We start from the raw sequence: 57671 nt of genomic DNA, 5'->3' as shown, positions 1-57671 counted from the left end.
TCAGGGATGTGCCCACCGGGGGCGTTGCCGTCCGGGATATGCCCACCGGGCGTCAGGTCACCGGGGACGTGACCGCCCGGCGTGTTCCCGCCAGGCAGATGGCCGCCCGGCCCGTTGCCGCCGTCCATGTGCATCGCGTCGCCACCGCGAACGTTGGGCATCTCGACGTCGAAGCCACGCCCGATCGGCACGTCGCCGGCGATCGCCGGAACCAACCCGAGCTGCGGGATCTTGATGTCGAACTTCCTGGCGAAGTTGATCGCCACCTCGCCGACGGTGGGCAGCTTGTCGAGCCAGTTACCGGTACGGACCAACGCGGCGCCGATCCGCGCGGCGGTGGCGCTGCCTCGAATGGTGTTGACCGCCGCGCCCGCGCCGCGCAGCCCGGAGGCGGCACCCTTGGTACCCACGATCGCTGAGACGATATTGAAGGTGGCCATGCCGGCGGCCTTCGACTTGTCCTCGCCCCAGGTGTCGTACGCGATGATGGTCTTGCCCGCGTTGAGCAGGAGGTTGCCCGCCTCGCGCTGCTCCATGAACGGCATGCCGACCGTCTGGTCGATCACGATCGTCACCGGGTTGACGTAGATCGAGACCGCCCACACGAACTTGCCGAGCCCCAGCCACGACTGACCGGCGGTGCCCCAGCTCCACTCACCCGTGGTGGGATCCCGGCCGATCAGCCCGCCCAGGTCTTGAAGCATGGTGACGAAACTGATGCCGATGCCGACGAAGTACGCCCCCACGTCGCCGAAGAAGCCGCGGTCGTGCTCCTCGTTGCTACCCCAGGGCAGGGCGCCGTCCTCACCGGCGGCGGCGTTCAGCGTGTCGGCGGTGAAGCCGTACTCGCCGTTGTCGGCCTGACCGTCGGCGTTGTCGGCCCGATACTGGAGGCCGCCGTACAGCGCGTTGATGGTGTTGGCGCACTTGCGCTGCGCCTCGAAGAACGCGGCCACCTGCGTGTTCACGGCGGTGATCAGGCCGTTGTGCTTGTCGACCTTGCCCTGGTCCTCGCGCCAGTCCTCGTCGTCCTTGATCGAGCCGACGAACTCCTCCGCCTGGCCCTTCAGCGCGGCGAGTTGAGCCTTGATCTCCTTGACCTCGGTGGCGTACGTGGCCAGCGCGGCCCCGACCGCCTGGATGTCCTCGCCCACCGAGGCCGACACCGTACGCACCGGGCCGGTGGCGGCGAAGAGCTGCGCCGCCTCTGGCGCCGTGTACACCGCCGCCAGCCCCTGCCAGGTGCTGTCGACCGCCTGGCCGGTGTTGGCGAAGTCGACGCCAGCGGTCCGAACCGTCTGCGCGTGGGTGGCCAGCGCATCCATGTTGCCGGGGATCTGCGGAATCTCCCCCGGATTGATCATCGGGGCACCGCCCCACCGCCCGGCCCCGGCATCGTGGCCGACGGGTCGGGTGCCGCCGCGGCACTGCGCTGCGCGTTCGCGGCCATCTCCAGATCACCTTCGACGTAGGCGTTCGTCGCCTGCGCCGCTGCCTGCATGCACGCCCCCGTGCGAGTGAACACGAACTCGAGATCCGTCCGAATCGACTCCACGAAGCCCTGAAGCGCCTGGCCCACGATCTCCGAACTGGACTCAGTGGCGGATCCCTCCAACGCCGAGTTCAAGCTCGTCATCTGCCCCTCGAAGGGCATGGCCGCGGCATGTGTACGAGTCAGGACGTCGCGCACTCCACCGGGGGAGATATCCCACGCGCTCACGCTCGTGCTCCCTCGTCAACAACTCGTCGGATAACGACTCAACCGATCGACTGCACCGCAGAGCGGGCCCGGGACAGCGTCGTGTTCGCCGTCTCGTCGTTCTTCGTCATGGTGGTCTTGACCAGGTCGATGATCGTGCGGACCTCGCCCGCTGCCCGGTTCCACCGGTCCTCGACCGTCCGGTACTCCTCGGACACCCCATCGGCCTGGAAGTCGGCCATCGCGGCCGCGACGTCGGAGCTGCGCTGCGAGATCAGTGACTCGAGCCGCCCGATGATGCCGGCGAGGTCACCCTGCACCTGCTGCGACGTGCCGGTATCGAAACTGCGTCGGTCTGTCATGACTGTCACTCCCCGTGTCAGCGGCTGCTGGAGAACCTGGCGGCGTCGAAGTTCGCGGTGCCCTCGGACGACCTCGCATTGTCGGACATCTCGGTGTCACCCTGACCGAACGAGGAGTCCATTCCACTCTGGCCGCCCAGAATCGCACCCAGGGAGGAGTTCAGTTCGGCGGTGATCGAATCGGCGTTCGCCTTGAACGAATCGAATGCCACCCGCCCGGCCCCGTTGAAGTTGCCCTGCAACGGCTCGGCCGCGGTGATCAGTTGCTTGATCAGAGAACCGAGATCATCGGAGGAACCCTGCGTCTGCTTGGTCAGACTGCCGAGCGTCTGAGCCCCCATGTCGAACTTCATGCCACCACTCCCCGCTCCTCGACCGAACGTCCGCCATCAATGTTACGAGATCCACGCCAATTCATCCTCAGTGGATTTCCGGGTGGGATGGCGTTTGCCGGGAAATGCGCAGTGGCAACTTGTCGGGGCATCCTTGCGCCGGCCGCCGTCTCAGGCCGCACCCGTGAGGCGACACCGATCCGGCGGGCCAGCGCCCGCGCGCCCGCCGCGTCGCCCGACCCGAGCGCGGCGCCGATGAGGGACTCCTCGTCTGACATGTACCGCCACGCCCCCTCAAGCCGATCTCCGTTGAAGATCACCGCCGGAAGCACCTGCAACCAGCCGGCGTGCCGGCCGATGCCGGCGCTTCAGTCGCCAGCAGTCCGAGCGCGGCCGGTTTGCGGGCGGCTTTGACGTGTACGGCGGGCTGTTCGATAACGACCTGGAAGCGGGCGTCAACCGGTTGAACGGAGCGGTCGCAGGGTGCGGGCTGGCGCGTCCGGCGGCGGTGTCCTGGACCTTGAGAAACGGCGGAAGCCCAGGTCGATGACCTGGGCTTCCGTGCCGAGCCGCCTGACGGAATCGAACCGTCGACCTACGCATTACGAGTGCGTCGCTCTAGCCGACTGAGCTAAGGCGGCAACGATCAGCAAGTGTACGGCACCCCGTACCCCTGGGCCGAGCGGGATACCCCGACGCTCCCGCCGCCGCCAAACGGACAAGCACCGCCATCCGGCCAATTACCAGACAGCAGCGCACGCAGACCGGTACTACGCTGCGGCGGGTGACTGACGAACGCGACGATCACCAGGCACCGGCGGACGCGCAACCCGACGGAGAGCCGGCTCCTCGCCGCCCACGCTCCACCGACCCGCTGGAACTGGGCTTCACCCCTCGCAAGCCGGTGCCGTGGCTGGCGCCGTTCCTGTTGATCAGCACCGGCATCCGGACGTTGCTGGCGATCCTCTTCGGCGCGTACCTCGACAAGCGCGAGTTGCAGAACGCCTTCGGCGACGACATCTTCCGCCAGGCCGGGCCGGACGGTGGGCTCTGGCTCGACTACGTGGCCGACCTCGGCGACGGCTTCCACGCCACCTACTCCGTCGCGTACCTGCTGGCGCAGCCGGAGCTGACCGTGGACGGGCACCGGCTGCCCCGGGCGCAGACCCTGGTGATGGGCGGCGACCAGGTCTACCCGTCGGCGGCCTACGCGGAGTACGAGAACCGCTGCAAGGGTCCCTACCAGGCGGCGCTGCCGGCGACGCCGCCCGACCGTCCCACCCTGTTCGCGGTGCCGGGAAACCACGATTGGTACGACGGCCTGACCGCTTTCCTGCGGCTGTTCGTCCGCTCCCGGGACCGTAACTTCGCCGGCTGGCGCACCGGGCAGTCGCGGTCGTACTTCGCGGTGGAGTTGCCGGCCGGCTGGTGGCTGCTCGGCGTGGACGACCAGTCCGGCTCGTACCTCGACGATCCGCAGTTGGCCTACTTCGACGAGGTGGCCCGGCGGCTCACCCCGGAGTCAAAGGTGATCATCGCGACGCCGTCGCCGACGTGGGTCAAGGCCGCCGACGACCCGACGGCGTACGACTCGGTCGACTACTTCGTACGGACGATCATCGACCCGACCGGTGCACGGGTGCGGCTGCTGCTCTCCGGCGACCTGCACCACTACGCCCGCTATGCCGGGCACGACCGGCAGTTGATCACCTGCGGCGGTGGTGGGGCTTATCTGTACCCCACGCACAAGCTGCCCGAGCGCCTCGAGGTACCACCGCGCGACACGCTGGCCCGGCGGGCCAGCCGCACCCAGCCGTACGACCTGGTGGCCCGCTACCCAGACGCGGCCCGCTCGCGCCGCTACGGCTGGGGCATCTTCGGCCGACTACCGTTCCGCAACCCGGGCTTCGCGACCCTGCTGGGCACCCTGCACACCCTGCTGATGCTTGCCATGGCGGGCGCGACGGCCAACTGGGGCGACAGCAGCGACCAACGGCTGTTCAGCGTTCCGCTGGTGCTGATGGTGCTGGTGACGGTGATCGCGGCGATCCTGTTCGCCAAGCCGCCCAGCGCCAGCGGCAAGCGGCACGCCCGGCACTGGCTCCTCGGCGTCGGCCACGGTGTAGCCCATGTGGCGCTGGCCGCCGGCGGCACCTGGGTCTGGTTGGCGCTGCCGTTCTACGACTGGCCATGGCCGCTGCCGGCGGTCGCCGCCGTGGTGGTGTACGGCCCGGTCATCGGGCTGGTGGCGAGTCAGCTGGTCGCAGCGTATCTGCTGGTGGCAGGCGCCTTCGGGGTGAACGTCAACGAACTGTTCGCCGGCCAGGGCATCGAGGACTCCAAGTCGTTCCTGCGGCTGCGCATCGACCCGGACGGCACGCTGACCGTCTACGCCATCGGCGTCGACCGGGTGTCCCGAGACTGGCAGGTCAACCCCGACCAGTCCCCCACCGCAAGCTGGCTGACCCCCAAAACCCCCCTAACCCCCCACCTAACCGAACCCCCCGTAGTCCTCACCTGACCGGACCACTAGTTGATCAAGAGGTTTGCGTCATCCGGAGCCCGAATTTTGACGCGAACCTCTTGATCAACGCGGGCTGGCGGGTGGGGGGTGAGGGGTGAGGGGTGGGGGTGGGGTTTTAGGGGGTGTAGTGCTGGTCGTGGGCTTGGCGGGGGGCGCAGACGGAGGCGCGGGAGCAGGAGCAGCGGGAGCCGTCCGCGTCGAGGCGTACGGTCACCGCGTCGCGGGGCACGCTGTGGCCGACCACTCGACCACTGCCCTCGGGCGTCGTCACCCGACTGCCGACGGCCGGCGCGGTCTCCTGGAAGCGCTGGTACAGCGGATGTTCATACTTGAGGCAACACATCAGTCGACCGCAGGCTCCCGAGATCCGCAGCGGGTTGAGCGGCAAGTCCTGGTCCTTGGCCATCCGGATGGTCACCGGCTCGAAGTCGGTGAGGAACGTCGCGCAGCACAGGTCACGACCGCATGAGCCGATGCCGCCCTGGACCCGAGCCGAGTCGCGCGCCGAGAGCTGGCGCAGCTCGACCCGGCAGTGCAGGGTGGCGCCGAGGTCGCGGACCAGTGACCGGAAGTCCACCCGGTGCGGCGCGGTGAAGTAGACCGTGCTGCGCTCGCCGCCGCCGTCGGCGGAGCCGAGCACATGGTCGACGGCCACCACCTTCATCGGCAGGCCGTGCGCGCGGATCAGCCGTTTGGCCGCCACCTTCGCCTCGGCCTTACGACGGCGCAGCGCCTCGTCACGGCGCAGGTCGTCGTCGCCGGCCAACCCCACCAGCCGGGGGAAGCCGTCGGTCTCCTCGCTCACCCACTGGGCGGCCCAGACGCACTCGGCGACCTCGGGTCCGTCGTCGGTCGGCACGAGCACCCGGTCGCCAACCTGGGGGCGCAGCTCGCCCGGGTCCAGGTAGTAGAGCCGCCCGTACCGGTTGAAGCTGACCGCGCAGAGCATGCCCATCCCCCCACCCTACGACGGATCACCGCGGAGAACGCGGCGGGCGATACCTCCATCTCCATCCATGACCGTCGACTCGACCGATTGCCGGGCCACCCGTCGTGCCGATGATCCTCGCCCGGACGGTTGAATCCGTGCCCGGGAAGGGGACAAACGCTGCCGGACAGCGTTGAGTGGAGGCAGACCTGCGGGGGGTGCAGGGGGAAGACCACGGCGTCGCCGTGCGCGCCGGCTCTGCTCTGGCGCCCGCGAGCGACGCCGTGGCCTGCCCGCGAACCACCACCACCGGCCCGAAGCAACGGCGTGGCCCGCGCGGGAACCACCACCACCGGCCCCGGAGCAACGCCGTGGCCCGCGCCGGAACCACCACCGGCCCCGGAGCGACGCCGTGGCCTATAGCCGCGGACCGACACATCTGGGCCTGAGCAACGCCACGAGCCGACCCGCAAACCAACGACCACGACCAGGCCTGGGAGCGGGCGGGGGTACTGCTACCAGCCGACCCTGGTGTGCTGGTCGTAGCGGGCGCGCTCCTGGGCCGGCGACCGCCAGGTGGACTCGGCCAGGCTCGGCGCCCACTGGCGCAGGAGTGTCTCGGCGCCGTCGTACGCGACGCAGAGCACCGCCAGCACCCGCGCGGCGATCTCGGCGGCGTCGGCGACGCCCGGCCCGACCGGCGTCAGGCGGTTCGGGGGGCCGGCGGCGGTGGCGGCGACCACGGCCACCGCCTCGGCCGAGCGCAGCAGGTCGGCCAGCGTGCGGGCGAGGGCGAGACGGCTGCCCTCCACCCAGTCGGCGAGCGCGTCCGCGTACCCGGCGGTGGATTCCATCCGCCCGACCAGGCTCTCCGGCCCTTCGTCCAGGTGGCGCAGCAGCGCGGCACGCTCCTGCCCGTACGCCGAGGCGGCCGGCCCGGACCAGAGCACGGGGTCGGTGAGCGCGGCGCCGACGTCGTCGTACCCCCGGACGAGCCGGCGCACGGCGTGCCCGGCGCTGACGAGCGGCGCCGGGTGCAGGTCGAGGAAGCCCCGGACGGCGTCGCCGGGCAGCACCTGCATCCGGCGGAGCAGGGGCCACACCCGGTGCCCTTCGGGAACACCGGCCGCGAGCAACGCGTCCACCCGGCGCAGCAGGTTGAGGCCGGGTTCGGCGAGCCGGTCCAGTGGGTCCATCACGGCTCTCCGGTGATCCGGCGGCGGGCGGCGCGGTCGACCTCGGCGTACCGGTCGGCGGCCTCGCGGACGGCCGCGGCGGCGGCGGCGAGGCGGCCGGCGGCAGCTCGGGCCTCGCGGGCCCGGTCGTCGGTGGCGGCGGCCCACTGTCGATGCAGCGCGCGACCGATCTCGCCGGGACGGCCCGGGGCGTCCGCGCCGAACGCGGCCTGGGCCGGATCACTGGCGGTGACGGTGTGGGACAGGGTGGTGAGCGTGGCGCTCGCCTCGTCGAGCCGGGCGGAGAGCGCGCGCAGCGTGTCCATGTCAGGCCCCCGCGAGCGGTCGGTAGGCGGCGAACGTCTCGTTGTGCAGCTTCTCCCGGGCCCACTCGGCCGCGTCCGCCGCCGCGGTGACCGCGGCCTGCACCGAGCCGGCCACGTCGCGCGGGCTGCGGGCGTGCAGTGGCCCCAGGAACCGGACGTCGGTGATGCGGCCGGCGGCGGTGACCACCACCTCGACCAACCCGTCCGGCGAACGGACGGTGACCTCGACCGTCGACACGGCCTGGTCGAACTCGGCCTGCAACGACTCGATACGGCGGTAGCGCCGCACCGCCTCCTCGATCCAGGCCTCGTCGATCTCCCCCCGCGGCATCGGCGACTCCTCCCGGATGGATCATCACTGAGCGTGCCGCCACCGTCACCACGGCACACCGGACCGTACCGCACAGCAATCGCACGTGTCGATGGCTGTGGACAACCGGCGGGAGCTGCTGGTCAACCCTTCCAGAGGGCGAGCATCATCGCCTCGACGGCGATGCGCGGCTTGACGTTCGCGTCGATCGCCGCACGGCAGGCGAGCACGGCCTCCAGCCGGCGCAGCGACCCCTCGGCGTCCCACTTCTGGGCCCCGGCGCCGGCGAGCGCGGCGGTGTCGGTGTGCACCGGGTCGACCGGTGCGCGCAGCGCCATGGTGAGCGCGTCACGGTAGAAGCCGGCCAGGTCGACGAGCGCCCGGTCGAGCGCGTCGCGCTGGGCGCGGGTGGCCCGTGACTTCTGCCGCTTCTCCAGTTCCTTGAGCTGCCCGGCGGCACCCCGGATCGCGCCGGCCGCGCCCCGGCCGGTGCCGCCCGCGCCGAGCGCCGTCTGCAGTGCCGCCCGTTCGGCCACGTCGGCCTCGGCGACCGACGCCTCGGCCTCCGCCTCGGCAGCCTCGATCAGCGCGGACGCCGCGTCGAACGCCGCGCCCACGCCGGTCAGCCGGCGCGGCACGGCGAGCACCGCCGCACGCCGCTTGCGGGCCTCCGGGTCGCGGGCCAGCCGGCGGGCCCGGCCCACGTGCCCCTGCGCGGCCGCCGCCGCCCACTGCGCCACGTCGGGCGCGATGCCGTCCCGACGGACCAGCACCTCGGCCACCGCGGTGGCCGGCGGCTGCCGCAGGGGTACGACCCGACAGCGCGACCGGATGGTCACCGAGATGTCGTCCGGGTGGGTGGACGGGGCGCAGAGCAGGAAGACCGTCCGCGGTGGCGGCTCCTCGATGGCCTTGAGCAGGGCGTTACCGGCTGCCTCGGTGAGCCGGTCGGCGTCCTCGATCACCACCACCTGCCAGCGCCCGCCGGACGGGGTGCTGGCCGCGCGGAGCACCAGCGCGCGCATCTCGCCGACGCCGATGGAGAGCCCTTCCGGCACCACCAGCCGGACGTCGGCGTTGGTCCCGCCCATCGTGGTGTGGCAGCCGGGGCACTCGCCGCAACCGGTGCCGTACGCACACTGCAGGGCCGCGGCGAAGGCGCGCGCGGCGACCGAGCGGCCGGACCCGGGTGGCCCGGTGAAGATCCAGGCGTGGGTCATGCCAGCGGCCGGGTCGGGGGTGCCGGCCCCGATTTCGGCCTCGCCCGCTGCGACGAGGGCGGGCGCCCGGTCGGTCGCGGCGGCACGCAGCACGGCCGCCGCCGCCGCGGCGGCGCGGCGCAGTTCGGTCACCGCCTCGTCCTGACCGACCAGGTCGGCGAAGACGTCCGGCATCAGGTCTTGTGCTCCATCGTCACCAGCTCCGCGTCGGATAACTCAGGCTGCACCGAGGTGTCCGGGCCCTGCGCGGGTCGCGGGTGCACGATGCCGCCGGGCTTGCCGAGCATCTCCTCGACGCGCCGGACCACCAGCTGGGTGATCTCGCCGACCGGCCGGGACGCGTCGAGCACCAGGTAGCGCTTCGGGTCGGCGGCGGCGAGGTCGAGGAAGGCGTAGCGGACGCGCTCGTGAAAGGCGATCGACTCGGCCTCAAGCCGGTCGGCCGCACCGCTGCGCGAGGCGACCCGGGACAGGCCGGTGCGCGGCTCGACGTCGAGCAGCACCACGAGGTCGGGCTTGAGGCCGCCGGTGGCCCAGGAGGAGAGCCAGGAGACCTCGTCGACCGGGAGCGTGCGCCCGGCGCCCTGGTACGCGAGCGACGAGTCGACGTACCGGTCGCTGATCACCACGTCACCGCGGACCAGCGCGGGCCGGACCACGGAGGCCACGTGGTGCGCCCGGTCGGCGGCGTAGAGCAGCGCCTCGGCGCGCGGGGACGGCGCCTCGTCGCCGGAGGTCTCCAGCACCAGCGACCGGATCCGCCGGCCGACGCCGGTCGCCCCCGGTTCGCGGGTCACCAGCACGTCGCGCCCGTCGGTGCGCAGCCGCTCGGCGAGCGCGGCGAGTTGGGTGGACTTGCCGGCACCCTCGCCGCCCTCGAACACCACGAACAGCCCGGCCGAGACGAACGGCTCCGCCGGCGTCAGCGGACGGCCCCGGATCGAGCCCCAGAGGTCGGCGAGGACCGGGACGCCCTTCTTGTCGTCCATCTGGCCGAAGGCGCTGATGCCGGCGAAGATGCCGGCGGCGCCGGCCGCGAGCAGCAGCAGTCGGGTGGACGAGACGGAGATGCCGAGGTCGGCGATCTCCAGCTTGCGCGAGCCACCGACGCCGACCAACACGCTGCTCAGCCCGATGGCCAGGATCAGCACCAGTCGGGTGCCGATCTGCACCACCGCGAACACCCGGCCGCGCACCTCGTCGGCCACCTCACCGCCCAGCAGCGTGGTGCCGGCCAGGAAGGCCATGCCCGCGCCCGCGCCGACCAGCACCGCGCCGACGATCGCCATGGACAGGTGGATGGCGAAGGCGAGGGTCATCACGGCGGCGCTGGCCAGCACGATGCTCATGCCGAACCAGCGACGCCGGGACATCTCCTTGACGACCATCGGGCCGAGCCCGATGCCGAGCGCCAGACCGACGAAGATCGCGCCGAAGAGCAGCGAGAACGCGGCATCGCCGGCACCCAGTGAGTTGGCGAAGAACTTGGCCGTGCCGACCACGATGCCGCCGCCGGCGAACGCGCCGAAGATGCCCAGCACCAGGCCGCGAACGAGCGGGGTCTGGCCGATGAATTTCCAGCCCTCGGAGAACTGCCGGAACATGCTCTGCTCGGAACGCCCCGCCTCGCCGCGCTGCGCCTCGCTGATCTCCTTGATCCCGAACGCCACCACCAACGCGGTGGCGAGCCGGGAGAAGGCGTTGAACCAGAGTGCGAGTTGAGCCGGTTCGGCCCAGGAGGGTAGATCGCCGCCCACAGCGCCTCTGACACCACGGTCCAGCACTGCGAGGCCGATGGCCGCGGCCACCGGGGTGAGGCCGTACGTGGTGATCAACGTGAGCTGGTTGGCCGCCTCCAGGCGGGCCCGTGGGATCAGGTTGGGGACCGCGGCCTCCTTGGCCGGGATCCAGAGCAGGGTGAGCGACTCGATCAGGAAGGTGGCGATCAGCGCCCAGCCGACCACCAGGCCGCCGGCGGCCCCGCTGAGGGCGTAGAGCGGAATGGAGGCGAAGAGCACGAAGCGCAGCAGGTCGCAGATGACCATCGTCCAACGCCTGTCGAACCGGTCGGCGAAGACGCCGGCCACCGGGCCGAGCACCAGCGCGGGCAGTAGTCGGATCGCGGTGACCCCGCCGAACGCGGCGCCCTGGGCGGTGCTGCCCTGCACCTGCGAGGCGGCGAAGAGGGCGGTGGCGAGCAAGCCGAGCCAGTCACCGAAGGAGGCCGCGCCGAGCACGATCCAGAGCCGGCGGAACGGCCTGATTCGCAGTACCGAGCGGATCGCGGCATAGCCGGACGCGTCGACCTGACCACCGCTGGACTGGTTGGCGGCGCTGCCCGACTGGTCACCCGCGCGCGACACGCCGGGCGACTCGCCGCTGTTCTGGCTTTCGATGGCCGTACCTCCACGTGCCGGCCCATCGCTGGGCACCCCCGGTGGAACACTCTAGACCCGGTGGGGGCCGCCCCACCGGCGACATTCTCCTGCTCGCTGAGCCTAGGCCGCCGACGGCGTCGACCGCAGCCCGGGACGTATGCGAGGGTGTTTCGCATTCATCGTCGGACAGTTAGCGTGCACACGTGGCCATCGAAAGCGACAAACTGCGCGAGCGCCTGGACCGGGCGACCGCCCATCTCGACCCCCCGTACGCCGTGGTGGATCTCACCGCCTACGACGCCAACGCGGCGGCCCTGGCCGACCGCGCCGCCGGCAAGCCGATCCGGCTGGCCAGCAAGTCGGTGCGCAGCCGGGACCTGATCGGCCGGGCGCTCACCCGGCCCGGTTGGCAGGGGGTCATGGCGTTCACCCTCCCCGAGGCGATCTGGCTGGTCCGGGCTGGTCTGAGCGACGACGTGCTGGTGGCGTACCCGAGCGCCGACCGGGCGGCCCTCACCGAGCTGGCCGCCGACCCGACACTCGCCGCCGCGATCACCCTCATGATCGACGGCACCGGCCAGCTCGACTTCGTCGACGCCGTCCGCGCCCCGGGGCAACGCGCCGAGCTGCGGCTCTGCCTGGACCTGGACGCCTCGTGGCGACCGCTGCGTGGCGTGCACGTCGGCGTCCGCCGCTCGCCGGTGCACAGCGCCCGGGCGGCCGGCGCGCTCGCCGCCACCGTCGCCGGCCGCGCCGGCTTCCGGCTGGTCGGGCTCATGTCGTACGAGGCGCAGATCGCCGGCCTGGGCGACGCGCCGCCGGGGCGGACGCTGCTGGCGGGCGCGATCAGGCTGGCTCAGCGCGGCTCCTACCGCGAGTTGCTGGCCCGCCGTGGCGCCGCGGTGGCGGCGGTACGGGAACACGCCGACCTGGAGTTCGTCAACGGCGGCGGCACCGGCAGCGTGGCCGCGACCAGCGCCGATCCCGCGGTCACCGAGGTCACCGCGGGATCGGGCCTGTACGGGCCGACGCTGTTCGACGCGTACCGCGCCTGGCGGCCCACCCCGGCGGCGTTCTTCGCCTGCGCGGTGGTCCGCCGACCGACGCCGGAGTTGGCGACCGTGCTCGGCGGCGGTTGGATCGCCTCCGGCCAGGCGGCCGACAGCCGGCTGCCCCGACCGTGGCTGCCGGCCGGCCTGAAGCTCGTCGGCACCGAGGGCGCCGGCGAGGTGCAGACCCCTCTCGCCGGCGCGGCGGCGGCCACCCTGCAGGTCGGCGACCGGGTGTGGTTCCGGCACGCCAAGGCAGGTGAGCTGTGCGAACGGGTCAACGAGCTGCACCTCGTCGAGGGGGACGCGGTCGTGGCGACCGTGCCCACCTACCGGGGCGAGGGCCACGCGTTCCTCTAGGTGTTCGCGCCGCCAGGTCAGGCGGACTGGGCGGCCTCGGCGCGCTGCTCGCTCTCGCATCCGTCGACCTGGCGGTGCAGGTACTCCCGGATCAGCGCCTTCGCCTCGAGCAGGACCCGCTCGTCGCCGTCGGACTTGCGCCGGAACGCGAGCTTGATCAGCGCGTCGGCGGCCTCCACGGCGATCTCCAGGACGAAGCGCAGCTTCGGCACGTCGGTCAGACCGAAGCGCTCGGTGAGCACCCGCGCCAACTGGTCGGCGATGACGCCGTTGTTGTCACGCTGCTCGTCGAGCAGGTGCAGGTCGACCACGTCGCCGAAGTGCAGGGTACGGAAGCCGGGGACGGTGCGGTGCATCGTGATGTACTCGTCGATTCCCGCGTCGACGCCGTCCCACCAGTGGGTCATCTCGTCGGAGGCGAAGCGCTCGTCGAGCCGCTGCAGGTAGGACTCCATCGTGCGCAGGGTCAACGCCTGCACGATCGCCCGCTTGTCCGGGAAGAACTGGTAGACCGACCCGATCGCCACTTCGGCGCGCTCCGCGAGCAGGGTCGTGGTCAGCCCCTCGTACCCCACCTCGTCGACGAGCTCGGCGCAGGCGTCCAACATGCGCTGAACCCGCGCGACACTTCGACCCTGCACCGGTACGCGGCGCAGCGGCCCGGTCGTGGCGGCTGGTGTGGACACTCGGCGCCACCCCCCTTCGACGGATGAACATATCTCCACGTCACGAGTCCGTGACTACCGGTACAACGAGCGGACCGCAATTGCGGTATTTACCAGGGACAACGTTCCTGATATGAAGTCAGTTCATATTCATGAATGAGGAGCGCGCATGGTCGGCACCGCACCGCTCACCGCCGGATGGTCCAACTGGGCCGGCAACCAGCGTGGCAGCGCCACCGCGATCCTGCGCCCCGGCTCGCCGGACGAGGTGGCAGAAGCCGTCCGGGACGCCGCCGCCGCCGGAGGCCGGATCCGCGTCGCGGGCAGCGGCCACTCGTTCACCGCCGTCGCCCTCGCCGACGACCGGCGGATGGAGTTGTCCGAGCTGGAGACCGGTGTCAGCGTGGACGTGGCGCGCCGACTGGTCACCGTACCGGCGGGAATGCCTCTGCACGCGCTCAACGGACTGCTCGCCCGGCACGGCCTCGCGCTGCCCAACCTGGGCGACATCGACGCGCAGACCATCGCCGGCGCCATCTCCACCGGCACCCACGGTACCGGCGCCGGCTACGGCTGCCTCTCCACCTTCGTCGAGGCCCTCACCCTGGTCACCGGCACGGGCGAGGTGCTGCGCTGCTCCGCGGACGAGCACCCCGACGTCTTCGCCGCCGCCCGGGTCTCGCTCGGCGCGCTCGGCGTCCTGGTCGAGGTGACCCTGCGCTGCGTGGACGCCTTCGTCCTGCACGCCCACGAACGCCCCGCCGCCCTCGACGACGTGCTCGGCGACCTGCCCGCGCTGATCGGCCGGCACGACCACGTCGAGTTCTACTGGTTCCCCTACACGTCCCGGGTCCAGGTGAAGGCCAACGACCGGGTACCCGTCAACGACCGGCCGCTGTCCCGCTGGCGCGGCTGGCTGGACGACGACTTCCTGTCCAACCGGGTCTTCGCCGGGGCCTGCCGCCTCGGCCGGGCCGTGCCCGCCCTGGCACCCGGCATCAGCGCCGTCTCCGCCCGCGCGCTCACCGAACGGCGGTACACCGGACGCTCCGACCGGGTGTTCTGCACCCCGCGCCGGGTCCGCTTCGTCGAGATGGAGTACGGCCTCCCCCGCGCGGCGCTACCGGAGGCGCTCACCGCGCTGCGACGGATCGTGGACGGACTCCCGTTCAAGATCCTCTTCCCGGTTGAGGTGCGCTTCACCGCCGCCGACAACATCTGGCTGTCCCACGGCTACGACCGGGACAACGCGTACGTCGCCGTACACCAGTACGTCGGCATGCCGTACGAGCCGTACTTCCAGGCGTTCGAGAAGGTCGCCGCCGCACTCGGCGGTCGCCCGCACTGGGGCAAGCTGCACTACCGCGACGCGGCGTCCCTCGCCGGGGCGTACCCCCGTTTCGCCGACTTCCAGGCCGTCCGCGACCGCCTGGACCCGCACCGCGTCTTCGCCAGCCCGCACCTGACCCACATCCTGGGCGCGTGAGGGCGGCGTCCGCCCGTCAGAGGTCCAGGACGACCCGGCCCCGGGCGCCGCGCTCGACCAACTCGTGGGCCTCGGCGATCTGTGCCAGCGGCAACCGGGCGGCGATCGGATAGCGCAGATCACCGGCGACGAGCGCGGCCGTCAGGTCGGTCGCGGCGGCCTCGTTCGCCGACTCGGGGAAGTCGTCGTTGCTGAGGAACCGGACCGTGATGTTCTGAAAGCCCAGCGGCCAGTACGGGATGGCGGGTTCGGCGGCCACGGTCGCGTAGGTCGCGATGACGCCGCCGACGCGGAGGATCTCCAGGTTGGTCGCCAGGTTGGCGTCGAAGGCGAGTTCGGCCACCCGGTCGACAGGTTCCCCGCCGGTGCGGTCGAGGATCCGGGCGGCGACGTCGCCGCCGGCGGTGTCGACCGCGTGGTGCGCGCCCGCGATCAGCGCCTGTTCAACCTGGTCGGGCGTTCGAACCGTCGCGATCACGGTGGCGTCGCCCCGGCGGGCCACCGCCAGCGCGGCCCGTCGACCGCGCCGAGGGCACCGGTGACGAGGACTCGCTGCCCACGCACGGGACCGTCGGCGAAGATCGCCCGATGGGCCGTGATGCCCGGGATACCGAGCCCGGCCGCCTGCTCGTCCGGCACGTCGGCGGGCAGCGGCACGGCGTGCCGGGCCGGCACCACCGTGTACTCGGCGGCGGTGCCGAACGGGCGGTACGACTGGGCGAGATACACCCAGACCCGCTCACCGACCCGTGCCGGATCGACACCCGGCCCGACGGCGTCGATCACCCCGGCGCCGTCACCGTGTGGGACCACCCGGGGGAACGACATGGCGGACCCCCACCAGCCCTGCCGTTTGCCCAGGTCACCCACGTGGATTCCGGAGACCGACACCCGGACCCGGACCTCGCCGGCACCCGGCGAGGGATCGGGCAACTCGCCGACCTGCAGAACCTCGCGGGCCGGGCCCTGCCGGTCGTACCAGGCTGCGCGCATCACGCACCCACCGGATCGGTCGTGGTGCCCTCCTCGGAGCTGACCACCTCGTCGATCAGGGCGAAGAACGCCTGGATGCCGGGCCGGTTCCCGCCCCGACGCCGGGACTCGGCGAAGTCTTCGGGCGAGGCCCAGAAGACGATGTCCAGCCACTGTCCGGCATCGAGTCGGATCAGCCGTGCGCCGAGGAAGCCGGCACGGTCGGCCTGGAAGTCGTCAAGCATCGCGGGCCGTGCGGCCAGCAGGGCATCGGCGCGCTCCGCGGCCACACGGAAGCGGGTGATCTCGACGGTGGTCATCGTCCTCAATCCGTTCGGGTACGGGAAGCCGCGTCCCGGACGCCCAGCATCAGCCTGAGCTGGGTGAGCAGGACGTCGCGGAAGGTCTCGGGTGACGGCGTGGCATGGTGCTGGACGCGCGAGACGATCAGACCGGCCAGAGCCGCGAGCAGGAAGTCCGTCACCGCGTCGGCGTCGTGGGTCAGCGTGAACGCCCCCCGCTCGGCGCCCTCGCGCACCGCGGCCAGGAAGGGCGCCCGGTAACGCGCCAGCACCTTGGCGCTGTGGTCGCGGAGTTCGTCGTCGCGCATCGCGGATCGCCAGAACTCGACCAGGATCCGTCGGGCGCTCTCCGAGTTGTGCAGGCTCCGGTCGGTCAGGGCGACCAGCCGTCGCCACGGGTCGGCCTCGGCGACCGAAACCGCGTCCAGGGCGGCGACCTCCCGGTCGGTGAACACCTGCATGGCCTCGATGATCATGTCCTCCCGCGACCCGAAGTAGGTCTGGAGGGTGCTGATCGCGACGCCGCCGGCCGCCGAGACGTCGGCGAACCGCGTGTTCTCGTATCCGCGCGATGCGAGCACGTCCATCACCGCGTCGAGAACGGCAGCCCGCTTCTCCCCGCCCGCACGCCTCGTCCGACCAACCGGCATGGCAATACGGTACGGCGGTACCGACTCAACGGGTAGGCGGGCGATCTCGGTGTGGTGCAGAGCACCCTGGTTCGAGCCGCACCCTCGGCACCTGAGGGCGGCAGCCGCTCAGCCGCCCGACGCCACCACCTGGTCCGGGCCGGCACCCAGGGCCCGGACGTAGCCGAGCACCCGCTGGTACGCCTCCCGGTAGTCGCCCCGCCGGCCTGGTGAGGTGCCCGGGTCGGCAAGCGCTGCGGTCAGGTCGACCAGCCGCAGGGCCGGCGCCAGGTCGGTCCAGGTGGGCAGTGCCTCCATCCGGGTCACCGTCCAGCGTCCCGGAGCGGTCTCGGTGAAGGTGGCCCGGGCCATCACACCCTCACGGTTGTCGTCGATCGGCGTCTCGTGCCGGGCCAGTTCGTTGCCCATGCCGAAGACCACCCACTTGTCGCCGAAGCGCTGGAACGGCTGCACCACGTGGGCGTGATGGCCCAGGATGAGGTCCACGTCGGGCGAGGAGATCAACTGCTTCGCCCACGCCCGCTGGTCGGCGTCCGGCAGGTGCTGGTACTCCGTACCCCAGTGCAGGCTGAGCACGACGATGTCGGCACCGGCGACCCGGGCCTTGTGGGCGGCGGCGAGGATCTCGGACGGCTTGATCAGGTTGGCCAGCCACGGCTTGCCCGAGGGGCGGCTCAGCCCGTTGAAGTTCAGGCTGTACGCCAGGTGGGCGACGCGGACGTCGCCGACCTGGTAGATCCGGGGCCGGGCCGCTTCGGCGGCGCTGCGGGCACTCCCGGTGTGCCCCAGCCCGGCGGCGTCGAGTGCGCGGAGTGTCCGGGCCACCCCGTCGACACCCTGGTCGAGGGTGTGGTTGGAGGCGGTTGAGCAGCCGTCGAACCCGGTGGTGCGCAGCGCGTCGAGCACCTGCGGGGGCGCGTTGAACGACGGATAGCCGGCGAACGGGCCGGCGGGATCGGCCAGTGGCGTCTCGAGGTGGCACAGCGCCAGGTCGGCGCCGCGGACCGCCGGGGCGACCCCGGCGAACATCGGGCCGAAGTCCATGCCGCCGGCACGGGCACCGTCCCGGCGCGCCTGCTCGGTCACCGCGGGATGGATCAGAACGTCACCCGCGGCGACGAGTCGCACGGTCCGCGGGTTGGCGGGATCGCGGTTCGGCCCGGCGGACGACCCGGGGGCGACGGCCTGCGGGGAAGCGCGCGACATGGTGGCGCCGGCTGGCGAGGGACTGCCCGCGTCCACCGCCCGGATGCCGACCGCGGACACGGCGAGCAGCAACGCACCGGCGGCAGCACCGACGAGCATGCGGCGGCGCGGGACAGGGACTGCGAACATTCCCTCACATTAGGCAGTCCACGCCAGAACCCCGACCCCAAATTTGGACATTTAACCCATTTGGGGCGGCGTGCTCACCGTCACTCCTCGGCAGGGCTGGCGGTGGCCTTCTTCGGGGCCGCCTTCTTCGCCGGGGTCGCCTTCCTGGCCGCCGTCGCCTTGGCGGTGGTGGTCTTCTTCGCGGCGGTGGACTTGCTGGCGGCGGCCGTCTTCTTGGTGGCCGTCGTCTTCTTCGCCGGAGCCTTCTTCGCCGGAGCTTTCTTCGCTGCGGCCTTCTTGCGCGGGGCCGGACCCTTGGCCCGCTTGTCGGCCAGCATCTCGGACGCTTCCTCGATGGTGAGCGCCTCCGGGGTCTGGCCGCGCCGCAGGGACGCGTTGACCTCGCCGTCGGTGACGTACGGGCCGAACCGCCCGTCCTTGATCACCAGCGGCTTCTCGGTCAACGGGTCGACGCCCATCTCGCGCAACGGCGGCGCGGCGGCCCGCCGGCCCCGGGTCTTCGGGGCGGCCAGCAGGGCCAACGCCTCGTCCAGGGTGACCGTGAACATCTGCTCTTCGGACTCGAGCGAGCGGAACTCCTCGCCCTGCTTCACGTACGGGCCGTAGCGACCGTTGTTGGCGAACACCTCGACGCCGTCGGGCGCGACGCCCACCGACCGGGGCAGGCTCAGCAGCCGCAGCGCCTCGTCGAGGGAGAGCGAGTCCGGCGTCTGCGAGCGCAGTAGCGAGGACTTGCGCTCCCCGCTGGAGACGTACGGGCCGAAGCGGCCGGACTTGAGCACGATCGGCTCGCCGGTGGCCGGGTCGTCGCCGAGCTTGCGCTCGCCGCTACCGCCGAGGAACAGCTCGTGCACCTTCTCCGGGGTCAGCTCGTCCGGGGCCAGGCCCTCGGGGATCGGCGCCCGGTCACCCTGGGAGCCGGCCTCCTCGCCCTCGGCCGGAGCGGCCGGCGTCTCGCCGGGAACCGCCCGCTGGAGGTACGGCCCGTACCGGCCGACCCGGACGACGACCTCCCGGCCGTCCTCGTCGGTGAAGAGCGGGATCGAGTTCACGCTGCGCGCGTCGATCTCGCTCAGGTTCTCGGTGACGAGCTTCTTGAGCCCACCCGAGCGGGCGATGTCCTGGTCACCGGCGCCGTTGGAGCTGCCGAAGTAGAACGCGGTGAGGAAGTCGACCGCGGCGTGGTCACCGCCCGCGATCTCGTCCAGCTCGTTCTCCATGCTGGCGGTGAAGTCGTAGTCGATGAGGCGTGGGTAGTGCCGCTCCATCAGGCCGATCACCGCGAAGGCCAGGAACGTGGGGATCATCGCCTGGCCGCGCTTGGTGACGTACCCCCGGTCCTGGATCGTCTGCATGATCGACGCGTAGGTGGACGGGCGACCGATGCCCAACTCCTCCAGGGCCTTGACCAGCGACGCTTCCGTGTAGCGCGACGGCGGCTGGGTGTGGTGGCCCTGCGCGGCCAGCTCGTCGGCGGTCAGCGGCTGGTCCTTGACCAGGGTCGGCAGCCGGCGCTCGGCGTCCTCGGCCTCGGCGTTCTCGTCGTCGCTGGACTCGACGTACGCGCGCAGGAAACCCGGGTCGGTGATGGTCTTACCGGTCGCACCGAAGTCGGCCTCCTCCTGGGAGGTGGAGACCGCGCGGATGCGCACCGAGACGCTGGAACCGACGGCGTCGGTCATCTGCGAGGCGATGGTGCGCCGCCAGATCAGCTCGTAGAGCTTGAACTCCTCGGCGGACAGCTCCTTGGCCACCTCGCCCGGGGTACGGAAGTTGTCCCCCGCCGGGCGGATCGCCTCGTGCGCCTCCTGGGCGTTCTTGACCTTGCCGGTGTAGCGGCGGGGCTCCGGCGGAACGCTGCGCTCGCCGTACAGCTCGACGATCTGCCGGCGGGCCGCCGAGATGGCGGTCTCCGACAGGTTCACCGAGTCGGTACGCATATAGGTGATGTAGCCGTTCTCGTAGAGGCGCTGCGCGGTGCGCATCGTCTGCTGCGAGGACAGGCGCAGCTTGCGAGCCGCCTCCTGCTGGAGCGTCGAGGTGATGAACGGCGCGTACGGGCGGCGGCGGTAGGGCTTCTCCTCGACCCGGGTGACCGTGAACGGCCGCCCGTCGAGCCGGGCGGCCAGACCCCGGGCACCGCTCTCGTCGAGGTGGACGACGCCCGCGCCGGCCCGGACCTTGCCCGTGGTGGGCTCGAAGTCCTTACCGGTGGCGATCCGGTCGCCGTTGAGCGCGATCAGGGTGGCGTTGAAGGTACGCGGCCCCTCCCCGGCGTTCGCCACGGCGAGGGTGGCCAGGATGTCCCAGTACTCGGCGGTGCGGAACGCCATCCGCTGCCGCTCCCGCTCCACCACGATCCGGGTCGCCACGGACTGCACCCGGCCCGCCGAGAGCTTCGGCATGACCTTCTTCCACAGCACCGGGGAGACCTCGTAGCCGTAGAGGCGGTCGAGGATGCGCCGGGCCTCCTGGGCGTCGACCAGGTCGCGGTCGATCTCCCGGGGGTTGGCCACGGCGGCCTGGATCGCCGGCTTGGTGATCTCGTGGAAGACCATCCGCTTGACCGGGACCTTGGGCTTGAGGGTCTCGACCAGGTGCCAGGCGATGGCCTCGCCCTCGCGGTCCTCATCCGTCGCCAGGAAGATCTCGTCGACCTCCTTGGACAGCTTCACCAGCTTGCTGATCTGCTGCCTGCGGTCGGCCGAGACGACGTAGAGGGCGTGGAAGCCGTTGTCCACGTCCACCCCGAGGCGGGCCCAGGACTCGCCCTTGTACTTGGCCGGCACGTCGGCGGCGTTGCGCGGCAGGTCGCGGACGTGACCGAAGCTGGCCTCCACGACGTACCCCGGGCCGAGGTAGCCCGAGATCGTCTTGGCCTTCGCCGGTGACTCGACGATGACCAGACGGGTGGTTCCAGCGTTGCTCGGCACGTCTCTCCCCGACCTCACTCCTGCTCGTGGCCGGCCGGCGCCTTACGACAGCGACCGCTCTCGACCCCGCCGTGGCACCGGCGGTCCGGATGTCCAACGTAACGCGCCGTCCGCGTTTCGGGTTTCGCGGGCGGCAATCCGCTGCGGCGCGGCGGTCGAATCCCGCCCGCCGTGCTCGACACTGCCGGACGGCGCCACCGTACACCGTGGGTAGGCCTCGGAGCGGGTCACTGTGACGATGGCAGGGCCTCAACCAGCCCGTCCAACCCCAGTTGTCCAACACCAGACACCTCACCCCCGCCCCGCCCCCGCCCCCACCCCCCGCCCCTCCCGCTCACGTCGATCATGGGGTTGTGGTGGGCGTTTAGACCCCGAAGGAGAGGTACGTCCACCACCACAACTCCATGATCGACGCCGGTGAGCGGGGGCGGGGGCGGCGGGGGCGGTTAGGGCCAGGCGTCGGGCGGGGCTGCCGCGGGCGGGGCGCCGACCAGTTCGGCGAGCCGCGCCAACCGGCGTCGGCCGGTGATCCGGTACGCCGGGCCACCCTCGTCGGGGCCGAGCAGCGTGCCGGCCAGGCCGGCGGCGGCGAGAGCCGCGCCGATCGCCTCCCAGCACCGCTGGTCACCCGCGCCGAGGCGCAGCAGGAAGCCGCCGGGCGGCTCCGGCGTCCCTGCGGCGGCGAGCCACAGCCGCAGCCGCCGGCCGGTCAGGTGGAAGGCCGCCGGAGGACGCTTCGCCGGGCCGTCCAGCCAGGCGACCGCGAGCGGCTTCAACAACCGGGTGTACGACGTCCGCACGGCGTGCCGCTGGTCCTCGGTCGGCTCCCAGCTCGCGGCCAGCCCGCGCAGCGCCAGTTCGGCGACGAGCACGTGCACCCGCCAGGCGGCGTCCACCCGCACCGCGAGTCGGGCGGTGCCGCCCATCCGGACGACCTCCCCCGGCCCGGCGAGCAGCCCGGCCAGATCGGCGACCGCCGGTTCGGCGGCCTCCGCGCCGAAGAAGACGAGTTGCCGTCCCGCGTCGTCGGCGCGGGTCGGCGCGGGCGTGGTCGACTCGGAGCGGTCGGAACCGCCGCGCCGCCGGCTCGGCGCCGGGTCGGCCCGCGACGGGTCGGGCTCGGGTACGGGGAACAGCGCCGGCAGCGACTGCGCGGCCGGCGTGTCACCGAGCCCGTTCAGCGACACTCGGGCACCTCGTCGAAGGCCTGTTTCAGCTCCTCGGAGTTGAGCTTGCTGGTGTCCAGCGCGCTGGCGTCGTACTCCTTGTTCAGGGTGTCGACGGCGGCCCGCACGCCGTCGTAGAAGGCGGCGGGCTCGCCGGTGCCCAACCCCTCGATGGTGTCCCGGGCGCGGCCGTAGGCGTCCCGCATCTTCTCCAGCGACCCCCGGAAGCCGGCGGAGATGGCCTCGCCGTTGTCGGTCTCCGGGACGCCGGCCTGCTCGACCTTGCGGCGCGCGGTCTCGCTGGCCTGTTCCGCGCCGCCGAAGAGCCGCACCAGGTTCTCCTTGGCCTGCGCCGGAGTGGTCTGCGCCGTCATCTGCTGATCGGTGCTGCTGGTCAACTTGCTGATCTCGGAGCGCCACGGCGTGAGTGCGCCGCAGACCGAGGCCGCCCAGGCCCGTGGGCTGGGCCCACCGCAGCCGGTGAGGACGACGACGAGCGTGGCCAGGACCACCGTGAGCTTTCCGACGGCAGACGTCCGGCACGTACGCATGCGTTGCAGCGTACGACCTTCGGCCAGGTGTGGCACCGGTCCGGATGGCCGGGGTCCCCGCCCGACGGGTGCGTCGAGCGGGGACCCCGGTGCCGCCGGTGTCAGGCGTTGACGATCTCCGGACGGTGGTCGGCGCTGCCCGCGCCGGTGTCGGAGTCGTCCATCGCGATGCCCTTGCGCTTGCTGAAGACCACCGACGCCACGATGATCAGCGTCGCGACCAGCGCGATACCAACCCGCAGGCCGACGTTGCGGTCGTCACCGACGCTGTAGGCCACCACGGCGGGGGCGATCAGCAGCGAGACCAGGTTCATCACCTTGATCAGCGGGTTGATGGCCGGGCCGGCGGTGTCCTTGAACGGGTCGCCGACGGTGTCGCCGATGACCGTGGCGGCGTGCGACTCGGAGCCCTTGCCGCCGTACGCGCCGTCCTCGACCAGCTTCTTGGCGTTGTCCCAGGCCCCACCGGAGTTGGACAGGAACACCGCCATCAGCGTGCCGGCTCCGATCGCGCCGGCCAGGTAGGAGGCGAGCGCCCCCGGGCCGAGGCCGAAGCCGACCGCGATCGGCGCCAGGATGGCGAGCAGGCCGGGGGTCATCAGCTCGCGCTGCGCGTCCCGGGTGCAGATGTCGACGACCTTGCCGTACTCCGGACGCTGGGTGCGGTCCATGATGCCGGGCAGCTCACGGAACTGCCGGCGGACCTCCATGACGACCGCGCCGGCCGAGCGGGACACCGCGTTGATCGCCAGCCCGGAGAAGAGGAAGACGACCGCCGCACCGATGATCAGTCCGACCAGGTTGCGCGGGTTGGCCACGTTCAGCGAGTTGAGGATCTCGGTGCCGACGTCGCCCACGCCGGCGTCCGCGTACGCGGTCCGCAGGGTGTCCGTGTACGAGCCGAACAGCGCGGTCGCCGCCAGCACCGCGGTGGCGATCGCGATGCCCTTGGTGATGGCCTTGGTGGTGTTGCCGACCGCGTCCAGCTCGGTGAGGATGCGCGCGCCGTGCTCGTCGATGTCGCCGGACATCTCCGCCACGCCCTGGGCGTTGTCGGAGATCGGGCCGAAGGTGTCCATGGCGACGATGACGCCGACGGTGGTGAGCAGGCCGGTGCCGGCCAGCGCCACCGCGAACAGCGACAGCGTGATGGAGCTGCCGCCGAGCAGGAACGCCCCGAAGACGCCGGCGCCGATCAGCAGCGCCGAGTAGACCGCCGACTCCAGGCCGACGCTGATGCCGGCGAGGATGACGGTGGCCGCGCCGGTCTGCGAGCTCTTGCCGATGTCCTGCACGGGCCGCTTGTTGGTCTCGGTGAAGTAGCCGGTCAGTGCCTGGATCGCGGCGGCGAGCACGATGCCGATCACCACCGCGCCGATGGCTACCAGTCGCGGGTTGCGGTCGACGTCGGTGAGGCCACCTTCCAGGTCGGCGAAGGTCGCCGGCAGGTACGCGTACGCGGCGATCGCCACCAGCACCGCGGAGATCACGGCGGAGATGTAGAAGGCCCGGTTGATCGCGGTGAGACCGTTGCGGTCGGAGGCGCGCAGCCGGGTGATGAAGACGCCGACGATGGCGACCAGCACGCCGATGGTGGAGATGATCAGCGGGAAGACCAGACCGTCCTCGCCGAAGGCGGCCCGCCCGAGGATCAGCGCGGCCACCAGCGTCACCGCGTACGACTCGAACAGGTCGGCGGCCATGCCGGCGCAGTCACCGACGTTGTCGCCCACGTTGTCGGCGATGGTGGCGGCGTTACGCGGGTCGTCCTCGGGGATGCCCTGCTCGACCTTGCCGACCAGGTCGGCGCCGACGTCGGCGGCCTTGGTGAAGATGCCGCCGCCGACCCGCATGAACATCGCCAGCAGGGCGGCGCCGAAGCCGAAGCCCTCCAGCACCGTGGGCGCGTCACCCCGGTAGACCAGGACGACCAGCGCGGCGCCGAAGAGGCCGAGGCCGACGGTGAGGAAGCCGACCACGCCGCCGGTCCGGAAGGCGATCTTCATGGCGGCTTCGCGGCCACCCTGGCGCTCCCGGGCGGCGGCGGCCACGCGCAGGTTCGCGCGGGTCGCCAGCCACATGCCGGCGCCACCGATGGACGCGCTGAACACGGCGCCCACCACGAAGAAGAGCGAGCGGCCGAGCTTCACGGCCATCTCGCTGCCGTCGGTGTCGTGCACCGGCAGCAGGAAGAGCAGCACCACGGCGACGACGACGAAGATCGCCAAGGTGCGGAACTGGCGGAGCAGGTAGGCCGAGGCGCCCTCCTGGACCGCCCCCGAGATCTCCTGCATGTTGGTGGTGCCCTTGCCGGCGGCCAGCACGGTCTTCGTCAAAGCGGCGGCGAAGACGAGCGCCACCAGCGCGATGACCGCGGCGATGACGACGTACGTGACATTGCCTCCGGTAAGGGAAAGCCCGCCGCCGTCGGCGGCCAAGGTCTCGGACATCTGTGTCCTCCTGTTACCGAACACTCGCGTCGACGGGTGGAGACGCACCGGTCGACGCCTGGATGCGGACTCGCAAGCGCGCGCCAACCCACCCCAGCGGACCAGCGATGACCACCCATACCCGCTGGCTGCGGGTTGGATCACTTGCTGACAACCCGGGTACTGTAGCCCTCCACAGTGTTCGAGGTCACACCGAGGTGGCACCGTGTCTCGATGATCTTCGTCGCTGTGTTATGAAACGAAATCTGATATAGGGCCCGATCCATGACGACAAGGCCGCCTCCCCGGCGGGGACACGGCCTTGTGCGCAGTCGTTCCGAAGTCAGCGCCCGACGGGCCACACCATTCGCACCTCGGTGCCGATGCCCTCGTCGACCGGGCGCACCTGCAGGTCCTCCACGAAGCCCGCGAGCAGAGCGAACCCGACACCCGTGGTCAACGCCTCGTCGGTCAGCGACTCGTCGGCCAACTCGTCCGGCGGCAGCGCCGCCAGCCCGATGCTGGCCTCGATCGGCGCCCGGTCCACGACCCGCACCGCGTACGTGCCGCCGTCGGACATCTCCACCAGCACCGGATCGGCCAGGCCGTACTGACGGTGCAGCGCGACCGCCCGGGTGCACGCCTCACCGATGGCCAGGCGCACCTCGTCCAGCAGGTCCTCGCGGACACCGGCCCGTCGGGCGACGGCCACGCCGACCAGTCGGGCGGTACGCACGTGCACCGGGGCCGGAGAGAAGGAGAGCCGGACCGTCGCCATCACGCGTTGGCGCCGCTCGGGCCCGCGCCGGCCGCCGCCTCGACCGTGGCGTGCAGCGGGAACACCTGGTCCAGCGCCGTGATCCGGAAAATCTTGAGCAGCGGCTCCTTGTCACAGACCAGGGCGAACGAGCCGCCGGCCGTGCGCAGCCGCTTGTGCGCGCCCACCAGCACGCCCAGCCCGGTCGAGTCGAGGAAGTCGACCCGCCCGAGGTCCACGATCACGTGCCGGGCGCCGCCGTCGATCAGCTCGAGGAGACGTTCGCGGAGCCGGGGCGCGGTGTAGACGTCCACCTCACCGCCGACCTCAAGCACCGTGTGCTCGCCCACGGTGCGCGTCGCCAGCGACAGCTCCATCGGTCCTCCTCGCCAGAGCCGTAAACTCTCCTGGGCATCTAACCACTACCGCCGGGACACCCTGCGGTCACCGGCGGCGGCTTTCCCTTACCCCGGGGCCCGGCTTTTCATCTCCGAACACCAGTGCGAGAGTGCAGGACGTGACTTCCTCCCCGCCGGTCGACCTGCTGCGCCGGCTGCGCGCACGGGGCGCGGGCGACCCGGTCACCCACGTCGAGCGGGTGCCCGCCCGCGTCGGGGTGCCGGCGCCGTGGCCGGCGTGGGCGCCTACGGAGCTTCGGGCGGCGTTCGACCGCCGCGGCGTGGTCGCGCCCTGGCAGCACCAGGCTGAGGCGGCCACCCTGGCGTACGAGGGCGGCCACGTGATCGTCGCCACCGGAACCGCGTCCGGCAAGTCCCTGGCGTACCAGCTCCCGGCGCTCGCCACGCTGCTCGCCGACCCCCGGGCCACCGTGCTCTACCTGGCGCCGACCAAGGCCCTCGCCGCCGACCAGCTGCGGGCCGTCGTCGGCCTGGAGCTGGAGGGGGTACGCCCCGCCACCTACGACGGGGACACGCCGCGCGCGGAACGGGAGTGGATCCGCCGACACTCCCGCTTCGTGCTGACCAATCCGGACATGCTGCACCACGGCGTCCTGCCCGGCCACGCCCAGTGGTCGGGGTTCCTGCGCCGACTGGCGTACGTGGTGATCGACGAGTGCCACACCTACCGGGGTGTGTTCGGCTCGCACGTGGCGCACGTGCTGCGCCGGTTGCGCCGGCAGTGCGCGCGCTTCGGGGCCAGCCCGGTGTTCGTCCTCGCCTCGGCCACCTCCGGCGACCCGGCGACCGCCGCCGCGCGACTCACCGGACTGCCGGTGACCGCGGTCACCGAGGACACCTCGCCGCGCGGCGGGGTGACCTTCGCGCTCTGGGAACCGCCACTGCTGCCACCGGACTCGGGCTCCTCCTCCCCGGTCCCCCCGCAGGCGACGGGCGACCACGACGACCTTCGTCAGGTCCGCCGGTCGGCGCTGCGCGAGACCGCGGACCTCCTCGCCGACACGGTCGCCGAGGGGGTACGCACCCTCGCGTTCGTCCGTTCCCGCAAAGGCGCCGAGGTGGTGGCGGCCAACGCGCGGCGGGCGCTCGACGACGCCGTGCCCGGGCTCGGCGACCGGGTGGCCGCCTACCGGGGCGGCTACCTGCGCGAGGAGCGTCGCGAGCTGGAACGCGCGCTGCTGCACGGTGACCTGCTCGGCCTGGCCTCCACCAACGCGCTGGAGCTGGGCGTGGACCTGGTGGGGCTGGACGCGGTGTTGATCTGCGGCTATCCGGGCACCCGGGCGTCGCTGTGGCAGCAGGCGGGCCGCGCCGGGCGTTCCGGCCAGGAGGCCCTCGCGGTGCTGGTGGCCCGGGACGACCCACTGGACACCTACCTGGTGCACCACCCGGAGGCGATCTTCGGTGCGCCGGTGGAGGCCACGGTGCTCGACCCGGCCAACCCGTACGTGCTGGCCCCGCAGCTGGCCTGCGCCGCCGCCGAGGCGCCGCTGACGCCGGCCGACCTGGCGCTCTTCGGCGACGGGGCGAAGGAGGCGGTGGACGAGCTGGTGGCAGCCGGGGCGCTGCGACAGCGGCCCACCGGCTGGTACTGGCGACACCGCGAGCGCCCCGAGGTGGACCTGCGCGGCGAGGGCGGCGCACCGGTCGTCGTGGTGGAGTCGTCGACCGGCCGGCTGCTCGGCACCGTCGACGGCGGCTCGTCCCACTTCCTGCTCCACCCCGGCGCGGTCTACCTGCACCAGGGCGTCTCGTACGTGGTCGACGATCTGGACCTCGCCGACGGCTGCGCGTTGGTGCACGTCGAGGAGCCGGACTGGTCCACCCACGCCCGGGACGTCACCGACCTGTCCGTGGTGTCGGTGCGCTCCTACGTCGACGCCGGGCCGGTCGGGATGTTCCTCGGCGAGGTGGACGTCACCAGCCAGGTGGTGTCGTACCAGCGGCGCAGGATCGCCACCGGCGAGGTGATCGACACCCGACCGCTGGACCTGCCCGCCCGGGAGCTGCGGACGGTGGCGGTGTGGTTCACGCTGTCCGAGCGGTCGCTGACGTCCGCCGGGGTGCAGCCGGCCGACGTGCCGGGCGCGCTGCACGCCGCCGAACACGCCGCGATCGGCCTGCTTCCGCTGATGGCGACGTGCGACAGGTGGGACATCGGCGGCCTCTCCACCGCCCTGCACCCGGACACCGAGGCGCCGACGGTCTTCGTCTACGACGGGCACCCGGGCGGCGCGGGCTTCGCGGAGCGCGCCTACGGGACGGCGTCGGCGTGGTTGCGGGCCACCCGCGACGCGATCGCGGAGTGCGGCTGCGAGACCGGCTGCCCGTCCTGCGTGCAGTCGCCGAAGTGCGGCAACGGCAACAACCCTCTCTCGAAGCCGGACGCGATCCGGGTCCTCGACGTGGTGCTGGGCAATCTGCCCTCCTGAGCCACCTTGCATGAATCCCGGTGGCACTGGGCACAATGGTGTGGGAGCGCTTCCATCGATGCTTGTGTTGTATTTCGCCCCCGCGCCCGAGGAGAAGTTGTGGCCGACACGATCGCTGAGACCGTCGACCTGCTCTACACCATCGACCAGGAACACCTCACCCTCGACCAGCAGATCGCGCTCGGGGCCGCGCTGGCCGCGTTGGCTCAGGCCGAACGGCTGGAGCAGATCAACGAGCGACTGCGCGGCATCCACCAGGTGCTCAACACCTGGTCGTTGCGGTCGACGGTGGACGGTCGCTGAATTCGCGCGTGACCGGTCCGGCCGGGCGGACCGGTCAGGCTGGGCCAGTCGGGGCGAGCTGGTCGGGGTGGGCCGGGGTCGGGGTGGCCGGTTCGGGGTGCGCGGGTTGGTCGGGTGGGTGAGCCGGATGAGCGTGGGCCGACGGGGGTTGCCCGGCTGTGCGAGACTCCGGCGCGACACCCCCTGAGGAGATCAGATGCAGCTCGACAACTTGCAGACCCTGCAGCAGTTCCACATCCGCCAGCGGCTGCGGATGATGGTCAACCAGTACGAGGTCCGCGCGGTCGCGCCGGACGGCAGCGAGGGCGAGCTGCTGGCCTTCGCGCAGCAGAAGCGGCTCGCCTTCAAGGAGCAGGTGACGATCTACACCGACGACTCCAAGCAGCAGCCCCTGCTCGGTTTCAAGGCCCGCCAGCGCATCGACCTCGGCGCCACGTACGACGTCACCGACGCGGCCGGCAACCCGATCGGCCTGTTCCGCAAGGACTTCGCCCAGTCCCTGCTCCGCTCCACGTGGCACGTCGAGCAGGCCGGCCTGCCGCAGGTGACGGGTCAGGAGCGGAGCCTGCCGGTGGCGCTGCTGCGCCGGTTCGTCGACTCGCTCTCCTGGCTGCCGTACCACTTCGACTTCCTCGCCGGCGGCCAGCCCGTCTTCTCGGTGGTCAAGAAGTGGGGCCTGCGCGACAAGTACGTCGTCGAGGTGCAGAACCCGCAGATCGACCGCCGCCTCGTCATCGCCATGGCCGTCGCCCTCGACGCGCTCCAGGCTCGCTGACGCACCCGACCGGCACATCGACCACCCACCCCTCGGCTCCGCGGGCCGGGGCAGGGCTCGCAGCTTGGGCCCGCACGCGCGAACTGGACCGCCTCGGTTGCACCTCCGCCGGGGCGGTTCGCCGTTGGATGACCACCCCAGCCTTCATGACGTACACCTCGCGCTTGGCGGTGGCGTTGCCCCTCGGATCGAGCACGTACCCGGTGATCCAGATCCAGTCGTGGTACGGGTCGGGCTCGCCGACCGACACGATGCGCAGCATCAGCGCCCGGTTCCCGGTGAACTGCGGCGAGCAGGCCGCCCCGACCAACACGACGTCTGCCGGCTCCACGACAGCCACCCGAGGAACCGGCGGTACACGGCGTCGGCGGGAGCCCAGGTCATGTCCTGCGTAGCCGCCGTCAGGTGCGACCACATGTAGATGCGGAGGGCTATCGGCGAGGCGGCGTACTCGTCCAACAGCTCCAGGCGGCGGGTGGAACAGGGCCAGGGTCGTTCGCACACCTCGCACAGCCACAACGGGAGCACCGGACCGTGCGTGGTCATCAGCTCTCACCCGGCCAGTGACCCCGGTTGATCGGGATCTTGTGCCTGGCCCGACAGGGCAGCTCGTTCCCGCACTTGCAGACGTTCCGCCACTTGATCCACGACCACACCGGCTTGTGCCTGCGAGCCAGGGTCATGGCTACGGCCGTCAGATACTCCGCAAAAGTGACACGACGACGGGTCATGTGTCCATGGCACCACAGGGGGTTGTACGAGGGCAACCCTCCAAGGCGTTGCCCCACCCGGTTCCGTCTGATGCAATTCCCAAGGATCCTACCGTCAGGTTATGGAGTTGCTTGGGCTGGACGAGATCCGCGACTTGCTGGGTGGGATCAGCAAGCAGCGCGCCACGATCATCGTGGGCCGCAAGGGGTTCCCCGACCCGCTGGCCACCTTGAGCATGGGCCGCGTCTGGGATGGCAAGGCCGTGCGAGCGTGGATCGCCAAGAACCGTCCCACTCCGGCTGACGAAGACTGACCGGGCAGGCACCACCTGCCCGGTCATCCGCCACACAATTTACCGACGCCACCACCGGAACAGCTCGGATACGGCCTTCACGATCGGGGCACGGTCTTTGGAGTCAGCACCCCTCAGGGCGATACCGGCCACGATGACTTTGCCGGCTACCGGAAGCCCCACGACTACCACAGCGACCAGCGGACTAGCTGCGGCGATGGGTTCGATGCTGGACAGTCCCACTGCTTGCCTCTCCTCACTCTGGTCGAGTGAGGCGCACAGGGCTCAGCTCGACCAGTACGCAGACTGGTGAAGCCGAGGTCCTGCGCCGACTGAGCAAGATCTCAGATGTTGCTTGGCACCTTCGAGGCACCGATATATAGGGGGGCACTACTACGTCCGTTTATAAGGAAAATCTGACCCGGCGAACGGCCTGTCGGCTGACCGCGCCAGGGCGCAGGCTGCCGCAGTGAGCAGCAATTCACCTGCGCACTCCTTGTCCCGAAGAACAGCCCTCCAGGGGGCGCATCCTTCAGGGGAGACGTCGATGAGTGTAGCTGAATGCGCAACACGCTCACTGACCAACACCCCCTATCCGTGTGTATGGGAGGTACTGGCTAAGGGTGTTCAGTTCACCGCAGAGACGACGAGGGGCACGGTCGGGGGCACCCGGTCGCCCCGGCATGGTCAGTACGGCTGCACTTTGATCACGCAGTCGAGGAACATGGCGGACGGCGAGCCGGACGGTGGCTGCACTCGGTATTTGGCCGTGAAGGTGTCGGTACCCGCCGACAGCCCTTCGACGAAGATCTCGACGGAGGACCGCCCGACTGCACGTGTGCCGCTACTAGTCGAGCCTTCACCGATCGACAGGCTGTCGAGATCGCCCGAAGCCTGCATTACGGCGCTCCAGAGCCATGGGGCAAAGATACCGGGAAGTCCTCACGTCGACAGACCGAGAAACGCGGCCGGTCGAGGCGCAGAACCCGCAGATCGACCGCCGCCTCGTCATCGCCATGGCCGTCGCCCCCCGACGCGCTCCAGACTCGCTGACGCGCCCGACCGGCGCCCTCCGGTCGTTCCTTGGCCATTGGCCGGGGCAGGGTTAGCCATCCCGTCCCGGCCACTCGGCTGCCGCCCCGGCTACGCCCGTTCGACGCGCTCGCACCCGTTCCGATTGGGCCGAGCCGTCAGCCGCGTACCGGCCCGGCGCGGGCCGTCGACGCAGCGACCCGGGTCAGACCCGGAATCGGCGTGAACGCCACCTCGACGGTCACCAGCACGTCCAGCCCGTCGACGACGCAGTCCACTATCCGGCCGTCGTTGCGCTGGGCGATGTCCGTGGCGTACGCGCACGCCGCCAGGTCGCCGTCGAGCGCTCGGGTAGCACCGGCCAGCGCGCCGAGATCAGCGGCCACCGCCGCGCGCTGGGACGCCATCCCGGTCGCGGCGACGGCCGCGCCGAATGTCCCGACCAGCACGAACACGAGCCCCAGAGCGAGCAGCAGGACCGTCGCCCCGCCCCGGTCCGCGCCCGAGCGGCCCATCACCCAGTCCCCTCGTCGGCACCCGGTTCCACCGCTGCGACGGCGGTGGCTGCCACGGTGACCCGTGGTAGCCGGCCGCCCAGCGCACGGACGGGTGCGCGGACGGTCGCCTGCACCCGGTCGCCGTCGAAGGACACCGACACCTCTGCCCCCGGTGGTGCGACCTGTGCGCCGTCCGCGTTGCCGGCGCCCCGGGCGGCGGCGAGCGCGGCTTCGCGGGCGGTGTGCAGGCAACTCGCCTGTGTGCTGACGGCGTTCACCGCCGTCAGGCCGGCGAGCAGCAGCAGGAGAAGCGCCGGCAGGCCGGCCGCCAGTTCGGCGGTGAAGGATCCCCGCTCGCCGCCGACGATGTGGGCCCGCCGGCCGCCGTCGGACGCGCGCCCGGGAGCGTTCCGCGTACGGTCGACCTGCCGGCGCCTGATCACTTGAGTGCCCGGTCGATGACCGCGGTCAGCGCGGACTGGACGTTGCCGGAGGTCAGCACCTTCAACAGGATCCCCGCGAAGGCCACCGCGGCGAGCGTGCCGACCGCGTATTCGGCGGTGTTCATTCCGTCGTCGCCGCGCAGTCGGGCGATGAGTTTGCGCATGGGTCTTCCCTTCCTCGATGGGTCAGAGCACGTCGCCGAGAACGGCGACGATCACCGGCACCAGGCCGGCGAGAATGAACGCGGGCAGGAAGCAGAGCCCCAGTGGCAGCACGATGAGGACGCCCGCCCGACGGGCCGACGCCTCGGCGGCGGTGGCCCGGTCGGCCCGCAGGTCGTCGGCGAGACGGGTCAGCGCACCGGCCAGCGCCGCGCCGCTGTTGGCCGAGCGGAACGCCGCTGCGGCAAGCCGATCCGCCCCTGGCACACCGTCCAACGCCGACCACGCCTCCGCTGGGCCGCCACCGAGGAGCAACGTGCGGCCCACCCGGGCCAGTCGGGTGGCCAGCGGGCCGTCCAACGCCTCGGCCACCGCCAGGACCGAGCGGTCCACCGGCGCACCGGCCCGCATCGCCGCCGCCAGGAGGTCGGCGGCGAGCGGCAGGTCGGCGGCCTCCCGAAGCCGCTGGTTGCGTACGGCGGGAGGCTCGATCCGCCGCAGCGACACATCCAGCAGGACGGCGACCGGAACGGCGCCCAGCCATCCGAACCAGCCCTCGACAACCACTGCCACGGCAAGCCCGGCCATGCCTGCCGCGAGCCGGATCGCATCCGGACGGCGGCGTATGCCCGCAGTCCCGCGAGTGGACAACACCGGGGACATCAGGTGGTCCGCCCCGGCCCAGCGCCCAGCCGCTCAGCCCAGAAGAGACCGACGATCTGCAGGGCGACGGCGAGGACCGCGCACACCCCACCGACCGTGTCGTGCAGGAGCACCGCCAGGGGGTCGACCCCGATCCCGTAGCCGAGCCCGATCCCACCAATCGGCAGAGCAGCCAGCAACCAGGCGGTGGCGCGTGCGCCAGCCGCCTGTGCCGCTGCGGCGGCCAGCCCACGGTCGGTCGCACGGGCATCCGCCTCGATCCGCTCGATCAGCTCCGCCAGCGGCGCGCCAGTCCGGTCCGCCAGCCGCACGGCGGCCGAGGTCAGGTCGCGAAGCCGATCGACGCCGGCCATCGATGCTCCCGCGACGGAGGTGATCTCGAGGGTCGGCGGCATGGGCGAACCCGCCCGAAGGTCGGCCGCCAGGCCGCACAGCAGGTCCAGGCCGCGCCGTCGATTAAGCTCGACCTGCCGATTCGTTCTCCAGCGCAGCAGAGCGCGGATAGCGAGCGTGCCGTAGCCGGCCATCGCCACGGCGGCCACCGGCCCGCCGGACACGGCTCCGACACCTGCTCCCACCAGACCGGCCAGGAGCAGCACCCGACGCGGTGACCGTCGCGCGCGTACCAGAAGGGTCGAGACCGGCCTGTCCGGCTCGTGGCCCGCCGGCCCCACGAACAGTCCGCCGGCACCATGGTCCGGCTGGTCCGCGAGCGGCCTGTCGGTCTCGCGGCCTGCCGGCCCCGCCGACAGCCCGCCGGCCCGATGACCCGCCTGGTCGGCGAACAGCCCGCCGGCCCTCTGGTCTGCCTGGTCGGCGAACAGCCTGCCGGCCTCGTGGTGCGGGGAAGCGACGGCCGCCGGGGCTCCGGCCTCGGGCCTGGCAATGGCAGCCGGGCGGCGCGAGTCCCGGCGGGCCGGCGGACGTGCCGGGCCGGCCGGTCGGGTGGGTCCCTCGGGTCCACCGGTCACCCTCGAACGGCCGGGGCTGTCGTCGAGGTCCCGGGTGGACCAGGCGACGGCCGTGCGTCCGCTGCCGGTCGCCGGCTGCACGAGCGCACCCGGGTCAGCCGAGGCGGCCGTGCCGCCGAGGTCGTCGGTCGGCCGGTCCTGCCCGCGAGCGAGGTCCCGGATCCACTCGACCAGGGCGTCGTCCGGGTCGACACCGGTGGCACGCCGGGTCGGGGCCAGCACCCGACGCCGACGGTCTCTGATGCTCTTCGTCCGCCAGATCATCAGGATCGCGGTGGACAGCAGCAGCGCCGCGACCAGCGACATCGTGGCGTTCATGCCGGACCTGCCGATCCGGGCCACGGCTCGGTGAGGATCGGCGGGACCGCGACGCCCCGGTCCCGCAGCAGCGCGCCGAACGTACGGGCGGCCAGCCCCAGGCCTCGTCCACGTACCCAGGCGGGCACCACGGTGGCCAGGCGTTCCGGCCCTTCGGGGAGCAGCAGACAGATCGATTCGAGGACGCGGCCCTGATCGCCGCGACGCACCTGGAGCAGCACCTGAAGCGCGGCGACCACCTGGGCGTGCAGCGCGGCGCGGGGCAGACCACCGAGCATGCCGAGCGCCTCCAGCCGGGCCGGCACGTCGGACGGGGTGTTGGCATGCAGCGTGCCGGCACCGCCGTCGTGACCCGTGTTCAACGCGGCCAGCAGGTCGACCACCTCTGCGCCCCGGCACTCCCCGACGACCAGGCGGTCCGGACGCATTCGCAGCGCCTGCCGGACCAGGTCTCCGAGGCTGACCACGCCCGTCCCCTCGACGTTGGCGGTACGGGCCTGCAGCCCGACCACGTGCGGATGCCCCGGCTGGAGCTCTGCCGCGTCCTCGACCAGGACGATCCGTTCGGTGGCTGGCACCAACCCGAGCAGAGTGTTGAGCAGGGTCGTCTTGCCCGAGCCCGTGCCGCCGGTGACCAGGTACGCCAACCGGGCCGCGACGACCGCGGCGAGCAGCGGTGCCACCGGTCGCGGCACCGTCCCCTGGCTCACCAGCTCGTCGAGCGTGTACGGGCGATGCCGGAACGTCCGCAGGGACAGGTAGGGACCCTCGGTCGCCACCGGAGGCAGTACGGCGTGCAGGCGGGTGCCGTCGGGCAGGCGGGCGTCCGCGAACGGGGAGCCGTCGTCGAGCCGCCGACCCGCGCTGGCGATGAGCCGCTGCGCCAACCGCCGGACGTCGTCGACCGAGCCGACCGGGATCGCCACCTGGTGCAGCCCCGCACCCCGGTCGACCCAGACGCGTACGCCGTTGACCAGGACGTCGGTCACCTCTGGGTCGGTCAGCAGTGGGGCGAGTGGTCCGGCGCCGACGAGGTCGTCGTGCACCCGGTCGGCGATCCGCAGGACGGCGGTGTCGCCCAGCACGGCAGCGGTGGGTTCGGCACGTACGGCGGAGACGATCGCCGCCGGGGTGACCGGGTCGGTGGCGGCGACGATCCGCTGCCGCACCCGGGCCGCGAAGGAGGTGTCCTCCGGCTGGCCGCTCATGCCGCACCGGTCGTGGCGCCGGTGAGGTCCGCGACGATCCGCTGGCACAGGGCGGCGAGCGGACCCTTGCCCGCCGCCGCCGGGGCCTCGCCGCGTTCGAGGCCCCGGCAGAGCCCCGGCTCGGGGCGCAGCGTGCCGGCGAGGGGAAGCCCGAGGGCCCGTGCCACCTCGGTGGCGCGCAGCCGGCCGGGGGCGGGCCCGCGCACCACGACCGAGAGTGCGTCGCAGTGTGGTGCGGCCACGGCCACCACCCGGGCGGCGGCCGCGGTGGCACGCAACTCCGCCGGTACGACGACGAACGCCTGGTCGGCCGCCTGCAACGCGACCACGGCGGCGTCGTCGAGCTGCCGGGGCAGGTCGATCACCACGAAGTCCCGGCCCCGGTGGGCGGCGTCGACGGTCGCCGCCATGGCTGCGGCGGGCAGCGCCAGCATCTCGCCGCGGTCCCAGGAGAGCACCACCAGGTCGCCTCGACTGGGCAGGGCCTGGACCAGCGCGGGTGCGTCCACCCGCCCGTCCGCGCTGGTGAGTGACGGCCAGCGCAGCCCTTCCAACTGCTCCCAGCCGAGGACGAGATCGAGGCCACCGCCGAGCGGATCGGCGTCGATGAGCAGGGTGCGCAGTCGGGCCCGCGCGGCGGTCACGGCGAGCCCGCCGGCGAGCACGCTCGCCCCGGCGCCACCTCGGCCACCGAACAGCGCGACGACCCGCGCACCCGGGCCGTCCGGCTGGTCTGGGCCGTGCTCCGCCAGGCGGTCCACGAGCCACGGCTCGGCGGCGGGCAGCGCGGCGACGTGTTCGGCGCCGATCAGCTCGGCGATCTGCCAGCCGGGGTCGATCTGACCGGCCCGGCCGACGAGCACCAACCGGGGCCGCTTCGGTAGCCGGGCCCGCAGACACGCCCGCGACTGGTCGACACCTAGCAGCACCAGCGGCGCGGAGGTCCAGCGGGTGCGTGCCGCGGCCGGGTCGGCGGCGAGTTCCACCTCGGTCCCGCCGGCGGCGGCGAGCCGGAGCAGGTCGTCGAGCAGGTCGCCGTCCCCGGTGACGACCAGTGGGAGCCGTCGGATCGGCGGGACGGAGGTACGGGGTGCCATCGCGGCCTCCAGCGGTCGGGATCGGATGCACCACCGACCCTGCTCGCGACGAACCCCGAACGACGCCCTCGACCCGGCCGCCTGTGGACAACTCAGGGGCCTGTGGACAACGCCCGCCGAGACGGTTGATCTGCTATGCGCACTGGTGTTCGTGCAGCTGGCGGCGCTGCCGCAAAAACACCGCAGGGCCGCTCCCGCGAGAGCGGCCCCAGAAATCGCTGGTCAGCCGACGCGGTCGGTCCAGGCGGTGTCGATGATCATCTGGTATGCGTTGAGCCGTACCGGCGTGAGCGTCAGCATCTCGTGGGCGAGCAGGCCACCCGTGTCCGCATCGAAGATCAGGAGGGACTGGGCGTCGTGTTCCCGGTCGTCGTAGGTGACCGCGACACCGGCCCGACCGGCGCGGTCGGTCACCTGCCCCCGCCAGCGCAGGCCGGGCAGGTCGGCGAGGACGCGCAGGATCTCCGCCCGGGTGGCGCGCGGTATGACGTACCGCGCGTAGAGCGCGCCGACCGCCTTGCTCGCCGATCCCGGGCCGTACTCAATCTTGAGCAGTTCCCGCAGTCGCACCGGATCGGCCGGTGGTGGCGTCAGCTCCATCGGCGGCAGCGGAATCAGCGACGACTCGGCAGAATCGGCCGGGCCCTGCGGGAGTTTGCGCCGCCAGTAAGCCTGGGACTTCTCGTCGGGGTACTGCGGCTCCAGCTGGGTGTTGGCCTGGCTGCCGGTCCCGTCCGCGGCCTGCCACACCTTCGTCTCGCCGACAAAGGCGACGTGGTAACGGTCGTCGGGCGAACTCATCACCGGGTCACCCCACACCTTCGTGTGGTGGTACATGTAGCGCCCGCCGCGGTTGTCGTACCCCGCGTCCTTGATCTTGCTGGCCAGCGTGCGCAGCCGCGGGCCGGCAGCCGGCGGGTCGGCGTCGAACTGGTAGGCGACCGGCACGAGCACCAGCCCCACCGCGTCCCCCGGCCCAACCGGGACGTCCGGCGTGCTCTCGCCGGACGGACGCAGCGCGGCCGCCGCGCCGGCCGCCACCGCGAGCGTCCCGGCCGTCAGGACGAGCCGGCGAGTCGGGCGTACGCGCCGATGCGCCGCCGCCTCCGCGACACCGGCACGATCGATCAACTCGTGGGCCGCGACCGAGGGCGGTGCGACGGTCGCGCTCCGAGCCGGATCGGCCGGGCCGATGAGGGTACGGGTACGGGCCACCGAAAACATCACAGCTCCTCTCGCGTGGTCGCCATCAGTGGGCGGCGGGGACGGACCGGACGGCTCGACATCGCCACGGTCAGTCGACGGCGAGCGCGGTGCAGGCGCACCGCCGTGGTCGCCCGGGTGCAGCCGAGGACCTGCGCGGCCTCGGACACCGTCAACTCCTCCCAGCCGACGAGCCGCAGGATCTCCTGGTCGAGGTCGTTGAGGGTCGCCAGCGCCGCCCGGATGTCGGCGACCCCCACGGTCGTGTCCGCACCGGACGGATCGGCCACCCGCGTCAGGTCGGCATCCACGATCGGCAGCAGATCCGGTGCGGCCCGACGGGAGCGCCACTGGTTGGCCAACAGGCGCCGGGCCACCCCGTACAGCCAGGGCAGGCTGCGGTCCGGCACCTCCCGACGCCGCCGCCACGCGACGACGAACACCTCCTGCGCGAGTTCCGCCGACGCGTCGGCGTCGCCGAGGCGGCGCAGGCCGTACCGGACGATGTGCGCGTACTCGGCGGCATAGAGGCTGGTGAACCAGACCTCGTCGCGCTTCCCCGGTGGACCCACCCGAACCCCCACTGCCTCGGCGACTTCCACCCGGACTTGTGTCGCGAAAGGCTCGACGATTACCGCGCGGTTTGCATCCGTGACCTCGACGGGTCACCCGATCCGTGCCGGATGCTGTCAGCGTTGCTGTCGACCCCGGTGACAGGCGTCCCCGGCTGACCCGTGGGTTTGCGTATGGTCCGGCCAATGATCGTCGAGGGCACCCGTGGCTGCTGGGCCCTGTCGTTACGTCAGCGTCGCGTTGGCCTCTACGCGCACCGACCGTCGCGGTCGGCTTCTTTGTTCCTCGGCCCGGCGTTCATCATTGCAACGACGATCTACGATCTGACGCATTCGGACTTGGTCTACCGCATGCCTGCCGAAGAAACGGCCAATCAGAACGATGTTGCCGACGTCGGCCTCGAAGTGGCCGACCAGGCGGCCATCGTCGTGTCCGGCCTCTTGGCGATGGCAGGGCCCATGCGGCCGGGCGCGGGCACATGCCACGACCTGCATCCCGACGATTCCGTTCGCTCTCTGTTGCGGCGCACCGTTCACCGGAAAGCGAGGTGACTGCCGTTGCAGTACCAGCGGCGCCGTGGGTAGCTGACACGCATCGAGCAGCTGCCGTGGCTTCGCTTCCGCACTGGCACTACGCGCCTTGCCGTTGGCCCGGTCACCGTCGTCAGACAGGCACCGAAGCCGTCGAAGCGCCTAGTCCACGCCCGCAAACTTCCACAGACTCCAAATCGCGCTAGGAGACAACATTTACTAGAACTCCGATCGGTATCGATGCACCCAGCAGGAATAAAGTCACTAAACGGCGGGAACCAGATGACTGACTTCCCTCTCCCACCAATTCAAAGCCGGGGAATATCCACTTGTGCAGGCGTTCTATATAAAAAATTGGCCACGTCAGACTAAATGCAAAGGCTCCGACCGAGGTCCGGATTTCCAATCCGCTCGACTTCGGCAACACCAGGCCAACAAAGACCGCGGTAGCCGTCGCCGCCAATATTGCGAGACGGGGCCTGGAGTTCTCCGAACGCAACGATGCCCAACGCGGCACACCCTTCTCTATCTCGTCCGCCAGTCGGGCATAAGCCTGCTTGGCCCACCCCGTCCTCCGCGAGGAAACCTCAACAATAACTGCTTCATTAGCATTTCGAGCAAAAGTAACGCTCAAACGCTCCGACGGCCGAAGGGTGGCCACAAACTTCAGGCCTACGACGCTTCTTCGATCAACCTCGGGGAGAACCTCAAAAATCGGTCCCGAAACCTCGTCCTCGTCTTCAACAATTAATCCCACAAAGGGATATGTCTCGTTGCCATCGCCGACAGAAGCACCACCTGGAACTCCGGCAAGATTAATGACCCCGGTCGCTTCAGCAACCTCTCCCGTCTGCCCCTCCTCGTATTCACGCTCTTTCAGCCAAGTTGAGTACAAATCTTCGACAATTCTCCCTAGACGCTCAAGATCCGCGAACTCACCCGACCACGCGTGCCATTGATGGCGTTTGCGGAAGCTGCGCCTGACAGTACTCATGGTCTAAGTCAGCCCTTCAGCGATCGAAACTTCACAGGCACGGCACTTCTCATGCCATCCCGATCCTCCTATCGATGTCAAGCTCCGGGGATCTCTCGTTGACAGAGCTCTTTTCGTCCCGAACGCGGGACCGCGGCGTTATCGCCTTCCATCCAGTACCGTCCGGTGTGCCGTCGAGCATGGCTGCCATGCCCGCACCTACCAGTGGTGTCCTCAGGCGTTGGCACTCTTGCTGCCTTCTCGCTGGCCTCAACCTCGCCCACGTCAGGTCCCGCGGACCGCATCCCCCAACCCGAGCCTGGCCACCGGCGTCCACGGCCTGCTCGATCCGGTTCGGTCGGCTTCGGTTCCGCCACACCGATGTTCCGTCCGCCTTCACACGTTGCGACCACGCCTGCTCAGATTGGCCATCTACCCACCGCGTGGATCTCTCCCGCCGCTTCATTCAATGCGATTAGTGGAACACCAAGTTCTCCTGAGCAATGGCCTCGGCGGCTGGGCGATGGCCGCCGGGGAGGTGGCTTCGGCGGCGAGCATGGCGTACTGGCGGGCGCGTTGTGTGGCCACGGCGAGGAGGTCGTTTCCCCGGGGCCTACGCCGATGGGCTCGACGATGAGCTGTCGGGCCTGCGCAGGGCTCAACTGGGTGCGAGGCCGACGGCGCTGCAACTGACCAGCCTTCGTCGATCCGCCCTGAGCCGACGGCGGAGCAACTTCGGCCAAGGCGTCACCAGGCCGGGAGCGCTCCCTGCAAAGGGACGACCCCCGTCGGGGGGAGACGGGGGTCGTCAACGGTTCGGCTCCGGGGGGGTCGAGCCGAACCACTCAGCGGTCACGGGGGGTGCAACCGCCGAGGGCCTGTCTGTTTCGGGTATGTGAAAGCACGTCGTGCGGACAAGTCTGCCTGAGCGGGCCCGTCACGTCGAGTGGTGTTCACTCCACTCAGCGCGAAAATCTCCTCGCCGAATGTGAGCACGGTCACGCTGAGCGGTGGTGGGGGCGCCCGTCCGCAGGTCCAAGGGGTGGCCTGACCCCGGGCACCCGCCGACGATAGACCATCCGGCTAGACTTTCGCGCCGTGGGCCGAAGTGCCGCTTTCTTCGATCTGGACAAGACCGTCATCGCCAAGTCGAGCGCCCTGGCGTTCGGTCGGCCGTTCTACCGGGACGGGCTGATCACTCGGCGTGACGTGGTCAAGTCGGCGTACGCGCAGCTGATGTTCCGGCTGGGCGGCACCGACGAGCAGACCATGGCCCGAACACGGGACTACCTGGCCGCGCTCTGCAAGGGCTGGCAGGTAGAACAGGTCCGCCAGATCGTCGCGGAGACGCTTCACGAGCTGATCAACCCCTATGTGTACGCCGAGGCCGCCGCCCTGATCGAGGAGCACCAGGCGGCCGGGCGGGACGTGGTGCTGGTGTCGGCGTCCGGCGAGGAGATGGTCCGCCCGATCGGCGAGCTGCTCGGGGTGACCGACGTGATCGCCACCCGGATGACGGTGCGGGACGGCCGTTACAGCGGTGAGGTCGAGTTCTACGCGGCCGGCCCGAGCAAGGTCGAGGCGGTCACCGAGTTGGCCGCCGCCCGGGACTACGACCTGGCCGACTCGTACGCCTACTCCGACTCGTACAGCGATCGTCCTCTGCTGGAGTGCGTGGGGCACCCGAGCGTGGTCAACCCGGACCGGCAGCTCCGCAAGCTGGCCTCGGAGAACGCCTGGCCGGTGCTGGAGTTCCGGCATCCGATTCCGCTGGGCCGCCGTTGGCGGGAGCGGCCGGCCGTCCCGGTGGCGGCGGCCGCGCTGGGGGTCGGTGTGGGAGTGGCGATCGGCATCGCCTGGTACGGCCGGCACCGCCGCACGCGCGCCGCCGCCACGGCCTGACCGAGCCCGTCCGGGCAACGCACGGCCTCCACTCGCCGGAGAAGCCACCCTCGGTAGGCATCCGCTCTCTCGGCGCTCACCCTTCACGGTGCCACCGGCATCGTCGACAGTCGCCTATCCGACACAGTTCATTATCCCCGGTCCCACGCCGTATTGAGCGGTCGCTCAAAAAGACGTACGCTCCGTTTGAGCGACCGCTCAAGACGGGGAGATTCGCATGACCGACGACAGCGCACCGACACCACGCAGAACGAGGGCGCACTGGATCCTGGCCGGGCTGATCACCCTCTTCGGAGCGGTCGTCTTCGTCGTGGTGGTGCGGCAGGGCCGAGCCGACAGCGCGGTGCTCTTCGTCGCGCTCCCGGTGCTCCTGGCCGCCGCCCTCGCGCTCGCACCCCGCCGGTCGGCTCACGGGCGGGTCTTCACGGCCACCACGATGGCCCTGCTCCTGGCGTCGGTGGCCCTGCACGAGGGCGCGATCTGTGTCCTGCTGGCCGCCCCGCTGGTCTACGCGGTGGCGCACGGGACCACCGCGCTGATCCGCGCCCTGCGGGAGGCGAGCCGCCCGTACGTCGTCGTGGCCGTCCCCCTGCTGCTCCTGCCCGGCCTGGAGGGCACGGGCATCGCTCCCCGGGTGGCTCCGGACCAGACGGTCGAGGTGACCCGGGTCGTCGGGCTCCCGGTGGACCAGGTGGCCGAACGTCTCACTGCCGGTCCCCGCCCGACCGACGTCCGGTCGGTGCCGCTGCGGCTCCTCGGCGTACCGACGCCCGGACAGGTCACCGGCGACGGGCTCGACATCGGCGACCGGTGGATGTTCGGTTACCACGGCAGCGCGCACGGACCCGGCGGCCACCTGCTCGCCGAGGTGGAGAGCGCCGCGCCGGGGCAGGTGGGCTTCGACTTCGTCGAGGACAGCTCCATCACCGCGCGCTGGTTCACCTGGCGGCACGCGGAGCTGAGATGGCGGGCGGTCGACCCCGGGCACACCGAGATCCGGGTCCGGGTCGACTACACGCGGGGCCTCGACCCGTCCTGGTACTTCGGGCCGATCCAGCAGGTGCTGCTCGGCGCCGGAGTGGGGCACCTGCTCGACATGCTGGCGCTCGAATGACCGTCGCCCGCTGGCTGAGCCTCGCCGTGCCGCTGGCCGCCGTGCTGGCCGTCGGCGCTCGGGAGCGGGACCGGTCCGTCCGGGCCGCGGGGCTGCTGGCGTTCCTGGCCGCCGGGATCGGCATCGCGGCGCTGCACGAGGTCGCCCGCCGCACCGGCTGGTACGCCTTCGCTCCGGTCGACGGCGCGTACCGGGGAATGCCGGTGGACCTCTGGATCGGCTGGGCGGCCCTCTGGGGCCCGTTGCCGGTGCTGCTCCGGCGGGCGCTGCCGCTGCCGGTCGCGCTGGGTCTGCTCCTCTGGGTCGACGCGGTGGCGATGCCGGCGCTGCACCCGCTGGTCAGCCTCGGTCCGCACTGGCTCGTCGGGGAGGTCGTCGGCCTGTTCGCGGTGGCGCTGCCCGCTCAACTGCTCGGTCGCCTCTGCGCCGACCGCCGGCACCTGGGCGCACGGACCCTCCTGCAGGTTGGCGTCTTCGCGGCCCTGCTGCTCTGGTTCGTCCCCACCCTGGCGTTCGAGGTCGGCGACGGGTCATGGGCCGGCCTCATCGCGCTGGACCGCACCGGAATCCTGGTCGTCGCGCAGTTGGCCCTGCTGGTGGCCGTGCCGGCGCTGGCCGCCGTCGCGGAGTTCGCCGTCCGGGGCGGCGGTACGCCCTATCCGTGGGATCCGCCGCGGCGGCTGGTCACCACCGGCCCGTACGCGTACCTGGCCAACCCGATGCAGCTCGTCGCCGTGGCGCTGTTGCTGTTCACCGCGGCGGTCACCGGGAGCGTCGCCCTGGCGCTGGGGGCGGTGTCGGCGACGGCCTTCAGCGCGGCGGTGGCCGGGCCACACGAGCAACACGACCTGCGCACGCGGTACGGCGATTCCTGGCGGTCCTACCGGCGGCAGGTACGCGACTGGTGGCCCCGCTGGCGGCCGTACCCCTCGCAAGAGCCGGCCGTGCTCTGGCTGGACGACGACTGCGGACCCTGCGCGGCCACCTGGCGGATGCTGGCCCGGCGGCATCCGGTCGGCCTGCGGATCCGGGCGGCCCGGGAGCACGAGCGCGTGCTGTGGCGGGCGGAGTACGTGGGCGGCGACGGCCACCGGGAACGGGGGGTGGCCGCCGTCGCCCGATCGCTCGAACACATCCATCTCGGTTGGGCTCTGGTCGGCTGGACGTTACGGCTGCCCGGGGTCGCCTGGCTGGCTCAACTGCTCACCGATGCGATGATCGCACCGCCGCATCCGGCCCGTCCGAGAGGAGAGCCATGTCCGACACCAAGCAGCGTCTCCTCGACGGCGCCATCGCCGCCATTCGGGAGCACGGCATCGCCGGCGTCTCGGCCCGCACCATCGCCGCCGCCGCCGGCGTGAACCAGGCGCTGGTCTTCTACCACTTCGGCACGGTGGACGACCTGCTCGCGGCGGCCTGCCGGGTCAGCACCGCCGAGCGGGTCGAGCACTGGTCGGCGCGGCTGGCCTCGGCCGGTTCGCTGCGCGAGCTGCTCGCGGTCGGGCGGGCGCTGCACGAGGAGGAACGGCAACTCGGCAACGTCACCTTCCTGGCCCAGATGTTGGCGGGCGCACAGGCGGACCAGCGGATGGCCGCCCCCACCGCCGGTGCGCTCCAACTCTGGGTGGACGAGATCGAGCAGGTCCTGCGGAGGCTGCTCGCCGGGTCACCGTTCGCCGAGGTGGCCGACGTGCCCGGCCTGGCTCGCGCGGTCTCGGCCGCGTTCATCGGGCTGGAACTCTACGACGGGGTGGACCCGGCCGGCGCGGACCGGGCGATGGCCGCGCTCGACCAGCTCGCGCTCCTCATGGAGATCGTCGACGATCTGGGGCCGATCGCCCGCCGCGCGCTACAGGCCAAGGTCAACCGGGCGACGCGGCGGGACTGAGCCACCGCTCACGCGGCGGCGAGAATGTCGTCGCCGATGGTGGTGAGCTGGTCGGCGCCGACCTCGACGGCCGTCATGTAGTGGCGCAGCCAGGAGCGCAGTCCGTCCGGGGTGCCGGTGGCGAACGCGCCGGCCGCGCCGACGTACTCGGGCTCGCGTTCGGCGTGACCGACGTCCACGGCGAGCAGCCCGCGCGGGTCGAGGCCGCTGGCGAGCAGCACCAGCCGGGCGGCGCCGCGCGCCACCACGCCGGACGGTCCGGCGAACGGACGTAGGTTGAGCAGTTCTCCGTGTACGACGGCGGCGAGCACCAGCGGGGAGACCTTCGTCCCGCCGGCCACCAGCCCGGCCAACCCGTCGAGGCGGGCGGCGACCACCGGATCGGCGACCGGACGACCCAGCTCGGCCTCCGGCACGATGTCCCGGGCGGCGAGGACGTGCAGCCGGGCGAGGGCCTGCCGGGGCGCCTTCGGCCAGAGTTCGCTCAGACCGGGCAGGGCCCCGGCGACCCGTAGCGCCCCCTGGAGCACCGGCTCGGTGACGGTGCCGGCGCGTACCTCCTCGCGCTCGTGCACGGCCCCTTCGAGCGCGGCGCTGGCCACCGCCGAGCGGAGGCCGACCTCGGCCGCGACCTGGCCGCCGCTGCGGCGCAGCGCGCGGTGCCCGAGCGCCCGGTCGAAGTGTTCGCGGGCCCGGTCGACGGCGGGCGCGATGTCGGCGAGCGCGAGCAGCGGGGCGAGCGGGTCGGTGGTCACCCCGCCACGCTAGCGATCCCAGCGGGCTGATCGGCCCACACCCGCCCGCAACGCGACCCGGGCCACCCGGCCGCCGGCGGGCAAGATCGACACGACTTCACCGAAGTGGGGCTATCAAGGCGGCCCGAACACCCCCACTTCGGCGATCTCGTGTCGATCAAGCGACCCGCGCCGGCGCGCGCACCCGCTACGCCGGGCCGTCGGGCGCGTGGCGGGGGCCGCTCGGCGCGACGGGGTGGGCAGCGGTCGCCGGCCGGGGGACCCGCGACTACCCTCGTGCCCATCGAGACGCAGGTCACCCCGAGGACGAGGAGTCACGGCATGAGCGAGGCATTGGCCAATCTGCTGAACGAGACGCGCCAGTTCCCCCCGCCGGCCGAGCTCGCCGCGCACGCCAACGTCACCGTCGACGCGTACGCCGAGGCGCAGGCCGACCGGCTCGCCTTCTGGGCGAAGCAGGCCGACCGGCTGGCCTGGTCGAAGAAGTGGGACGAGGTGCTCGACTGGTCGAACCCGCCGTTCGCGAAGTGGTTCGTCGGTGGGCAGCTCAACGTGGCGTACAACTGTCTGGACCGGCACGTCGAGGCGGGCCGCGGGGACAAGGTCGCGATCCACTGGGAGGGCGAGCCGGGCGACACCCGCACTCTCACGTACGCCGACCTGTACGAGCTGACCTGCCGCGCGGCGAACGCGCTCACCGACCTGGGCGTGACCGCCGGCGACCGGGTGGCGATCTACCTGCCGATGATCCCGGAGGCGGCGGTGGCCATGCTGGCCTGCGCCCGGATCGGCGCGGCGCACAGCGTGGTGTTCGGCGGGTTCTCGGCGGACTCGTTGAGCAACCGTATCCAGGACGCCAGCGCCAAAGTGGTGATCACCGCCGACGGTGGTTACCGGCGGGGCAAGCCGTCGGCGTTGAAGCCGACCGTGGACGAGGCGGTGGCGAGCTGCCCGTCGGTGGAGCACGTGCTCGTCGTCCGCCGCACCGGCGAGGACGTGGCCTGGTCGGAGAAGGACCACTGGTGGCACGAGACGGTCGAGACCGCGTCGGCCGAGCACACGGCGCAGCCGTTCGACGCCGAGCACCCGCTGTTCATCCTCTACACCAGCGGCACCACGGCCCGCCCGAAGGGCATCCTGCACACCACCGGCGGCTACCTGACGCAGGCGTCGTACACGACGCACGCGGTGTTCGACCTGAAGCCGGAGACGGACGTCTACTGGTGCACCGCCGACATCGGCTGGGTCACCGGCCACTCCTACATCGTGTACGGCCCGCTCTCCAACGGCGCGACGCAGGTCATGTACGAGGGCACCCCGGACACCCCGCACAAGGGCCGCTTCTGGGAGATCGTCGACAAGTACCGGGTGAGCATCCTGTACACCGCGCCGACGCTGATCCGGACGATGATGAAGTGGGGCGAGGACATCCCGGCCGGGTTCGACCTGTCGTCGCTGCGGCTCCTCGGCAGCGTCGGCGAGCCGATCAACCCCGAGGCGTGGATGTGGTACAGGCAGCACGTCGGCCGGGGTGAGCTGCCCATCGTGGACACCTGGTGGCAGACCGAGACCGGCGCCATCATGATCTCCCCCCTGCCGGGGGTGACGGCGACGAAGCCGGGCTCGGCGATGGCCCCACTGCCGGGCATCGTCGCCGACGTGGTGGACGACCAGGGTCAGTCGGTGCCGAACGGTGGTGGCGGCTACCTGGTGCTGCGTGAGCCGTGGCCGTCGATGCTGCGCACCATCTGGGGTGACGACGACCGGTTCCTCGAGACGTACTGGTCGAGGTTCGAGGGCATGTACTTCGCCGGCGACGGGGCGAAGAAGGACGACGACGGGCACATCTGGCTGCTCGGTCGGGTGGACGACGTGATGCTGGTGTCCGGGCACAACATCTCCACCACCGAGGTCGAGTCGGCGCTGGTGTCGCACCCGTCGGTGGCCGAGGCGGCGGTGGTGGGCGCGACCGACCCGACCACCGGCCAGGCGATCGTGGCGTTCGCCATCCCGCGCGGCAGCACGGACATCGCCGGCGAGGCGGGTGAGCAGCTCATCGCGGACCTGCGCAACCACGTGGCGAAGACGCTCGGGCCGATCGCCAAGCCGCGGCAGATCATGCTGGTGCCCGAGCTGCCGAAGACCCGCTCCGGCAAGATCATGCGTCGGCTGCTGCGGGACGTGGCCGAGAACCGGTCGCTCGGCGACGTCACCACCCTGCAGGACTCCTCGGTGATGGAGCTGATCTCCTCCGGGATGAGTGGCGCGAAGTCCGACGAGGACTGACGACAGACGTACCCCGATCGGTGGGTGATGGTCCGCGCGGACCGTCACCCACCGTCGTCTTTTGTGGACTTTGACCGTCGGGCGTACCACCGGCCGACGGTCCGACGGATAACGCCTGCATCACGTTCCCGCCGTTCGGCCGGATTCTCATTTAGTTTCACGAAGGTCGGCTGGCCCTCGACGCGACGCTGCGTGCACGGAGTCCGCCGGCTTCCCTCGCCCATGCCCGAGAAACGGAGCGGCATGAACAGAAACTCCCAACCGGGGTCGCGTCGACGACTACTCGTCGCGCTACCCGTCATCGCCCTCGCGGCCACGTCACTGACCGTGAGTGGCAGTGCGGCGGCACAGCCGTCCACCACCCCCCGGGCGGTGATCGGGGCTGACGAGTACTACATCAACTACGCCGAGCCCGAGGTCCAGCCGGACACTTCCGGCCGTGAGGTCAAGGGCAAGAACGGCGTCTACACCCCCAAGGTCGACGACGCCCGCGCGTTCGACCAGAAGCACGCGCGGGGCAACCCGGTGACGGCCCGCCAGCTCGCGCAGATCGAGGCCAAGTCGATCAAGACGGGCAAGAGCCCGCGCCAGATCAAGCAGGCGCCCAACACGCAGACGGCGAAGCTGCTGACGCTGCTGGTCGAGTTCAACGACAAGGCCAACGACGACTTCACCAACGTGATGGTCCCGAAGACGGTGTTCGAGGACCGGACCTGCGTTCCCGGCACCGTGCAGAACGGGCCGAAGCACAACAAGATCCCGGACCCCTCGCGCCTCGAGCACGAGGACAACAACTCGATGTGGGTGCCGGACTTCTCGCCGTCGCACTACAACAAGATGCTGTACAGCAAGAAGGGCATCACCGAGCGGGTCCGCAAGGACCTCAAGGGCCCGGACGGCAAGAAGGGCATCGACATCTCCGGTCGCACGATGCACAACATGTACCTGGAGATGTCCAAGAACGCGTACACGGTCGACGGGCAGGCCAGCCCGTGGATCACCGTGCCGCACTCCGAGGGCTGGTACGCGGCCAACCGCTGCACCCAGGACGAGAACGGCAACTGGGTGCCCGGCCGGGAGCAGTCGATGAACGGCCACCCGGACAACCCGGCCGGCGCGAGCCGGCTGGCCGGCGACGCGATCGAGGCGCTCGCCGCCAAGGACCCGACCTTCCCGTGGGCCGACTACGACAAGGAAGACCAGGCCGACCGCGACGGTGACGGCAACCTCTTCGAGCCGGACGGCGTGATCGACCACCTCGTGCTGGTGCACGCCGGCAAGGGCAAGTCGAGCGGCGGCGGCAGCCAGGGCACGTACGCCGTGTGGGCGCACTCCTCCTCGGTGCCGGGTGGCTTCACCATCCCGGGCACCAGCCTGAAGGTGTCGAACTACATCGTGCAGCCGGAGGACGCCGGCGTCGGCGTCTTCGCCCACGAGTTCGGTCACGACCTCGGTCTGCCGGACCTCTACGACACCTCCGGCAACGCCGACTCCGACGTGGACTTCTGGGACCTGATGGCCTCCGGATCGCACTCGGGTGAGATCTTCCAGGCGCTGCCGACGCACATGGGCATCTGGGACAAGTGGGTGCTCGGCTGGGCCGACCCGCTGACCATCCGTCCGGGCTCCAACCCGCGCGAGGTCAAGCTCGGGCAGACCTCGCGTACGCCGATCGACGCCGAGGACGGCATCAAGGTCGACCTGCCGGACAAGGTGACCGTGCTGGCCACCCCGCACAGCGGCACCAAGATGTGGCACAGCAACAACGACCAGAGCTGGGCCGACGTCAAGCTGAGCCGCTCGGTGGACGTGCCCAACGCCGCGGACTCCAAGTTCTGGATGTGGAACAACTACATCATCGAAGAGGACTGGGACTACGGCTTCCTCGAGCTGTCGACCGACGGTGGCACCACCTGGTCCGAGCAGAAGGTGTACGCCGAGGACGGCACGGTCGTCACGACGCCGGACAACTACGGCGACCCGAACGGCCGGATGAACGACTTCGGTGGCAAGAAGTACGGCCTGACCGGCAGCACCGACGGCTGGCGTCACGACTACGTCGACCTGTCGGCGTACGCGGGCCAGACCGTGCAGGTGCGACTGCGCCTGGCCACCGATGAGGCGTTCGAGGAGCGCAACTGGTTCGTCGACGACTTCTCGGTCACCGGCGGCGGCGCCACCGTATGGAGTGACGACGTCGAGGGCGGCGCCAACGGCTGGACGACCAGTGGCGGCACCTTCGTCGACACCACCGGCGCGGGCTGGAAGGTCTCCGGCGGCACCGAGGTGCACGCGCAGTACTACCTGGCCGAGTGGCGCAACTTCGACGGCTTCGACAAGGGCCTGAAGTACGCCTACGACACCATCTACTCGCGCGACGCGTGGAAGGTCGACCGGATCTCCTACAACGCGCCGGGCATGCTGGTGTGGTACCGGGACAGCGCGCTGGGCGACGTCAACCACGTCACCGGTCAGATGACCTCGCTGCCGAGCTACGGCGCCAAGGGCGGGCTGCTCATCGTCGACTCGCACAACGAGCCGTACCGGCGTACCGGCACGGCGGCCGAGAAGGACCCGTCGGTGACGGACAACCTGCCCAGCCGTCCGCAGTCGTCGAACGCGGCCTTCACGCTCCAGAAGACGTACCCCTTCACGGAGTGCCTGGAGGCGGCGGGCGAGCCGTACAGCGCGTACTGCACGAAGTTCAAGGCCCTGCCGCCGGTGAAGGGCTTCACCGACGCCAAGGGCTGGTACCCGGGCATCGAGATCCGCGACGGTGCCGCGTACGCCCGGGACAACGACGCCTCCGTCGTGATCCCGTCGCGTGGCAACGCGCCGTACACCACCCGGGTGACCAACCCGGACGGTAGCCCGGCGCCGGACTACTACGGCGTGACGCTGGGCGGCGGCGCGATCGTGCTCGGCACGGGCAACCCGGCCGACGCGGGCGTGCAGAACGGCGTCTCGTTGACGATCCGTAAGGCGGCGAAGGACAACTCGTCCGCCACGATCTACGTCACCCCGGCGACGAAGTGACGGTTTAACGGGTTCGGCAACTGATGGTGGGGCCGGTGGCGGGAACGCCACCGGCCCCACTGTCGTTTCATCTGATCTTATTGATCGAAATTCATCGTTGCGGATGTCGCCGTCCGGTCCGCCCTGACTCGAGCGCAGATGAAGCACGGGGGTGTGACGGTGAAAAGCATTCCCAACAAAATCTTGCAACAAATCGACGCGTGCGTCTTCCCACCCGTCGCAGCAGTGTCTATGTTCACCAATGGTCCCACTAGTGGGATCGATCTATCACCGGCCCGTACCCCCGTTGGGTCGGTTCCCTCACACCGGAGGTACCACGTGCGCAAAGTCGCAGTGGGTCTGCTCGGGCTTTCACTGACGGCGACGGGGCTGGCGTTCGGACCGTCCGCCAGTGCCGCGCCGCAGCCGAAGTTGCCGACGGCCGCTCCGTCGGTCGCCGAGCCCGCCCTTGCCGACCACGACCTGCCGAACCCGCTGGAGGACAAGCGGCGAGCGCTGCGCCAGGAGGGCCTCAGCAAGGTCCTCACCGGCGAGGCGAAGGCACAGAAGGTCAACGGCAGCACCGTCGTCAAGGTCGGCAAGACCCAGGCCGACGGGGCCGCCGCCCGCACCACCGGGGCGGGCACGGCTCAGACCGAGGACCAGTACGTCGAACTCTCGCGCGAGCGGACCGACAAGATCTTCGTGATCCTTGCCGAGTTCGGCAACGAGCGGCACCCGGACTTCCCGGACAAGAGCATCGACCCCGACACCGCGGGGCCGACCAAGTTCGACGGGCCGCTGCACAACCAAATCCCGGCGCCCAACCGGGCCGTGGACAACTCCACCGTCTGGCAGCCGGACTACAACGCCGACCACTACCGGCAGCTCTACTTCGGCACCAACCCCGGCGACGAGTCGCTGAAGCAGTACTACGAGGCCCAGTCCTCGGGTCGCTACAGCGTCGAGGGCGAGGTCACCGACTGGGTCAAGGTCAAGTACAACGAGGCCCGGTACGGCCGGTCCGACGACCCGATCGCCGACGACGACACCACCAACCCGGCCAACGACCCGGCGGTCTGCGACAGCAACGTCTGCGACAACACCTGGGAACTGGTCCGGGACGCCGCCAACCAGTGGGTCCTCGACCAGAAGGCCGCCGGCCGCACCGACGCGCAGATCGCCGCCGACGTGAAGTCGATGGACCAGTACGACCGGTACGACTACGACGGTGACGCCGACTTCAACGAGCCGGACGGCTACATCGACCACTTCCAGATCGTCCACTCCGGCGGCGACCAGGCCGACGGCGACCCGAACCAGGGTGAGGACGCCATCTGGAGCCACCGCTGGTACGCCTACGCCTCGGACCAGGGCAGCACCGGCCCGGAGACCTTCCCGGGCGGCGGCACCGAGATCGGCGACACCGGTGTCTGGATCGGTGACTACACCATCCAGCCGGAGAACGGTGGCCGGAGCGTCTTCTACCACGAGTACGGCCACGACCTCGGCCTGCCGGACGACTACAACGTCATCAACGGTGGCGACAACAACAACGAGCACTGGACCCTGATGGCCCAGAGCCGACTCGGCGCCAAGAACGACGGCGGCATCGGCGAGCGTGGCGGCGACCTCGGCGCGTGGAACAAGTTCCAGCTCGGCTGGCTCGACTACGACACGCTCGGGCTGGGCGAGAAGCGCGATGTGGTTCTCGGCCCACAGGAGTACAACTCGCCCGAGGCGCAGGCCGCCGTCGTCGTACTCCCCGACCGTGACTACACCTTCTCGAACGGCGCGCCGTTCGAGGGCAGCAAGCAGTTCTTCACGGGCAACGACGACAACATCAACAGCACGATGACCCGGACTTTGGACTTCACCGGGAAGTCGTCGGCCGCCCTGACCATGAAGGGCCGCTACAACATCGAATCCAACTTCGACTACCTGTTCTTCGAGGCGTCGGCCGATGGCGGCAAGACCTGGGCGACCCTGCCCGGCACCGTCAACGGCAAGCCGCTGAAGGAGATCTCTCCCGGGCGTTTCGCCCTGGACGGTTCCAGCGCCGGCAAGTGGGTCGACGTCAACATCCCGATGAACTCGGTGGCGGGCAAGGTCGTGCAGTTCCGGCTGCGTTACCAGACCGACGGCGGCGTCTCCCGGGGCGGCTTCTACGGTGACGCGATCACCGTGACCGCCGACGGCCAGACCGTGTTCACCGACGGTGCCGAGAACGGTGCCAACGGCTGGACCTTCACCGGTTTGTTCGAGATCGCCGGGGCCACCTACACCAAGGCGTTCGACAACTTCTACATCGCCGGCACCCGGTCGTACACCTCGTACGACAAGTACCTCAAGACCGGCCCGTACTACTTCGGCTACCAGAACACCCGCCCGGACTACGTGGACCACTACGCGTACCAGGAGGGTCTGCTGATCTCGTACTGGAACCTGCGGTGGTCGGACAACGACACGTTCGCGCACCCGGGTGAGGGTCGGAACATGATCATCGACGCCCACCCGCGGCCGCTGTACAACCTGACCGGCGCCCCTTGGCGGGCCCGCGTCCAGGTCTACGACGCGCCGTTCAGCCTGAAGAAGGCGGACTCGTTCACGCTGCACATCAACAGCCAGGCCAACTACGTCCGTGGCCAGGCGGCGCAGCCGCTGTTCGACGACACCCAGCAGTACTGGTTCCCGGAGCTGCCGAACCACGGCGTCAAGCTCCCGGCCACCGGCCGGACGATCCAGGTTCTGTCGCAGGACGGAATCAACACCACCGTCCGCTTCAACTGATCCCTCGATCCGGCACCACCCGCACCACGGCGATGCCCGGGCAGGTCACCTGCCCGGGCATCGCCCGTTCCGGGGAACCCTGACCGGGTGGCGCGCGTCCGATCACCCGTGCGACCGCGAACCCGCACCACCCTGACCGGCGCCGGCCTGACCGTCCTGTCGGCGCTGGCCGGCTGCGCCGGAACGCGGAACGAAGGAGGCACCGTGTCCGCCGAACAGACCCCGTCCGGCACCCCGGCGACCAGCCCACCACCGGCCTCCGCCGCGCCGACCGGAAGCGGGGCCACGCCGTCGGCCCCCGCCGGCCGCCCGGCGCGCTCACGCGTCCCGCTGCCCACCCTGCGCCCGCCGACCGGACCACCGCGCAAGCCGACCGACGCCCGGCGGGCCAACGCCCTGGCCGGACGGATCAACCGGGGCGGCGACGGCCCCTGCTACGGCCTCGTCACCGACGACGGCCGGCAGTACGCGCTGCACGGCATCGGCAAGGGCACCTTCACCGTCGGTACGACGGTCCGGGTGACCATCGGCCCCGCCGACCCGGCCGCCGACTGTGGCCCCGGCATCCCGGCCACCATCGTCGACATCAGCCCGGTCGTCTGACCCCCCGCAGGGTCACAGTCGGGCCGGCAAAACGGCCGCCTCCCGACGGGGTCCTAGGCTGTCAACCATGACCGACCAGCGCGGCGAGGCCGTCGACGAGTCCTGCGTCCTCACCGAGGGCCCGTGGACGCACCGTTTCGTCGGCGCCAACGGCAGCCGCTTCCACGTGGTCGAGGCCGGCACCGGCCCGATGGTGCTCTTCCTGCACGGCTTCCCCGAGCACTGGTGGGCCTGGCACCAGATGCTCCCCGCGGTCGCCGACGCCGGCTTCCGCGCGGTCGCCGTGGACCTGCGCGGCTACGGCGCCAGCGACAAACCACCCCGGGGGTACGACGGCTACACCCTCGCCGCCGACATCGCCGGCCTCATCCGGGCCCTCGGTGAGCGCTCGGCGACGCTCGTCGGCAGCGGCGTCGGCGGCATGGTCGCCTGGACGGTGGCGTCGTTCCACCCATCCCTGGTCCGTCGGCTGGTGGTCCTGGGCGCACCCCACCCGCTACGCCTGCGCGCCGCGATCTTCGCCGACCCGCGCGGGCAGTTCGCCGCCTCCACCCCGGCGTTGAAGTTCCAGCTCCCCCGCTACGAACACGTGCTCACCAAGGACGGCGCGGCGGGCGTCGAGGAGATCCTGCGCCGGTGGGCCGGCCCGCGCTGGGCCGCCAGCGCGGACTTCGAGGCGTACGCCGAACGGTGTCGGGAGGCGATGCGCATCCCGCAGGCCGCTTTCTGCGCGCTGGAAGGCTATCGCTGGGCCTTCCGTTCCGTGCTGCGGCTGCACGGCTACCGATTCGTGCGCCTCATGCAGAAGCCGCTGGTCACCCCGACCCTGCAACTGCACGGCGCGGCCGACATCGCCGCCCTGCCACGGACCGCCCTCGGGTCCGGCCGGTACGTCGTCGCCCCGTACGAGTGGCGTCTGCTGGACGGGGTGGGTCACTTCCCGCACCTGGAAGCCCCCGAGGTGGTGCTCGGCGAGATCCTGCGATGGGCCAAGTCGTAACGGATCAGACCCGTTGCTCGCGCAGGTCGGTGACCTCGGCCGCCGGCGCCCAGCCCTGGTAGACGCCGAAGTCGAAGACCTCCAACCGCATCGCCTCGGCCACCGGCCAACGACCACCCGTGTACTCGACGCGCAGCCACGCGTCGTGCTCGCCGAGCACGATGAACGGCTGGCCCTGCCAGGTGCAGGTGGTCCGAACGTACGCCAGATCCTCGATCTCGCTCGCCGGCAGCACCCGCACGTAGCGGCCCGCGCGGACCTCCTCGAAGCCCTCGCCCGGCTCGGGCTGGTACAGGCGGATGTCGTCGCCGTCCGGGCTGGCCTGATACTCCCGGCCCTGCCAGCGGGCCACGTAACCGTCGCGCATCACTCCTCCGGAACCCGCCGCCAGGTGACCGCGTCCGTGTCGAGGACCGCGACCACCCGTTCGGTGCCGTCGCCACCGATCCGCCAGAGCTGCGCGCCGTGCGGAAGACGGGCGCTGTCCACCTTGAACTCCGCCACCACGTCACTGCTCTCGCCGGGGGCGAAGCCGTTGCCCCGGAACGGCGGGCGCTCGATGACCCAGCCCTCCATGGCACGCATCGCCGCCTCGTTCTGCCCGCCGTACGGAATCCGGTAGAGGCTGGGCCGGTGCGCCGGCCACCGCAGCACGTAGATCTCCTCGGCGTCCCGCACGAACGGCGAACCGGGGTAGTTCAGGCCCAACGCGTCGTGCAGCTCGGCCGGCGTGGTCAGGTGGGCCAGCTCACCCGACCGGTGCACGAAACCCGAGACCCGGTCGTACCCCCGCTCCAGGTAGTACGCGAGCTGGCTGGGCGCGATCGCCTTCTGCATCACGGTTGGTCGGGCCGGGTCGACCGCCGCCGGGGCGTACCGGGGACGCGCGGCGGGTTCCGCCTCGGCCGCCGGTTCCACCGGGTCGACCTCCAGGTCGTCGCCGAGGCCCACCTCGGCGGCCCAGTTGGCCAACGCGACGATCTGGTCACCGGGCAACTTCGCGCCGACCGGGGTGCCCGGGTTGACGGCGAACGACCAGTCCTCGTCGGGCCAGCGCCGGATCAGCTGGGCGAACTTCACCCGGACCGTGTCGACGGTGCCCTCGACGTGGTCGGCGAGGCGCTCCGGGGACGTGTAGACCACCACGTACGTCTCGCCGTCGAGGCGGGCGGTGCGCCAGACGAAGCCCGGGTCGCCGGGACGGCTGCCCCGCTTCGAGTCCGCCGCCGCCGGCAGCAGCACGCGCGCCAGCAGCAGAGTGGACAGGAACGTGTCCGTGCTCCCGGCACCGGCTGCGCCGAGCAGGTCCTCCTCGACGGTGTTCGCCGGCTGGAACTGCGGGGACGCCGGCTCGTCGACCGTCGGAGGCTCGACGGCGTCCGCGATCGTCGCCTCCGCGTCGGAGTCGGGGCGTGCCGGCTCGGGTTCGTAACCCACCGGGGATCGGGACGACCGACCGGTGTCGCCGCCGAAGCCAGCATCGCCGCCGAAGCCAGCGTCGCTGGCCGAACGGGCATCGCTCAGGCCGGCGTCGGTGGCCGGGCCGGTGTCGGTGGCCGGGCCGGTGTCGGTGGCCGGGGGGACGCTGGATGGCTCGAACAGGCTCGCTCCACCGCCAGACGCGGCCCAGGCAGTGGGACCTGGCACGGACGGGCCGGACGCGAGCGGGCCGGACGCGAGCGGGCCGGGCACGGGTGGGCCGGGCACAGACGGGCCGGGCACAGACGGGCCGGGCACAGACGGGCCGGGCACAGACGGGCCGGGCACAGACGGGCCGGGCACAGACGGGCCGGGCACAGACGGGCCG

Annotated in this window: 55 protein-coding genes and 1 tRNA gene (1 of these 56 running past the window's edge); 17 read left to right on the top strand and 39 right to left on the bottom strand. The window is 71.2% G+C overall.

The features are described from left to right. The 5 genes from AB0I89_RS11115 to AB0I89_RS11095 all read right to left on the bottom strand — a co-directional run. A protein-coding gene (locus tag AB0I89_RS11115) for a hypothetical protein (protein ID WP_357123720.1) crosses the window boundary here: on the bottom strand, positions 1-1364 show its 5' portion. Its footprint begins 1048 nt before the window's first position; the window shows 1364 of its 2412 coding nt (coding positions 1-1364); it begins with the start codon at positions 1362-1364; its stop codon lies off the left edge, out of view. Continuing rightward, positions 1361-1720, bottom strand: coding sequence for a DUF6507 family protein (locus AB0I89_RS11110; protein ID WP_355049251.1), 360 nt, complete (start codon positions 1718-1720; stop codon positions 1361-1363). Before AB0I89_RS11110 ends, AB0I89_RS11115 begins: the two co-directional genes overlap by 4 nt. Before the next feature lie 38 nt (positions 1721-1758). Further along, positions 1759-2061, bottom strand: coding sequence for a pore-forming ESAT-6 family protein (locus AB0I89_RS11105; protein WP_355049252.1), 303 nt, complete (start codon positions 2059-2061; stop codon positions 1759-1761). Between the two features lie 17 nt (positions 2062-2078). Next, positions 2079-2414, bottom strand: a complete 336-nt coding sequence (locus tag AB0I89_RS11100; RefSeq protein ID WP_357123716.1) for a hypothetical protein — start codon at positions 2412-2414, stop codon at positions 2079-2081. 546 nt (positions 2415-2960) lie between these two features. Continuing rightward, a tRNA-Thr gene (locus AB0I89_RS11095) sits at positions 2961-3034 on the bottom strand. 143 nt (positions 3035-3177) lie between these two features. Between AB0I89_RS11095 and AB0I89_RS11090 the strand changes: the two genes are divergently transcribed. Further along, a complete protein-coding gene (locus AB0I89_RS11090) occupies positions 3178-4914 on the top strand; it encodes a metallophosphoesterase (protein WP_357123712.1) in 1737 nt (578 codons plus the stop codon). Positions 4915-5032: 118 nt separating this feature from the next. On the opposite strand, the gene ricT is transcribed toward AB0I89_RS11090, so the two are convergent. The 6 genes from ricT to tmk form a co-directional block, all read right to left on the bottom strand. Beyond that, entirely contained in the window at positions 5033-5872 is an 840-nt protein-coding gene (ricT, locus tag AB0I89_RS11085; protein ID WP_357123709.1) for a regulatory iron-sulfur-containing complex subunit RicT, read from the bottom strand. Between the two features lie 488 nt (positions 5873-6360). Continuing rightward, positions 6361-7041, bottom strand: a complete 681-nt coding sequence (locus AB0I89_RS11080; RefSeq protein ID WP_357123706.1) for a hypothetical protein — start codon at positions 7039-7041, stop codon at positions 6361-6363. After that, a complete protein-coding gene (locus AB0I89_RS11075; RefSeq protein WP_357123703.1) occupies positions 7041-7346 on the bottom strand; it encodes a hypothetical protein in 306 nt (101 codons plus the stop codon). The genes AB0I89_RS11080 and AB0I89_RS11075 overlap by 1 nt, the downstream gene beginning before the upstream one ends. Before the next feature lies 1 nt (position 7347). Further along, the gene (locus tag AB0I89_RS11070; protein WP_355049259.1) at positions 7348-7677 is read right to left on the bottom strand and encodes a YbaB/EbfC family nucleoid-associated protein; all 330 of its coding nucleotides are present in this window, start codon (positions 7675-7677) and stop codon (positions 7348-7350) included. 122 nt (positions 7678-7799) lie between these two features. Beyond that, a complete protein-coding gene (locus AB0I89_RS11065; protein ID WP_357123700.1) occupies positions 7800-9050 on the bottom strand; it encodes a DNA polymerase III subunit delta' in 1251 nt (416 codons plus the stop codon). After that, positions 9050-11140, bottom strand: a complete 2091-nt coding sequence (tmk, locus tag AB0I89_RS11060) for a dTMP kinase (protein ID WP_357124649.1) — start codon at positions 11138-11140, stop codon at positions 9050-9052. The genes AB0I89_RS11065 and tmk overlap by 1 nt, the downstream gene beginning before the upstream one ends. A 317-nt stretch (positions 11141-11457) precedes the next feature. Between tmk and AB0I89_RS11055 the strand changes: the two genes are divergently transcribed. Next, positions 11458-12663, top strand: coding sequence for an amino acid deaminase/aldolase (locus AB0I89_RS11055; RefSeq protein WP_357123697.1), 1206 nt, complete (start codon positions 11458-11460; stop codon positions 12661-12663). Positions 12664-12680: 17 nt separating this feature from the next. On the opposite strand, the gene AB0I89_RS11050 is transcribed toward AB0I89_RS11055, so the two are convergent. Continuing rightward, a complete protein-coding gene (locus tag AB0I89_RS11050; protein ID WP_357124646.1) occupies positions 12681-13271 on the bottom strand; it encodes a TetR/AcrR family transcriptional regulator in 591 nt (196 codons plus the stop codon). 226 nt (positions 13272-13497) lie between these two features. Between AB0I89_RS11050 and AB0I89_RS11045 the strand changes: the two genes are divergently transcribed. Continuing rightward, positions 13498-14814, top strand: a complete 1317-nt coding sequence (locus AB0I89_RS11045) for a D-arabinono-1,4-lactone oxidase (protein ID WP_357123694.1) — start codon at positions 13498-13500, stop codon at positions 14812-14814. Between the two features lie 16 nt (positions 14815-14830). Here AB0I89_RS11045 and AB0I89_RS11040 read toward each other — a convergent pair whose 3' ends face one another. The 11 genes from AB0I89_RS11040 to AB0I89_RS10990 form a co-directional block, all read right to left on the bottom strand. Beyond that, positions 14831-15292: a zinc-binding dehydrogenase gene (locus AB0I89_RS11040; protein ID WP_357123691.1), complete on the bottom strand. Its 462-nt coding sequence runs from the start codon at positions 15290-15292 to the stop codon at positions 14831-14833. Beyond that, a complete protein-coding gene (locus AB0I89_RS11035) occupies positions 15289-15807 on the bottom strand; it encodes an alcohol dehydrogenase catalytic domain-containing protein (RefSeq protein ID WP_357123688.1) in 519 nt (172 codons plus the stop codon). Before AB0I89_RS11035 ends, AB0I89_RS11040 begins: the two co-directional genes overlap by 4 nt. Beyond that, positions 15807-16106 (bottom strand): antibiotic biosynthesis monooxygenase, encoded by a 300-nt coding sequence (locus AB0I89_RS11030; protein ID WP_357123685.1) that lies wholly within the window; start codon positions 16104-16106, stop codon positions 15807-15809. The genes AB0I89_RS11035 and AB0I89_RS11030 overlap by 1 nt, the downstream gene beginning before the upstream one ends. 5 nt (positions 16107-16111) lie before the next feature. Next, entirely contained in the window at positions 16112-16738 is a 627-nt protein-coding gene (locus tag AB0I89_RS11025) for a TetR/AcrR family transcriptional regulator (protein WP_357123682.1), read from the bottom strand. A 108-nt stretch (positions 16739-16846) separates the two neighbouring features. Next, positions 16847-18073 (bottom strand): CapA family protein, encoded by a 1227-nt coding sequence (locus AB0I89_RS11020; RefSeq protein WP_357123679.1) that lies wholly within the window; start codon positions 18071-18073, stop codon positions 16847-16849. Between the two features lie 80 nt (positions 18074-18153). After that, positions 18154-21006 (bottom strand): type I DNA topoisomerase, encoded by a 2853-nt coding sequence (gene topA / locus AB0I89_RS11015; protein ID WP_357123676.1) that lies wholly within the window; start codon positions 21004-21006, stop codon positions 18154-18156. A 446-nt stretch (positions 21007-21452) separates the two neighbouring features. Beyond that, positions 21453-22193 carry a hypothetical protein gene (locus tag AB0I89_RS11010; protein WP_357123673.1) on the bottom strand — a complete coding sequence of 247 codons (741 nt, stop codon included), beginning with the start codon at positions 22191-22193 and terminating at the stop codon, positions 21453-21455. Further along, entirely contained in the window at positions 22184-22723 is a 540-nt protein-coding gene (locus AB0I89_RS11005; RefSeq protein WP_357123670.1) for a hypothetical protein, read from the bottom strand. The genes AB0I89_RS11010 and AB0I89_RS11005 overlap by 10 nt, the downstream gene beginning before the upstream one ends. 101 nt (positions 22724-22824) lie before the next feature. After that, on the bottom strand, positions 22825-25173 hold the full coding sequence (locus AB0I89_RS11000) for a sodium-translocating pyrophosphatase (protein WP_357123667.1): 2349 nt from the start codon (positions 25171-25173) through the stop codon (positions 22825-22827). Between the two features lie 322 nt (positions 25174-25495). Next, positions 25496-25933, bottom strand: a complete 438-nt coding sequence (locus tag AB0I89_RS10995) for an ATP-binding protein (RefSeq protein ID WP_355049271.1) — start codon at positions 25931-25933, stop codon at positions 25496-25498. Beyond that, positions 25930-26286, bottom strand: coding sequence for an STAS domain-containing protein (locus AB0I89_RS10990; protein ID WP_355049272.1), 357 nt, complete (start codon positions 26284-26286; stop codon positions 25930-25932). Before AB0I89_RS10990 ends, AB0I89_RS10995 begins: the two co-directional genes overlap by 4 nt. Before the next feature lie 131 nt (positions 26287-26417). Between AB0I89_RS10990 and AB0I89_RS10985 the strand changes: the two genes are divergently transcribed. The 3 genes from AB0I89_RS10985 to AB0I89_RS10975 all read left to right on the top strand — a co-directional run bounded on the left by AB0I89_RS10985 (position 26418) and on the right by AB0I89_RS10975 (position 29838). Further along, complete coding sequence (locus AB0I89_RS10985) at positions 26418-28760, top strand: DEAD/DEAH box helicase (RefSeq protein ID WP_357123663.1); 2343 nt, start codon at positions 26418-26420, stop codon at positions 28758-28760. A 99-nt stretch (positions 28761-28859) separates the two neighbouring features. Beyond that, complete coding sequence (locus AB0I89_RS10980; RefSeq protein ID WP_357123660.1) at positions 28860-29063, top strand: hypothetical protein; 204 nt, start codon at positions 28860-28862, stop codon at positions 29061-29063. Between the two features lie 196 nt (positions 29064-29259). Next, entirely contained in the window at positions 29260-29838 is a 579-nt protein-coding gene (locus tag AB0I89_RS10975) for a hypothetical protein (RefSeq protein ID WP_357123657.1), read from the top strand. Positions 29839-30099: 261 nt separating this feature from the next. Here AB0I89_RS10975 and AB0I89_RS10970 read toward each other — a convergent pair whose 3' ends face one another. After that, positions 30100-30384 (bottom strand): hypothetical protein, encoded by a 285-nt coding sequence (locus tag AB0I89_RS10970; protein ID WP_357123654.1) that lies wholly within the window; start codon positions 30382-30384, stop codon positions 30100-30102. A gap of 286 nt (positions 30385-30670) precedes the next feature. On the opposite strand from AB0I89_RS10970, the gene AB0I89_RS10965 reads away from it, so the two are divergent. Next, positions 30671-30862 carry a hypothetical protein gene (locus tag AB0I89_RS10965; RefSeq protein ID WP_357123651.1) on the top strand — a complete coding sequence of 64 codons (192 nt, stop codon included), beginning with the start codon at positions 30671-30673 and terminating at the stop codon, positions 30860-30862. Positions 30863-31528: 666 nt separating this feature from the next. Here the strand turns inward: AB0I89_RS10965 and AB0I89_RS10960 are convergent. The 10 genes from AB0I89_RS10960 to AB0I89_RS10915 all read right to left on the bottom strand — a co-directional run bounded on the left by AB0I89_RS10960 (position 31529) and on the right by AB0I89_RS10915 (position 39007). Further along, the gene (locus AB0I89_RS10960) at positions 31529-31741 is read right to left on the bottom strand and encodes a hypothetical protein (protein ID WP_357123648.1); all 213 of its coding nucleotides are present in this window, start codon (positions 31739-31741) and stop codon (positions 31529-31531) included. Positions 31742-32031: 290 nt separating this feature from the next. Then, positions 32032-32388, bottom strand: coding sequence for an Rv3654c family TadE-like protein (locus AB0I89_RS10955; protein ID WP_357124642.1), 357 nt, complete (start codon positions 32386-32388; stop codon positions 32032-32034). Further along, positions 32388-32738: a TadE family type IV pilus minor pilin gene (locus AB0I89_RS10950; RefSeq protein ID WP_357124639.1), complete on the bottom strand. Its 351-nt coding sequence runs from the start codon at positions 32736-32738 to the stop codon at positions 32388-32390. Before AB0I89_RS10950 ends, AB0I89_RS10955 begins: the two co-directional genes overlap by 1 nt. Before the next feature lie 71 nt (positions 32739-32809). Then, entirely contained in the window at positions 32810-32977 is a 168-nt protein-coding gene (locus AB0I89_RS10945; protein ID WP_234584142.1) for a DUF4244 domain-containing protein, read from the bottom strand. Positions 32978-32999: 22 nt separating this feature from the next. After that, entirely contained in the window at positions 33000-33638 is a 639-nt protein-coding gene (locus AB0I89_RS10940; RefSeq protein ID WP_357123644.1) for a type II secretion system F family protein, read from the bottom strand. Continuing rightward, entirely contained in the window at positions 33638-34927 is a 1290-nt protein-coding gene (locus AB0I89_RS10935) for a hypothetical protein (RefSeq protein WP_357123641.1), read from the bottom strand. The genes AB0I89_RS10940 and AB0I89_RS10935 overlap by 1 nt, the downstream gene beginning before the upstream one ends. Next, positions 34924-36135, bottom strand: a complete 1212-nt coding sequence (locus AB0I89_RS10930; protein WP_357123638.1) for a TadA family conjugal transfer-associated ATPase — start codon at positions 36133-36135, stop codon at positions 34924-34926. The genes AB0I89_RS10935 and AB0I89_RS10930 overlap by 4 nt, the downstream gene beginning before the upstream one ends. Beyond that, positions 36132-37232, bottom strand: coding sequence for a septum site-determining protein Ssd (gene ssd, locus AB0I89_RS10925; protein ID WP_357123635.1), 1101 nt, complete (start codon positions 37230-37232; stop codon positions 36132-36134). The genes AB0I89_RS10930 and ssd overlap by 4 nt, the downstream gene beginning before the upstream one ends. A gap of 222 nt (positions 37233-37454) precedes the next feature. Beyond that, entirely contained in the window at positions 37455-38456 is a 1002-nt protein-coding gene (locus AB0I89_RS10920) for a CU044_5270 family protein (RefSeq protein WP_357123631.1), read from the bottom strand. Next, positions 38456-39007 carry a sigma-70 family RNA polymerase sigma factor gene (locus AB0I89_RS10915; protein WP_357123628.1) on the bottom strand — a complete coding sequence of 184 codons (552 nt, stop codon included), beginning with the start codon at positions 39005-39007 and terminating at the stop codon, positions 38456-38458. Before AB0I89_RS10915 ends, AB0I89_RS10920 begins: the two co-directional genes overlap by 1 nt. Before the next feature lie 186 nt (positions 39008-39193). Between AB0I89_RS10915 and AB0I89_RS10910 the strand changes: the two genes are divergently transcribed. Continuing rightward, positions 39194-39559 carry a hypothetical protein gene (locus AB0I89_RS10910; RefSeq protein WP_357123625.1) on the top strand — a complete coding sequence of 122 codons (366 nt, stop codon included), beginning with the start codon at positions 39194-39196 and terminating at the stop codon, positions 39557-39559. A 181-nt stretch (positions 39560-39740) separates the two neighbouring features. Here the strand turns inward: AB0I89_RS10910 and AB0I89_RS10905 are convergent, their stop codons facing one another. After that, entirely contained in the window at positions 39741-40532 is a 792-nt protein-coding gene (locus tag AB0I89_RS10905) for a hypothetical protein (protein ID WP_357123622.1), read from the bottom strand. A 49-nt stretch (positions 40533-40581) separates the two neighbouring features. Beyond that, the gene (locus tag AB0I89_RS10900) at positions 40582-40722 is read right to left on the bottom strand and encodes a hypothetical protein (RefSeq protein ID WP_357123619.1); all 141 of its coding nucleotides are present in this window, start codon (positions 40720-40722) and stop codon (positions 40582-40584) included. An 887-nt stretch (positions 40723-41609) separates the two neighbouring features. Here AB0I89_RS10900 and AB0I89_RS10895 point away from each other — a divergent pair. The 4 genes from AB0I89_RS10895 (at position 41610) to AB0I89_RS10880 (ending at position 45415) form a co-directional block, all read left to right on the top strand. Further along, on the top strand, positions 41610-42413 hold the full coding sequence (locus tag AB0I89_RS10895) for an HAD-IB family hydrolase (RefSeq protein ID WP_357123615.1): 804 nt from the start codon (positions 41610-41612) through the stop codon (positions 42411-42413). 217 nt (positions 42414-42630) lie between these two features. After that, on the top strand, positions 42631-43527 hold the full coding sequence (locus AB0I89_RS10890) for a hypothetical protein (protein ID WP_357123612.1): 897 nt from the start codon (positions 42631-42633) through the stop codon (positions 43525-43527). Next, on the top strand, positions 43524-44888 hold the full coding sequence (locus AB0I89_RS10885; RefSeq protein ID WP_357123609.1) for a methyltransferase: 1365 nt from the start codon (positions 43524-43526) through the stop codon (positions 44886-44888). The genes AB0I89_RS10890 and AB0I89_RS10885 overlap by 4 nt, the downstream gene beginning before the upstream one ends. Beyond that, a complete protein-coding gene (locus AB0I89_RS10880; RefSeq protein WP_357123606.1) occupies positions 44783-45415 on the top strand; it encodes a TetR/AcrR family transcriptional regulator in 633 nt (210 codons plus the stop codon). Before AB0I89_RS10885 ends, AB0I89_RS10880 begins: the two co-directional genes overlap by 106 nt. 8 nt (positions 45416-45423) lie before the next feature. On the opposite strand, the gene AB0I89_RS10875 is transcribed toward AB0I89_RS10880, so the two are convergent. Next, positions 45424-46170, bottom strand: coding sequence for an oxidoreductase (locus tag AB0I89_RS10875; protein ID WP_357123603.1), 747 nt, complete (start codon positions 46168-46170; stop codon positions 45424-45426). Positions 46171-46491: 321 nt separating this feature from the next. Between AB0I89_RS10875 and acs the strand changes: the two genes are divergently transcribed. The 5 genes from acs (at position 46492) to AB0I89_RS10850 (ending at position 55864) form a co-directional block, all read left to right on the top strand. Further along, positions 46492-48456: an acetate--CoA ligase gene (gene acs, locus AB0I89_RS10870; protein ID WP_357123600.1), complete on the top strand. Its 1965-nt coding sequence runs from the start codon at positions 46492-46494 to the stop codon at positions 48454-48456. A gap of 243 nt (positions 48457-48699) precedes the next feature. Further along, the gene (locus AB0I89_RS10865) at positions 48700-51492 is read left to right on the top strand and encodes an immune inhibitor A domain-containing protein (RefSeq protein WP_357123597.1); all 2793 of its coding nucleotides are present in this window, start codon (positions 48700-48702) and stop codon (positions 51490-51492) included. 333 nt (positions 51493-51825) lie between these two features. Further along, positions 51826-54261 carry an immune inhibitor A domain-containing protein gene (locus AB0I89_RS10860; RefSeq protein ID WP_357124636.1) on the top strand — a complete coding sequence of 812 codons (2436 nt, stop codon included), beginning with the start codon at positions 51826-51828 and terminating at the stop codon, positions 54259-54261. Positions 54262-54465: 204 nt separating this feature from the next. After that, positions 54466-54864: a hypothetical protein gene (locus tag AB0I89_RS10855; protein WP_357123594.1), complete on the top strand. Its 399-nt coding sequence runs from the start codon at positions 54466-54468 to the stop codon at positions 54862-54864. Between the two features lie 67 nt (positions 54865-54931). Continuing rightward, a complete protein-coding gene (locus AB0I89_RS10850) occupies positions 54932-55864 on the top strand; it encodes an alpha/beta hydrolase (RefSeq protein WP_357123591.1) in 933 nt (310 codons plus the stop codon). 4 nt (positions 55865-55868) lie between these two features. Here the strand turns inward: AB0I89_RS10850 and AB0I89_RS10845 are convergent, their stop codons facing one another. Together AB0I89_RS10845 and AB0I89_RS10840 are read right to left on the bottom strand one after the other, a co-directional pair. Then, positions 55869-56234, bottom strand: coding sequence for a hypothetical protein (locus AB0I89_RS10845; protein WP_030486287.1), 366 nt, complete (start codon positions 56232-56234; stop codon positions 55869-55871). Further along, a partial coding sequence (locus tag AB0I89_RS10840) for an SseB family protein (RefSeq protein WP_357123588.1) occupies positions 56231-57671 on the bottom strand: 1441 nt, incomplete at its 5' end. The genes AB0I89_RS10840 and AB0I89_RS10845, both read right to left, overlap by 4 nt.

It is taken from the genome of Micromonospora sp. NPDC049801 (assembly GCF_040656575.1).
Classification (GTDB): domain Bacteria; phylum Actinomycetota; class Actinomycetes; order Mycobacteriales; family Micromonosporaceae; genus Micromonospora.
This window is presented reverse-complemented; position numbering and strand designations above follow the sequence as displayed.

Coding starts and splice junctions, on each gene's coding strand:
- AB0I89_RS11105 (WP_355049252.1), bottom strand. CDS start 2,061: ATGACAGACCGACGCAGTTTCGATACCGGCACGTCGCAGCAGGTGCAG.
- AB0I89_RS11100 (WP_357123716.1), bottom strand. CDS start 2,414: ATGAAGTTCGACATGGGGGCTCAGACGCTCGGCAGTCTGACCAAGCAG.
- ricT (WP_357123709.1), bottom strand. CDS start 5,872: ATGGGCATGCTCTGCGCGGTCAGCTTCAACCGGTACGGGCGGCTCTAC.
- AB0I89_RS11080 (WP_357123706.1), bottom strand. CDS start 7,041: ATGGACCCACTGGACCGGCTCGCCGAACCCGGCCTCAACCTGCTGCGC.
- AB0I89_RS11075 (WP_357123703.1), bottom strand. CDS start 7,346: ATGGACACGCTGCGCGCGCTCTCCGCCCGGCTCGACGAGGCGAGCGCC.
- AB0I89_RS11070 (WP_355049259.1), bottom strand. CDS start 7,677: ATGCCGCGGGGGGAGATCGACGAGGCCTGGATCGAGGAGGCGGTGCGG.
- AB0I89_RS11065 (WP_357123700.1), bottom strand. CDS start 9,050: ATGCCGGACGTCTTCGCCGACCTGGTCGGTCAGGACGAGGCGGTGACC.
- AB0I89_RS11050 (WP_357124646.1), bottom strand. CDS start 13,271: ATGTTGGACGCCTGCGCCGAGCTCGTCGACGAGGTGGGGTACGAGGGG.
- AB0I89_RS11045 (WP_357123694.1), top strand. CDS start 13,498: ATGGTCGGCACCGCACCGCTCACCGCCGGATGGTCCAACTGGGCCGGC.
- AB0I89_RS11035 (WP_357123688.1), bottom strand. CDS start 15,807: ATGCGCGCAGCCTGGTACGACCGGCAGGGCCCGGCCCGCGAGGTTCTG.
- AB0I89_RS11030 (WP_357123685.1), bottom strand. CDS start 16,106: ATGACCACCGTCGAGATCACCCGCTTCCGTGTGGCCGCGGAGCGCGCC.
- AB0I89_RS11025 (WP_357123682.1), bottom strand. CDS start 16,738: ATGCCGGTTGGTCGGACGAGGCGTGCGGGCGGGGAGAAGCGGGCTGCC.
- AB0I89_RS11020 (WP_357123679.1), bottom strand. CDS start 18,073: ATGTTCGCAGTCCCTGTCCCGCGCCGCCGCATGCTCGTCGGTGCTGCC.
- AB0I89_RS11005 (WP_357123670.1), bottom strand. CDS start 22,723: ATGCGTACGTGCCGGACGTCTGCCGTCGGAAAGCTCACGGTGGTCCTG.
- AB0I89_RS11000 (WP_357123667.1), bottom strand. CDS start 25,173: ATGTCCGAGACCTTGGCCGCCGACGGCGGCGGGCTTTCCCTTACCGGA.
- AB0I89_RS10990 (WP_355049272.1), bottom strand. CDS start 26,286: ATGGAGCTGTCGCTGGCGACGCGCACCGTGGGCGAGCACACGGTGCTT.
- AB0I89_RS10975 (WP_357123657.1), top strand. CDS start 29,260: ATGCAGCTCGACAACTTGCAGACCCTGCAGCAGTTCCACATCCGCCAG.
- AB0I89_RS10970 (WP_357123654.1), bottom strand. CDS start 30,384: ATGACCACGCACGGTCCGGTGCTCCCGTTGTGGCTGTGCGAGGTGTGC.
- AB0I89_RS10965 (WP_357123651.1), top strand. CDS start 30,671: ATGGAGTTGCTTGGGCTGGACGAGATCCGCGACTTGCTGGGTGGGATC.
- AB0I89_RS10960 (WP_357123648.1), bottom strand. CDS start 31,741: ATGCAGGCTTCGGGCGATCTCGACAGCCTGTCGATCGGTGAAGGCTCG.
- AB0I89_RS10955 (WP_357124642.1), bottom strand. CDS start 32,388: ATGGGCCGCTCGGGCGCGGACCGGGGCGGGGCGACGGTCCTGCTGCTC.
- AB0I89_RS10945 (WP_234584142.1), bottom strand. CDS start 32,977: ATGCGCAAACTCATCGCCCGACTGCGCGGCGACGACGGAATGAACACC.
- AB0I89_RS10940 (WP_357123644.1), bottom strand. CDS start 33,638: ATGTCCCCGGTGTTGTCCACTCGCGGGACTGCGGGCATACGCCGCCGT.
- AB0I89_RS10935 (WP_357123641.1), bottom strand. CDS start 34,927: ATGAACGCCACGATGTCGCTGGTCGCGGCGCTGCTGCTGTCCACCGCG.
- AB0I89_RS10930 (WP_357123638.1), bottom strand. CDS start 36,135: ATGAGCGGCCAGCCGGAGGACACCTCCTTCGCGGCCCGGGTGCGGCAG.
- ssd (WP_357123635.1), bottom strand. CDS start 37,232: ATGGCACCCCGTACCTCCGTCCCGCCGATCCGACGGCTCCCACTGGTC.
- AB0I89_RS10920 (WP_357123631.1), bottom strand. CDS start 38,456: ATGTTTTCGGTGGCCCGTACCCGTACCCTCATCGGCCCGGCCGATCCG.
- AB0I89_RS10910 (WP_357123625.1), top strand. CDS start 39,194: ATGATCGTCGAGGGCACCCGTGGCTGCTGGGCCCTGTCGTTACGTCAG.
- AB0I89_RS10905 (WP_357123622.1), bottom strand. CDS start 40,532: ATGAGTACTGTCAGGCGCAGCTTCCGCAAACGCCATCAATGGCACGCG.
- AB0I89_RS10900 (WP_357123619.1), bottom strand. CDS start 40,722: ATGGCAGCCATGCTCGACGGCACACCGGACGGTACTGGATGGAAGGCG.
- AB0I89_RS10890 (WP_357123612.1), top strand. CDS start 42,631: ATGACCGACGACAGCGCACCGACACCACGCAGAACGAGGGCGCACTGG.
- AB0I89_RS10885 (WP_357123609.1), top strand. CDS start 43,524: ATGACCGTCGCCCGCTGGCTGAGCCTCGCCGTGCCGCTGGCCGCCGTG.
- AB0I89_RS10880 (WP_357123606.1), top strand. CDS start 44,783: ATGTCCGACACCAAGCAGCGTCTCCTCGACGGCGCCATCGCCGCCATT.
- acs (WP_357123600.1), top strand. CDS start 46,492: ATGAGCGAGGCATTGGCCAATCTGCTGAACGAGACGCGCCAGTTCCCC.
- AB0I89_RS10865 (WP_357123597.1), top strand. CDS start 48,700: ATGAACAGAAACTCCCAACCGGGGTCGCGTCGACGACTACTCGTCGCG.
- AB0I89_RS10850 (WP_357123591.1), top strand. CDS start 54,932: ATGACCGACCAGCGCGGCGAGGCCGTCGACGAGTCCTGCGTCCTCACC.